Here is a 56,212-nt window from a genome sequence, read left to right as displayed (position 1 = left end):
CGTCTTGCTGCTCGACGAGCCGCTGTCGGCCCTGGACGCCAAGCTGCGCGAGCAGATGCGCACCGAGCTGTGCACCCTGCAGGAAAAGGTCGGCATCACCTTCATCATGGTCACCCACGACCAGGACGAGGCCCTCGCGCTCGCCAGCCGCTGCGCGGTGATGAGCAAGGGCCTGCTGCAGCAGGTGGCCACGCCCAACGATCTCTACGAGTTTCCCAACAGCCGGCTGGTGGCCGACTTCATCGGCAGCGTGAACCTGTTCGAGGGCGTGCTGGCGGTGGACGAGCCGAGCCACGCGGTGATCAAGTCGCCCGGCCTGCCCACCGACATCTTCCTCGACCACGGCGTCACCGGCCCGCGCGGCGGCACGGTGTGGGCGGCGATCCGGCCCGAGAAGATCGAGCTGCACAAGCGTCCCGACGACGGCGACCCGCCGAACCTGGGCGACGCGCCCAAGGGCGCCAACGCCGTGGCCGGCGTCATCAAGCACGAGGCCTATCTGGGCGGGATCTCGACCTACGAGATCGAGATCGAGGGGGGCCGTCGCGTGAAGGTGCAGCGGCCCAACCTGACGCGCTGGGACCAGGAAGACTTCCGGCTGGGCGAGGCGGTGTGGATCGCCTGGCACGCCTGCTCGCCGGCGGTGCTACTGTCGTGACCCCATGACCCGTCCCGTCGCCGGCGTCATCTGCTGCACCCGCACCGTCGGGATCGAACCGGCCCAGGCGGTGATGAACCGCTATGTCGCCGGCGCGATGAGATACGCCGACGCCGCGGCCCTGTTGGTGCCGTCGATGCCGGGGCTGATGAAGGCCACCGAGGTCGCCGCGCGGCTCGATGGCCTGTTGCTGACCGGCAGCCCGTCGAACCTCGATCCCGCCTTCTACGACGAGAAGGTGGAGGACGCGCCGGGTCCGTTCGACCGCGATCGCGACGCCATGACCCGCGACCTGATCGAGGTCATGCTGGACCTCGGCCGGCCGGTGTTCGGCGTCTGCCGGGGCTTCCAGGAGATCAACGTCGCCTTAGGCGGCTCCCTGCGGCGGGACATGGCGGCCAGCGCCGACCTGATCGCCCACCACGCGCCCGATGAGGTCGACTTCGACGGCATGTTCAACCATCGCCATCCGGTCGACCTGACCCCCGGCGGGGTGCTGGCCACGGCCTTTGGCGCCGAGCGGGCGGTGGTCAATTCGGTGCACTATCAGGGCGTCGATCGGCTGGGCGAAGGCCTCACCGTGGAAGCCCGCGCCGAGGACGGCGTCGTCGAGGCGGTGTCGACCAGCGTCAACGGTGCGCCGGTGCTGGCCGTGCAGTGGCATCCGGAATGGAAGCCGGAGGCCAATCCGCAGTCGCAGACCTTCTTCCAGCTTTTCGGACGGGCCCTCAGAGGCTCGCCGCTCGTCGTACGGGAAACCCACACATGACCGCCCCCCTCCGCAACCACGACATCGCCGAGCTCAAGCGCCTGGACCTGGCCCACCACCTGCCGGCCCAGGCCGACCATAAGGTCATCGCCGAGCAGGGCGGCAGCCGGATCATCACGCGGGCCAAAGGGATCTATATCCAGGACGGCGAAGGTCACCAGATCCTCGACGGCATGGCCGGGCTGTGGTGCGTCAATGTCGGCTACGGGCGCGAAGAGCTGGCCAAGGCCGCCTACGACCAGATGCTGGAGCTGCCCTACTACAACACCTTCTTCAAGACGGCGACGCCGCCGCCGATCGAGCTGGCGGCCAAGATCGCGCAGAAGATGGGCGGCCATCTGAGCCACGTCTTCTACAATTCGTCGGGGTCGGAGGCCAACGACACGGTCTTCCGCCTGGTGCGCCACTTTTGGAAGTTGAAGGGGGAGCCAAGCCGCACCGTCTTCATCAGCCGCTGGAACGCCTATCACGGCTCGACCGTGGCCGGCGTGTCGCTGGGCGGCATGAAGCACATGCACAAGCAGGGCGACCTGCCGATCGCCGGCGTCGAGCACGTGATGCAGCCCTATCCGTTCGGCGACGGCTTCGGCGAGGACCCGGCCGCCTTCCGCGACCGGGCGGTGCAGGCGATCGAGGACAAGATCCTCGAGGTCGGGCCTGAGAACGTCGCGGCCTTCATCGGCGAGCCGGTGCAGGGCGCGGGCGGGGTGATCATTCCGCCGGACGGCTACTGGCCCGCCGTCGAGGCCCTGTGCCGCAAGTACGGCATCCTGCTGGTCTGCGACGAGGTGATCTGCGGCTTCGGCCGGCTGGGCCAATGGTTCGGCCACCAGCACTACGGCATCAAGCCCGACCTGATCGCCATGGCCAAGGGTTTGTCGTCCGGCTACCTGCCGATCAGCGCCGTGGGCGTGGCCGACCACATCGTCGCCGAACTGCGCGAGAAGGGCGGTGATTTCATCCACGGCTTTACTTATTCGGGCCACCCGACCGCCGCCGCCGTGGCCCTGAAGAACATCGAGATCATGGAGCGCGAGGGCCTCGTCGAGCGCACCCGCGACGAGACCGGCCCCTATCTGGCCCAGGCCCTGGCCGGCCTGAACGATCACCCGCTGGTCGGCGAGACCCGGTCGCTGGGCCTGATCGGCGCGGTCGAGATCGTGCGCGAGAAGGGCACCAACCATCGCTTTCTCGACAAGGAGGGCGAAGCCGGGCCGATCGTGCGAGATCTCTGCATCAAGAACGGCCTGATGGTCCGCGCCATCCGCGACAGCATCGTCTGCTGCCCGCCGCTGATCATCACCAAGGCGCAGATCGACGAGCTGGTGGGGATCATCCGCAAGTCGCTCGACGAGGCCGAGCCGGTGCTGCGGGCGCTGAAGCCAAAGGCCGAAGCGTGAAAAAAGGACTTTCGACCCTGATGGTTGCGGTGTTGGGGCTGGGCGCGAGTCCGGCCCTGGCCGAGAGCGCATGCTCCGTCGCGCCGCCGACGCATCACCTGGTTCTGGCCCAGGCCTTGCCTGCCGGCGACAGGGAGGTGCGCGGCGTCGCGCTGTCGCCTGACGAAACCCTGGTGCTGGCGGGGTCCAATGACGCTTCTGTACGCGTTTGGCGTATCGCCGATGGCAAGCTTGTGATGCATTCCACGCCCATGGACGGTCCGGTCTGGTCGGTGGCTTTCACTGGCGATGGCCGAAGGGTCCTGGCCACTGGGCCGATGGGGCCGGGGGAAGGTAATTTCTCCACCAATCTTTGGGAGGTGGAGACCGGCGCGAAGATCGTCAGTCGACGCGGCGGGGATCTCGGCCTAGTGACTGACAGTTCGACCTTCATAGCGACAGAATTGCCGGAAAGTCCTCTTGCTGTGGGCTTCGTCGACCTGATCGATGGACGCATGGCGGCGCGATGGACGCCGCGCTTCTATGAGAATGCCTGGGCCTATGCTCACGGGCCCGCCGGACCCATGGTCCTGGTTTCGAACGACGACGGCTCCGCACGTTTCGCGGATGCTCGTGGCGAGCGCCCTCTGGACACTCAGCCCAAAAGGTTGGGCTCGGCGAAGGTGGCGCTCTCGGCGGATGGCCGCATCGGTTATCATCAACGTGCGGCATGGGATGCCGAAACGGGCCGCAAGCTTTATGACGTCGCCATGGGGCGCGATCATAGCGCGATCCAGAACCCGATTTTCTCTCCGGACAGCCGCATCCTGTTGGTGGAGCGTCTGAATTCCAAAGAAGGCAGCGACGTTCTGGCGATGAATGCGCGCACCGGCGCGCCGATCGCCCGCATTTGCGGCGCGGCGATCACGGAGCAGGCGGTTTCAGGGGACGGTCGACGGTATGTCGCCAACACCCAGACCGGCTCGGCTGTCTGGGACGTGGCGACGGGCGCGGTGGTGGCCCTGCTGGACACGGAGCGCTTCGATATCTGGGACTTCGCGCTGAGCCGCGACGGGCGGGTGCTAGTCACCGGCTCGATCGACGGCGTGGTGCGTGTCTGGCGGATCGAGCCCGAAGACGGGCCTGTCCCCAACATTCCCGCCAAGCAGCGCAAGTCCCACTAGCCCAGACTTCAGCAAGCGCGAGGAGCGCCCCCATGAAGCCCAAGCACAAGAAGAACCAGGACGGTCCCAAGGTCACCCGGGGGGTCAAGACCCTGGACGAGGCCCAGTCCTGGTTCCGCAGCCAGAACATCGAAGAGATCGAGTGCGTCGTGCCCGACCTGGCCGGCGTCGCCCGTGGCAAGATCATGCCGGTGCGCAAGTTCCTCGGGACACCCTCGATGAACCTGCCGCTGGCGGTGTTCTACCAGACCATCACCGGCGACTTCCCCCAGTTCGAGGGGGCGGTGAACGCGGTGCAGTCCGACACCGACATCTTTCTGACCCCCGACCTGGCGACCCTGGCCACCGTGCCCTGGGCCCAGGACCCGACCGCCCAGGTGATCCACGACGCCTTCCACCCCGACGGCCGTCCCGTGGAGGAGAGCCCGCGCCAGGTGCTGCGCCGGGTGCTGTCGCTCTATCGCGAGAAGGGCTGGAACCCGATCGTCGCGCCGGAGATCGAGTTCTACCTCGTCGAGAAGAACATCGACTGGGACTATCCGCTCAAACCCCCGATCGGCCGTTCGGGCCGGCCCGAGAGCGGCCGCCAGGGCTATTCGATCAGCGCGGTCAACGAGTTCGACGCCCTGTTCGAGGACATGTACGAGTACTCCGAGCGCCAGGGGCTGGAGATCGACACCCTGATCCACGAGAGCGGCGTGGCCCAGATGGAGATCAACCTGCGCCACGGCACGCCGCTGGAGCTGGCCGACCAGGTGTTCATGTTCAAGCGCACCATCCGCGAGGCGGCGCTGGAGCACGACATCTACGCCACCTTCATGGCCAAGCCGATGGCCGGCGAGCCCGGCAGCGCCATGCACATCCACCAGTCGATCCTGACCGAGGATGGCGACAACCTGTTCTCCGATCCCAAGACCGGCGAGGCGACGCCGTCGTTCTACGCCTTCATCGCCGGGCAGCAGCGCTATCTGCCGGCGATCATGGCGATCCTGGCCCCCTACGTGAATTCCTACCGCCGTATCGCCCGCGACAGCGGCGCGCCGGTCAACACCCAGTGGGGCTATGACAACCGCACATGCGGCCTGCGGGTGCCGCCGTCCGATCCAGCCAACCGCCGGGTCGAGAACCGCATCCCCTCGTCGGACGCCAACCCCTATCTGGCCATCGCCGCCGTGCTGGCCTGCGGCTATCTGGGCATGACCCAGAACCTCGCGCCGACCGCGCCGGTGGAGAGCGACGCCAGCGTCCGGGGCATCGAACTGCCGCGCAGCCTGCTGGAATCGGTGACCCTGTTCGAGGAAGCCAAGCCCCTGGTCGAGATCCTCGGCGTCACCTTCTGCAGCGCCTATGTCCGGGTGAAGCAGGCCGAGTACGAGACCTTCATGCGCACCATCAGCCCGTGGGAGCGGGAGTTCCTGCTGCTGAATGTTTAGGGCCGTGCTGGGCGATCTTCTCCCAGAGGGGCAGAGGGCATGAATACCGGCCACCCTGCCACCTCCTGGTACGCCGCCTCGGCCCACGCCCTGCCGCCGCTTCCGGCCCTGGACGGCGACGCCACGGCCGACGTCTGCGTCGTCGGCGCGGGCTATACGGGCCTCGGCGCGGCGTTGGAGCTGGCGTCGCGGGGCGTGTCGGTGGTGGTGCTGGAGGCCGCCCAGGTCGGCTCGGGCGCCTCGGGGCGCAACGGCGGCCAAGTGCATGCGGGGCAGCGCAATGACCAGGCCTGGCTGGAGAGGACGCTCGGCCGCGACGACGCCCTGGCGCTATGGAAGATGTCGCTGGACGCTCGTTCGCACCTGAGCGCGACGATCGCCGAACACGCCATCGCCTGCGACTTCGTCCCGGGCATGATCCACGCCCGCCATAAGCCGGGCGGGGAGGGCGAGGACCTCGACCACATCGACTTCATGGCCGCCCGCTACGGCTATCACGAGCTGGAACCGATCGACGAAGACGCGCTGACCGAGGAGCTGGGCACGGACGTCTATCACGGCGGTGTTCGCGACAACGGCGGCGGCCATCTGCACCCGCTGAACCTGGCCCTGGGCCTGGCGAAGGCGGCCATGACCAAGGGCGCGGTCATCCACGAGCGCAGTCGCGCCAGGGCCTGGCGGCGCGAGGGCGGCAAGATCGTGGTCGAGACGGCGGCGGGCCGGGTGCTGTGCGACCAGCTGATCCTGACCGGCGACGGCTATCTCGACGAACTGGCCGGCCCGCAGGCCCGCGCCCGGGTGATGCCGATCAACAACTTCGTCCTGGCCACCGAGCCGCTAGGCGAGCGGGCCGAGACGATCATCCGCTCCAACGCCGCCGTGGCCGACAGCCGCTTCGTTGTGAACTACTTCCGCAAGACGCCGGACGGCCGGCTGCTGTTCGGCGGCGGCGAGAACTATCGGCCGGGCTTTCCGCCGGATCTGCCGGGCTTCGTGCGTCGGCACATGCTGAAGATCTACCCCGACCTGGCCGACATGAAGGTGACCCACGCCTGGGGCGGGAGCCTGGGCATCACCGTCCACCGCGCGCCGTTCGTCCGCGAACTGGCGCCGGGCGTGCGGGTGGCGGCCGGCTATTCGGGGCAGGGGGTGATGCTGGCCCCGTGGTTCGGCAAGCTGCTGGCCGACGCGGCACTGGGTGAGACGGGCGGCGTCGCGCTGCTCTCCCGCCTGCCGACTCCGCCGTTCCCGGGCGGGCGCCTGCTGCGCTGGCCGCTGACGGTGGCGGGGCTGAGCTGGTACGCGATGCGGGATAGGCTCTAGAGCCCGCCAAGGGGCAGGTCGTCGGGTTGCGCGCCTGTCGGCGAGACCCCGATTGACACCCGTCCCCCGCCACCCTCCGATACCCGCTGGTAAACGCGTCGCGGGGCAGCATGCAGGGTCGGGGGCAGGGTCAAGTTTCGGAGCCGACGGGCAGTCTGGCCACCGCCCTGGCGCATGCCGGCCGGCTGCTGTCGCACGATCCGAAGTTGGCCCGAGACCAGGCCCTGGCGATCCTCGACGCCGTACCTCGCCACCCCGGCGCGACCCTGATCCTGGCCGCCGCCCTGCGGCTGTCGGGCGACGCGGCGGCCGCCCTGCCGGTGATCGACCCGCTGTCGCGCGCCCTGGTCCAGGCGCCCGAGGTGCAGCTCGAGCATGGCCTCGTCTTGCTCGACCTTGGCCGCACCCAGGAGGCCGTGGCCGCCCTGCACCGGGCGACGACGCTGGATCCGAACCTGGGCGAGGCCTGGCGGGCGCTGTCGGTCGGGCTGACGGTGCTGGGCGACCTAGCCGGGGCGCAGGCCGCCAGCGATCGGCAGATGCGGGCCTCGGCGCGCGATCCGGACCTGATCGCCGCCGGCTCGGCGCTGATCGAAGGCCGGCTGGCGCAGGCCGAGCATGGCCTGCGGGCCTATCTGAAGGCGCGTCCCGACGAGCCGGCCGCTCTGCGCATGCTGGCCGAGGTGGCCGCGCGGCTGGGCCGCTACGAGGACGCCGAGCGGATTCTGAGCCAGACCCTGGCCTTCGCCCCCGGCTTCACGGCGGCGCGGCACAATCTGGCGACCCTTCTCTATCGCCAGAACAAGACGCTGGAGGCCCTGGAGCAGCTCGACCTGCTGCAGGCCGCCGACCCGCGCCATCCGGCCTACGCCAACCTGCGCGCCGCGGCCCTGGTGCGGATCGGCGAGTACGAGGCGGCCACGGCCATCTACCGCGACGTGCTCGAGCGCCACCCGCACCAACCCAAGGGCTGGATGAGCTATGGCCACGCCCTGAAGACCCTGGGCCGCCGCGCCGAGTGCGAGGCCGCCTATCGCAAGGCCGTCGAGCAGGCGCCGATGCTGGGCGAGGCCTGGTGGAGCCTGGCCAACCTCAAGACCCTGCGCTTCACCGATGACGACCTGGCGACCATGGAAGGCCAGCTGGCCGGCGAGGGTCTTGCCGACGAGGATCGCTTCCACCTGCACTACGCCTTGGGCAAGGCGCTGGAGGACGCCGGCCGCTACGGGGAGTCGTTCGAGCACTACGCGCGAGGGGCCGAGCAACGCCGCGCCCAGGTCCGCTACGACGCCGACGACACCACGGCCCATGTGACGCGCAGCAAGGCGCTGTTCACGCCGGCCTTCTTCGCCGAGCGGGCGGGGCGAGGCAGCGACGCGCCCGATCCGATCTTCGTCGTCGGCCTGCCGCGCTCGGGCTCGACCCTGATCGAGCAGATCCTGGCCAGCCACTCGCAGGTCGAGGGCACAATGGAACTGCCTGATGTCATCGCCCTGGCCAAACGGCTGGGCGGCAGGGGCGGGGCCTATCCCGAAGCGCTCGCCGATCTCGACCCCGAGGCTCTGCGAGCCCTGGGCGAGGAGTATCTCGAGCGCACCCGGGTGCAGCGCAAGACCGACCGGCCGTTCTTCGTCGACAAGATGCCCAACAACTTCGCCCACGCCGGGCTGATCCACCTGATGCTGCCGAACGCCAGGATCATCGACGCCCGGCGCCATCCGCTGGGCTGCTGCTTCTCGGGCTTCAAGCAGCACTTCGCGCGGGGCCAGACCTTCAGCTACGGCCTGACCGACATCGGCCGCTACTACGCCGACTACGTCGCGCTGATGGCCCACTTTGATTCGGTGCTGCCCGGCCGAATCCATCGCGTGATCTACGAGGCGATGGTCGAATCGCCAGAGGCCGAGATTCGGCGGCTGCTCGATCATTGCGGCCTGCCGTTCGAGGACGGCTGCCTGAATTTCCACCAGAACGACCGCGCCGTGCGCACCGCCAGCTCCGAACAGGTTCGCCAGCCGATTTTCAAGGACGGCGTCGATCAGTGGCGCAACTATGAACCCTGGCTGGATCCGCTGAAGGCGGCCCTTGGGCCGGTCTTGACCGCTTATCCCGCCGCGCCCGCTATTTGACCACCGGGCTCCGAGACTGCCGTTTTTGCAACAGTCTTCGGAATTGCAGCGTCTTTAAGCTTTGCTGCTTGCGACCGCAGATTAACTGAAAGAACGTTGTTCACTCTGGGGCCAAGGAGTGAACACGTGTCGATTATGCGTTCAAAAACAATGAGGTCGGGCCTGCTGGTCACGGCCCTGATGTCGTCAAGCGCCCTCGCCAGCGCGGCGCTGGCGCAGGACGGCGGGGTGGCGCTGGAAGAGGTGGTGGTCACCGCCCAGAAGCGTTCGGAAAACCTGCAGGACGTGCCGATCAGCATTCAGGCGCTGGGCGAGGCAAAGCTAGAGCAGCTGCAGGTCTCGGGCTTTTCCGATTATGTGAAGTTCCTGCCCAGCGTGTCGTTCACCGGCGCGGGTCCGGGCTTCAACCAGGTCTACATGCGCGGCGTCGCCAGCGGCGGCGACGGCAACCACTCCGGTTCGCTGCCCAGCGTGGGCATCTATCTCGACGAGCAGCCGATCACGACGATCCAGGGCGCGCTCGACATCCACGTCTATGACATCGAGCGGGTGGAATCGCTGATCGGGCCGCAGGGCACGCTGTACGGCGCTAGCTCGCAGGCCGGCACGATCCGTATCATCACCAACAAGCCCAGCACGGCGGGCTTCAAGGCCGGCTACGACTTGGAGGTCAACAAGGTCGACGGCGGCGGCACGGGCTATGTGGCTGAGGGCTTCATCAACCAGCCCCTGTCGGACACGGTCGCCGTGCGCCTGGTCGGCTGGAAGGAGCGCGAGGCGGGCTATATCGACAACGTGCCGGCCACCCGCACCTATCCGACCTCGGGCGTGACGATCAACAACGCCGGCGTCGCCAAGAAGAACTACAACGAGGTCGAGACCTACGGCGTCCGCGCGGCGATGAAGGTCGATCTTGGCGAGAACTGGACGGTCACGCCGCAGCTCATGGGCCAGGTGCAGAAGAGCGGCGGCTTCTTCGGCTACGATCCCGACATCGGCGACCTGAAGATCAGCCACTACTATCCGGAAAGCTCCGACGACCGCTGGGTTCAGGCCTCGATGTCGGTCGAGGGCAAGATCAGCAATCTCGACGTGGTCTATGCCGGCTCGTACCTGGAGCGCACGGTCGACACCGAGCAGGACTACACCGACTACTCCTACTTCTACGACACCCTGTACGGCTACGGCGCGTACTGGACCGATGACGCCGGCAACCCGGTCGATCCGTCGCAGTACATCCAGGGCAAGGACCGCTACGCCCGGGTCAGCCACGAGCTGCGCTTCTCGTCGCCGCAGGAGAACCGCTTCCGCTTTGTCGGCGGCCTGTTCTACCAGCGCCAGGAGCATCGAATTCACCAGGACTACCGCATCGACGCCCTGGGCGAGTCGCTGACCGTGCCAGGCCATCCCGACACCGTCTGGCTGACCGAGCAGAAGCGGGTCGACCGCGACTCCGCGGCCTTCGGCGAGGTGTCCTACGACATCACCGAGAAGCTGACGGCGACGGCGGGGGTGCGGTTCTTCAAGGCCGACAACTCGCTGGTCGGCTTCTACGGCTATGGCGCGGGCTACGGCTCGACCGGCGAGCGGGCCTGTTTCAAGGGCGCGGTGATCGCCGGCTCGCCCTGCACCAACCTCGACAAGCGGGTGAAGGAGACGGGCAACACGCCCAAGTTCAACCTCACCTACAAGATCGACTCCGACAAGCTGGTCTACGCCACCTATTCGGAAGGCTACCGGCCGGGCGGCATCAACCGCCGCGGCACCCTGCCGCCCTATCTGTCTGACTACCTGAAGAACTACGAACTGGGTTGGAAGACCAGCTGGGCGCAGAACCGCTTCCGCTGGAACGGCTCGGTCTATTTCGAGAAGTGGGACAAGTTCCAGTTCTCGATCCTCGGGGCCAACGGCCTGACCGAGATCAAGAACGCCGGCGCGGCCGACATCAAGGGCATCGAGTCCGACGTCACCTGGCGTCCGACCCGAGGCCTGACCATCAACGCCTCGGCCGCCTACACCGACGCCAAGCTGTCGAAGAACTACTGCGGCTATACCGACTCGGCCGGCAATCCGGTGACGGACTGCGCCTCGCCCGAGGCTCCGGACGGCACGCGCCTGCCGGTGACGCCGAAGGTCAAGGCCAACGTCACGGCCCGCTACGAGTTCGACTTCGGCGACTTCGACGCCTTCGTGCAGGGCTCGCTGGTCGGGCAGTCGGGCAACTGGTCGGACCTGCGCCTGCACGAGCGCGAGATCCTCGGCTACCAGGGCGGCTACTCGACGATCGACCTGTCGGGGGGGGTGTCGCGCGACAGCTGGTCGATCACGGCCTACATGACCAATGTCGCCGACGAACGCGCCAGCCAGACCCGCTTCGTCCAGTGCGACGAGGATACCTGCGCCGACAAGGTCTACATCATCCCGATCCAGCCTCGGACCTTCGGCCTGAAGTTCGGCCAGAAGTTCTGATCACGGAAGACCCGCGCGCCGCCTCCGTCCTCCGGGACGGGGGCGGTTGCATGTTCGGCGTCCTGGTGAAAGCATGACCTTATGAGCACGCCCGCGCCCAAGGCCCTCGGCTTCTGGATGTGCTGCGCCCTGGTGGTTGGCAACATGATCGGCTCGGGCGTCTTCATGCTGCCCGCCTCGCTGGCCCCCTACGGCTGGAACGGGGTGCTGGGCTGGATCGTCACCATCGCCGGCGGCCTGTGCCTGGCCTTCGTGTTCGCGCGACTGGCGGCGGCCCTGCCGCGCGAGGGCGGCCCCTACGCCTACACCCAGGAGGCCTTCGGGCCGACGGCGGGCTTCATCGTCGCCTGGGCCTACTGGATCTCGCTGTGGGTCGGCAACGCCGCCATCGCCGCGGGGGCGGTCAGCTACCTGTCGGTGCTGGTCCCGGCCATCGCCAAGGTCCCCGGCCTGCACGCCCTGGTCACCCTCAGCCTGATCTGGGGCCTGATCGGCGTGAACTGTTTCGGCGCGAAACTGGCCGGCGAGGTGCAGGTGGTGACCACGCTCCTCAAGCTGCTGCCGCTGGCGGCGGTGCTGGGCCTGTCGGCCTGGCTGCTGACGCGATCCGGTTCTACCGCCTTGGCCGCGCCTTTGCGGGTGTCCGAGTTGGGCGGCCAGAGTCTGGTCGCCGCCTCGGCCCTGACGCTCTGGGCCTTGCTGGGCCTGGAGTCGGCTACGGTGCCGGCCGACAAGGTCAAGGACCCGGCCCGCACCATCCCGCGCGCCACCCTGTTCGGGGCGGCCTTCACCGGGGTGATCTACCTGCTGGTCTGCTCGGCGGTGGTGCTGCTGTCGCCCGCCGACGCCCTGAAGGGCTCCAACGCCCCGATCGCCGAGTTCGTCGGCCGGTTCTGGGGCTCGGGCGCGGCCATGGCCGTGGCCGCCTTCGCTGCCATCAGCGCCTTCGGGGCCCTGAACGGCTGGGTGCTGCTGCAGGGCGAGATGCCCTACGCCATGGCCCGGGGCGGGGTGTTCCCGGCCTTCCTCGGCAAGGCCTCGCCGCGCGGCACGCCGGTGCGGGCGCACCTGGTCTCGGGCGCCTTCCTGACCGTGCTGGTGGCCATGAACTACGCCAAGTCGATGGCCGAGCTCTTCACCTTCATCGCCCTGCTGGCGACCACGGCCTCGCTGTTCACCTACCTGGCCTGCGCGCTGGCGGCGCTGAAGCTGCAGCGCGACGGCCGGGTTCCGGGCTCGCGCCTGCTGACGATGATCGCCATCCTGGCCGGGCTCTATGCGGTCTTCACCCTGTTCGGCGCCGGCAAGGAGGCCGTGCTGTGGGGGCTGGTGCTGCTGGCCGCGGGGATTCCCGCCCACCTTCTGATGCGTCGTGCTGCGCGCGCTTGAGGACTTTCGCATGATCCTGCGTTCGACCCTGGTCGCCCTCGCGGCCTTGACCGCCGTTCCGGCCCTGGCGGCCGAGGCGCCCAAAGTCTCTTACGTCCGCGCCGGCAAGCTGGTGGATCCTGTCGCCGGCAAGGTGCTGGCCGACCGGCTGATCCGCATCGAGGGCGAGCGCATCGTCGCCGTCACCGCCTGGACCGGCGCGCCGGCCGACATTCCGAGGGACGGGCCGGTGCTCGACTGGTCGAACCTGACCGTCCTGCCCGGCCTGATCGACATGCACACCCACATCGTCGACCAGGAGCAGACCGAGAACATCGCCGAGCCGCTGCTGACCACGGCGGCCGAGCAGGCCTATATCGGCGCGGCCCACGCTCGGGCGACCCTGATGGCCGGCTTCACCAGCGTGCGTGACGTGGGCACCTGGCGGGCGTTCGGTGACGTCGCGCTGAGGGACGCCATCGACAAGGGCTATGTGCCCGGGCCGCGCATGTCGGTGGCCGGGGCCTATGTCACCACGCCGGGCGGGGGCGGGGAGGTGACGGGCATCGCCGCCGACGTCGGCATCCCGGCCGATATGCGCCGCGGCGTGGTCGAGGACGTGGCCGACACCCATCGCAAGACCCGCGACATCCTGGTGCACGGGGCCGATTTCCTGAAGCTGATCGCCACCGGCGCGGTCCTGACCGTCGGCACCGAGCCCGGCCAGCTGGAGCTCTCCAAGGAAGAGATCGAGGCCGCCGTCGAGGAGGCCGCCAAACGCGGGACCTACGCCACCGCCCACGCCCACGGCGCCGAAGGCATCAAGGTGGCCGTGCGGGCGGGGGTGCGCTCGATCGAGCACGGCTCGCTGATCGACGACGAGGGGATCGCCCTGATGAAGGCCAAGGGCGCCTGGCTGGTCGCCGACATCTACAACGGCGACTATATCGACGAGATCGGCACGAAGAACGGCTGGCCGGCCGAGACCCTGCGCAAGAACCGCGAGACCACCGATGCGCAGAGGGAGGGCTTCCGCAAGGCGGTGAAGGCCGGGGTCAAGATCGCCTATGGCACCGACGCCGGGGTCTTTCCGCACGGCTGGAACGCTCGGCAGCTGCCCTACATGGTCAAGTACGGCATGACGCCGATGCAGGCGATCCAGTCGGCCACCACCAGCGCCGCGGCCCTGATGGGCAAGGAAAAGGACGTCGGTTGCGACGGCGCCGGCTGCTATGCCGACCTGATCGCCGTGGCCGGCGATCCACTGTCCGACGTCGGCCTCTTGCAGAGCGTGGCCAAGGTCATGAAGGGCGGGGTTGTCTACAAGAACGAACCGTAGCTGAAAAATTAACCACTTGGCGGTTGGCGCGGCATATGCATTGTGCGGTGCAACTCGATGTTGCTGTGCAGCATTGATACAGCTGTCGCGAAGCGGTCCGTGGGGGAATGCTGGCGATACGCGCTGAAGGAGCCTCCCCATGGCCGACTCGAACCACTACTACGTCCGTCCCGTCTCGGGCGTCTGGCACGTCACCTGGAACGACTCTTCCGACCTGATCAGCTCCTGCCCGAGCCAGCATGAAGCCGTGGCCCTGGCCCAGCTTCTGGCCCGCCACATGACCAGCCAGGGCCGCCACGCCGAAGTGCATGTCGCCGAGCCGGAAGTCCGCCGTCCGACCTGGGGCCGCAAGGGTCTGGCCGCTTCCGCCGCCGTCGCGGCCTAAGTCTCCGGATTGGTCCTGCGTCCCCGTTCAGGCGGGGACGGAGAGCCGACTCTGAAGCCGTCCGACCGGCCGATGTGATCCCGCCTTGGCGGCGCCCAGCGGTTCGGGGACGCTTTTCTATTGGATCCAGGCTCCGGCCGCCGCTTCCAGCGCCCGCACGGCCTCCGCGCCTGAGAACGTGCTGGGATCCAGGCACAGCTCCAGCCACAGCCCGTCGACCATGGCCGTCAGGCCGATCGCCGCCAGGCGCCGCTCGCGCGCGCCGCAGTCGGCCAGCAGGGTTTCCAGCCGCGCCCGATAGGCGGCATACGAGGCCGCGTGGATGGCGGCGATGCGCGGCTTGGTCCGCACCAGTCCCCAGAAGCCGATCCAGGCCGCCAGCAGGTTCGCGTCGAGCACCGGCGGGGCGAAGCTGGCGCCCAGATAGGCCGACAGCCGCGCGCGCGGATCGTGCCCCGCCGCCGCCACGGCCGCCTCCAGCGCCGCGTCGATCCGCTGGTCCACCGCCTCGTAGGCGGCGGCGATCAACTCGTCGACGCCCTCGAAATAATGCCGCAGCAGGCCGGGCGAGACCCCGGCCTCGGCGCAGATCGCCCGCACCGAGGTCCCGGCCACGCCCTCGCGCGCCAGCACCGCCTCGGCGGCGGTGACCAGGGCCTGGCGGCGCACGTCGGCGGTTTCGCGGGTGAAGGGGGCGCGGGTCATCGTCCCCAAAATTCCCATAAGCTCGTCATCCCGGAAGCCGCGCAGCGGCTATCCGGGACCCAGGGGACTGGGCGTCGAGCTTGAGTTCGCCGCCCCAGAGGTTGCCGACGCGATGCGGCGGCCCCTGGGTCCCGGCTCTCCGCTTCGCTGCGGCCGGGATGACGAAACTGTTTTGGACAGGGAGGCCCGGTCACCACCCCTCCGGCGGCCGCGGCAGGCGGCTTTCCGGGATCAGCGCCCGCAGCTTGCGGCCGAAGCTGCGCAACGACACCTCGCTGGTCGCCAGCGGCCCGGCGGTGAAGGTGCGCGAGGCCATGCCCTGCTGCACGCGGGCCACCAGCTCGGTGTCCTCGGCGTTGACCTGGCGGTTGATGCGCCAGTTCAGGTATCGCGCCGCCTTCATCTCGCGCCGGTCGTCGGGCAGGGCGTAGGCGATCTCGCGGATCATGGTCGTCGTGGCCGAGACCGGGATGAACTGCATGAAGTCCACCTGGTCGGGATAGATGTCGAAGGCGAAGTTCGGCCACAGCTTGAAATAGGTCCACAGGCGCTTGCGATCGTCCGGCAGGTGCGGAACGTCGGGCAACAGGTCCTGGTAGAGGCGCTCGGACGGGGCGTGCGACGGCTCGTCGATAAGCTGTCCCCACATCTTGTCGACCCAAGCCTGGGCCTCCACGCCATAGCCCCTGCCGAACAGCCGGGTCAGGCCGGGGTGGGCGATGGGGATGTGCAGACCGTCCGAATAGTTGTCGCTGATGTTCTTCCAGTTGACGTCGCGCGGCCGCAGGGTGACGCGGCCGAACGGCTGCAGCTCCTCGAACCGGTAGTGGGCGACCTCGGCCTCGTAGGGGGCCATCATGTCGGCGACGGACGGGCCGTCTCCCTCCAACCGCACGAAGACGAAGCCGCGCCAGATCTCCAAGTCCAGCCTGGCCAGGCCCTGCTTGTCCATCTCGAGGGCCGGATAGTCATCGCGCATCGGCACGCCGATCAGCCGGCCGTCCAGGTCGTAGGTCCAGGCGTGGTAGGGGCAGACGATCCGCCCACAGCGGCCCGTGGGCCCGTCCAGCAGCCGCGCGCCCCGGTGCCGGCAGACGTTGGCGAAGGCCTTGGCCCCGCCGTCCTTGCCGCGCACCACGACCAGGCTTTCGCCCACGAAGTCGAAGGTGTGGAAGTCGCCGGCCTTGGGGATGTCGTTGAGGTGGCAGACGATCTGCCACGACGGCCGGAAGACCTTGTCCTGCTCCTCGCGGAAGAACCGCTCCGAGCCGTAGATCCAGCCGGGCAGGCCCCAATCGGCTTGGGGGTCGTGGTTGGGAAGGGCGGTCATGCCGCTCACCGCCCCACCACGGCCAGCTTCACCGCCGTGGTGAAGTCCGTGTCGCGCAGGATCTCGCGCGCGGCGTTGCGGCCGGGATTGCCCGACACCCCGCCGCCGGGGTGCGTGCCCGCGCCGCACATGTAGAGGCCCTTGATCGGCGCGCGGTGGCTGGCGTGGCCGAGCAGGGGGCGCGTGGCCCACAGCTGGTCCAGCGACATGTGGCCGTGCATGATGTCGCCGCCGATCAGGCCGAACTTCCGCTCCAGGTCCAGCGGCGACAGGATCATCCGGCCCAGCACCGAGGCCTTGAAGTTGGGCGCCCACTTGTCGACCGTGTCGATGATCAGGTCGGCGGCGGCTTCGCGCTCGTCGTCCCACGAGCGGCCGTCGGGAAGCTGCGGCGCGAACTGCTGGCAGAACAGGCTGGCCACGTGCTGGCCGGGCGGGGCCAGGCTGGTGTCCAGCGTCGAGGGGATCAGCATCTCGACGATCGGGGCGCGGCTCATGCCGAACGCCTTGGCGTCGCGATAGGCGGCGTCCATGTAGTCGAGGCTGGGGGCGATGACGATCCCGCTCTGGTGATGCTCGGCCGCCGCCTTGCCGGGCAGGCTGGTGAAGTCGGGCAGTTCCGACATGGCCACGTTCATCCGGAAGGTGCCCGAGCCGTTCTTGTAGCCGTCGATCGCCTTGCGGAAATCGGCCGGCAGGGCCGAGGGCGGCACCAGCTTCTTGTACAGCAGGGCCGGATTGACGTTGGCGCTGACGATCGGGGCCATGATCTGGCGGCCGTCGACCAGTTGCACGCCGACCGCCTTACCACCATCCACGTGGACGCCTTCGACCGGCGCGTCGAGCAGGATCTCGACCCCGGCCTTCTCGCAGGCTTTCGCCATGGCCTGGGTGATCGCCCCCATGCCGCCGACCGCGTGGCCCCAGGCGCCCTTCTTGCCGTTCACCTCGCCGAAGGTGTGGTGCAGCAGGACGTAGGCCGAGCCCGGCGTGTCGGGGCTGGCGTAGTTGCCGACCACGGCGTCGAAGCCGAAGGCGGCCTTGACGGGCTCGCTCTCGAACCAGCCGTTGAGGAAATCCCGGGCGCTCTTGGTGAACAGGTCGAGCAGGTCGCGCTTGCGCTCCCGCGACAGCATGGCCAGCCGCCCGCCCTGGCGCAGGGCCCGCAGGATGCCCGGCAGGCCGTCGCCGAGATTGGGCGGGGTCTCCTGGGCGAGATCGCGCAGCACGTCGCCGATCTCGTCGAGCATGGCGTAGTAGGCCGGCAGCACCTCGGCGTCGCGGCGGCTGAACTTGCGGAATTGCTCCTGGGTGCGTTCGAGACCCCCGCCGAGCTTGAGGTACTTGTCGTCGCTGATCGGCAGGAAATTGGAGATCGGCCGCTCTAGGAAGGTCAGGCCGAACCCGTGCAGGTCCATGTCGGCGATGACCCGCGGATTGAGCAGGCTGACCGTGTAGCTGGCCACCGAGTTGCGGAAGCCCGGATGGAATTCCTCGGTCACCGCCGCCCCGCCGACCACGCCGCGGGCCTCGCAGACGGTCACCTTCATCCCGGCCCTGGCCAGATAGAAGGCGCAGACGAGGCCGTTGTGGCCCCCGCCGATGATCACGGCGTCGCGGGTGTCAGGCATCGTCTCTCTCCCCAGGAGGCATCTGGAGAGGAGGTTGCTATACGGGTGTAAAATAGTCCAGCGGCGCGCGGAAAACCTCTCCCGTAGGGAGAGGGAGGGGCCCGCCGCGAAGCGGTGGGAGGGTGAGGGGTTTCAAACTGTCCGATCTGGGCGCGGGCCTGGAGGTTCCACCTGCAAACGGTGAAACCTCTCACCCTCCCACGCCTTGCGGCGCGGGCCCCTCCCTCTCTCAAAGAGAGAGGGATCAGATGTCAGTGCTTCCCGCGGTCGCGCCCGAAGTTCGGCTCGGCGCTTTCCTGACCGGCCGCGACGATGCCGCGCCGGATCGCGCGGGTGCGGGTGAAGTGGGCGTGCAGGGTGTCGGCGTCGCCCCAGCGGATGGCGCGGCTCATGGCCTGCAGGTCCTCGGTGAAGCGGCCCAGCATCTCCAGCACCGCGTCCTTGTTGGCCACGAAGATGTCGCGCCACATGGTCGGATCGCTGGCGGCGATGCGGGTGAAGTCGCGGAAGCCCGAGGCCGAATACTTGATCACCTCGTTCTCGGTGACGTTCTCCAGGTCGGCGGCGCTGCCGACGATGGTGTAGGCGATCAGGTGGGGCAGGTGGGAGACGACGGCCAGGACGAGGTCGTGGTGCTTTTCCTCCATCAGCTCGACCTGGGCCCCGCAGGCGCGCCAGAACGAGGCCAGCTTGGCGACGGCGGCGGCGTAGGCCTCGTCGTCGCGGTCGGCCAGCGGGGTCAGGATGGTCCAGCGGCCCTCGAACAACTCGGCGAAGCCGGCGTCGGGACCCGACTGCTCGGTGCCGGCGATCGGGTGGCCGGGAATGGCGAACACCTTGGCCAGTTCCGGCGCGCGGAAGGCCTCGGCGATGGTGGCCTTGGTCGAGCCGACGTCGGTCAGGGTGGCGCCGGCTTTGAGGTGGGGAGCGACGGCGGCGGCGACGTCGCCGATCGACAGCACCGGCGTGGCGATGACCACCAGGTCGGCGTCCTTGACGGCCTCGGCCAGGTCGCCGGTGACGTGGTCGGCCAGGCCGATCTCGAGGGCCCGGGCGCGGTGGGCCTCGCTGGCGTCGGCGATGGTGATCTCACCGACAACGCCGTGGGCGCGCGCGGCCAGGATCACCGAGCCGCCGATCAGGCCGGCGCCGACGACGGTCATCTTGGGATAGAGCAGGCCGGTGGGGCTCATCGGTTCATAAACTCCGCCAGCAGGTCTACCACGGCGCGATTGTGCTCTTCGCGGCCGATGGTGATGCGGATCGAATGGGGCAGGCCGTAATTGGCGACGGCGCGGACCAGATAGCCCTTGCCGGCCAGGAAGGCCTCGGCGTCGAGGGCGGTCTTGCCCGGCGTCGTGGGGAAGTCGACCAGCACGAAATTGGCGGCCGACGGGGTGACGGGCAGGCCAAGGCCGCCCAACTGCTGGGCCAGCCACGGCCGCCACTGCTCGACCAGGGCCACCGAAGCGGCCTCGAAGGCGCGGTCGGCCAAGGCGGCGATCGCCGCTTCCTGCGCCGGGATCGAGGTGTTGAACGGCGGGCGGATGCGCTCGATCGGATCGATGATGTCGGCGTCGGCATAGCCCCAGCCGACCCGCAGGGCGGCCAGGCCGTGGATCTTCGAGAAGGTGCGGGTGACGACGACGTTCCGGGCCTCGCGCGCCAGGGCCAGGCCGTCCTCGAAGCGCGGATCGGTGCAGAACTCGGCATAGGCGCCGTCGAGCACCAGGATCACCGACGGCGGCAGGGCCGCGTGCAGGGCGCGGATTTCCTCGCCGGTCAGCCAGGTTCCGGTCGGGTTGGCGGGGTTGGCGACGAAGACGATGCGGGTGCGTTCGTCGACCTGCTTTGCGATTTCCGCCGTATCGATGCGGCGGTTCGGCTCGGCGGCGAAGCGGACTTCGGCCTGGCAGGCGCGCGCCCCGATCGCATAGGCGGCGAAGCCGTGCTCGCCCTGGATGATGTTGTCGCCGGGCTCGAGATAGACTTGGCACAGCAGGGCGAAGATCTCGTCGCTGCCGTCGCCGAAGGTCAGGCGCTCGGGCTCCAGGCCGTAGCGTTGGGCCACGGCGGCCCGCAGGCCGCTGGACTTGCCATCGGGATAGACGTGCAGGCGGTCGGCGGCGTCGCGATAGGCGGCCTTGGCCTGCTCGCTGCAGCCCAGGACGTTCTCGTTGCTCGACAGCTTCACCGGATGGGCGATCCCCTCGATCTTCGACTTGCCGCCCACGTATGCGGCGATGTCGAGGATCCCCGGCTTGGGCAGCGGACGGGGCGAGGCGGAGCGGTCGGAAGCGGTCATCACGGGTCCCGGCGGGCCCGACGGGACCCTGTACGAAGTCGGCCTTGTTACACGTCGAAGGGAACGGGGGCAGCCCCGACCACGCCCGACAGCTGGCCTGGCGCGCGGGTCAGGCGCTCGTCGTCGCGCTGGTAGAAGCCCGACAGCGAGAACAGCTTCAGCCCGCCGGCCTCGGCCACCGGCTCGGCGGCGACGCCGTCGGCGCCCAGGGCCTCGACGACGGCGGCCGCGCTCTTGGGGCTATCGGTCACCCAGAAGGTCTGGTCGCCGCCGGTCGGCTCGACCTCGACCTGGGCCACCGCGAAGGCGGCCTGCGGCCCCCAGCGGGTCAGGCAGGGCAGGGCGGCGAAGATGTTCAACGTGGGTTCGGCCAGCAGCCGGCCCCACCAGGCGCTGCCCGGCTGCAGGCCCAGCACCGAGACGCCCCACGGCGTCTTGGCGGCGGCCAGGGCGTCCTTGTCGGCGGCGACCACGGCCATCGGCGGGGCGGCGCCGAAGCGCAGGCGGGCCAGCTCGACGGTGCGGCCGTCGCCCCAGACGGTCAGGTGGAACGGACCCTGGCGCGACAGGCTGTCGGCCATCAGCTCGCGCCAGATGCGGATCAGCAGGGCGTCGGAGGCGTCGTTGCGCGGCGAGGCCAGGAGTTTGCGGACGATCAGGGCCTCACGGCCTGGACGCAGGCCAAAGCCGGTGTCGCCGGCGGCGCGCTTGGCCGTGGCCACGGCGCGCGAAAGGCCGGCCCGCTCGTCGATCAGCGCGAGCAGTTGGCTATCGATGGCGTCGATGCGCCATCGGACCTCGTCCAGCGAGGGCGGCGTCTCGTCCGCGTCGCGACCCATGTCTATCCCCGAAAATGAGGGCCGGAACATAGACTTTGCGGCGAGGGGCGCAATAGCCCCATCACCGGGGAAGGAAATTGCGCCGTTCTAAGTTCCCTCTCTCATGGAGAGAGGGAGGGGCCCGCGCCAAAGGCGTGGGAGGGTGAGTGGGTACAAACTGTCCGGATGATGCGCGACGTCGGCGGGCTACAGTTGGTAGCCGGAGTGCTCGGGAGCTTGGGTCGTCGCTCTCTCTCTCTCTCCGAGCCAATGGGCCAACGGCTGCGCGCCTTGGGATGTGCCGGCAGACGGTGAAACCTCTCACCCTCCCACCGCTTCGCGGTGGGCCCCTCCCTCTCTCAAAGAGAGAGGGTTTTCCTTACCGCGGCACGTACACTTGCGGCGAAGGCCCGGTGTCGAACGGGCCCAGCCGCGTGCGGCCGTCCTGGAAGTTCAGGGTGGCGCTGAGCGTCGGGTCCTGGCCGGCGGCCGCGGCGACCGCCGCCACGGCGGAACGGGCGTCGGTGATCGCCTCGGCCGGGCTGGGCTTTTCGCGCACGGTGACGTCGAGGGCGCCGCGCAGGCGGCCGTCCGGATCGACGGTCAGGGCGCCGGACTTGGCCTCGATCAGGGCGTCGCCGGCGGTCAGCTTGCCGCTCTCGACGCTGATCGCGCCGCCGGCGGCGGTCCAGTCGCGCACCGCGTCGGTCCAGTTGTCGCCGCGCAGAGTGGAGGCCTTCGACAGCCGCGAGTCCCAATAGAGCGAGGCGGTGCGGTCCTGGGCGATGCGGCCCAGCAGGCCGGTGAAGGCCACCTTGGCGCCGTCGGCCTTGAACAGGATCGCGCCCTGGTCGTCGGGACCGGCCCGCAGGTGCAGCTGGAGGGCGTCGGTCGAGCTGATCGGGAACGGCTCGACTCCGGCCGCCGTGGTGAACACCAGCTTGGCGCCCTCGACCGAGATGCGCGGCGGATACTGGTCGAAGCCGGCCAGGCTGGCGCGCAGGGCCTCGCCGGTGACGACCACGTCGCCCTTTTCGGGCCGAGTCAGCACCACGCCGGCCGGGGCGACGATCATCCAGTGGCCGACGCCATAGATCATCGCCTCGCCCTTCAGCTGCGGCGCGCGGACGGCCCAGCCCGAGGGCTCGGCGACGCGGGCGTTTTCCAGCTGCACGTCGAGGCGGAAGGGGAAGCCGGTGACCTCGCGGCGGGTCCAGGACAGGTCGTAGCCCTGCGCCTTCAGATGGGCGGCGGTGGCGTCCATCCGCGTGACCATCTCGTTGCGCAGCCAGAACCAGCCGACGCTCCAGGCGATGCAGACCAGGGCCGCCAGCACGAAAGGCAAGACGAGGCCGCGACGGCGGGGCTTGCGGGACGGCGTCGGGTCGTTATGGGTCATGGGCGAAGGGGCTTCCGGTCGGTGAGGGTGTTGGGCGTGACGAGCGAACGGCCTGAAGAGGGCGATCGTTGGGTGTTCGGGTACGGATCGCTGATGTGGCGGCCCGGGTTCCCGTTCATAGACCGAAGAACGGCGGTCCTCCATGGGCGCAGGCGGGCCTTCTGCATCTATTCGGTGCATCACCGCGGCACCTACGAGCGTCCTGGCCTGGTGCTGGGCCTGGCCCCCGGCGGGGCGGTGCGCGGCGTGGCCTATCGGGTGGCCGAGGACGCCTGGCCCGAGGTCTACGCCTATCTGCGCGAACGCGAGCAGCCGACCGAGACCTATTTCGAGGCCTGGTCGAAACTGCGCATCGATGGAAACGGCGAGGTCCCGGCCCTGGTGTTCCTGTCCGACCGCAAGCACGGCCAGTGGGCGGGCGCGCTGAGCCTGGAGCAGCAGGCGGAGCTGATCGCCGGGGCGCGGGGGCTGTCGGGGCCGAACATCGACTATCTGCGGGATCTGGTGATGCACCTGCGCGAGGACGGGGTGCGGGACCATGCGATGGAGCAGTTGCTGAAGATGGTGGAGGCTCGGGAGGGCTGAGCCGCCCTGGCGCCAAGGAACCTCCCCCTGTGGGGGAGGCGGCCAAAGGCCGGTGGGGGGACGTTCTCAGCTTTCGAGGCGTCTGCACGTCTCGCACCAACTCCCCCCACCGATCGCTTCGCGATCACCTCCCCCACAGGGGGAGGTTCCTTCAGGATGGAAGGATCAGATCCCCTCATCCTCCAGCGCCTTCGTCGCCGTGTCGATCCGCGTCTGCAGTTCGCGCATGAACTCGCCGCGCTTGAGGCCGGCGGGGATGGGCGGGAGGTATTCGAAGACGATGACGCCGGGCTCGACCAGCAGGCTCTTGTGCTTCCAGTGCTGGCCGCAGTTCAGCGCCAGCGGGGTCACCGGCAGCTCCAGTTCGCGATAGAGCGCCGCGATGCCGGGCTTGTAGTCGCCGGGCTGGCCGACCTTGCCGCGCGTGCCTTCCGGGAAGATCACGACCTGGCGGGTCTCCTTCATGCGGTCGATGGAGTCGCGGACCAGCTTCTTAAGAGCCGTCGAGTGACCCTTGCGGTCGACGACGATCATCTTGGCCTTCAGCCCGTGCCACCCGAACAGCGGCACCATCAGCAGTTCCTTCTTCATCACGAAGCAGGCGTCGGGCAGGATGGCGAACTGGCTGAAGACGTCGAACATCGACTGGTGCTTGGCGGCGATCAGCGCCGGGCCGGTCGGGACGTGCTCCTTGCCGCGCACCTCGATCCGCACGCCCGCCAGCCAGCGCAGGCCCTGGATCACGCCGTGCGACCAGAAGCTCAGCACGGCGCGGTTGGCCGCGCGCGGCAGCACCAGGGTCACCAGCATCAGGATGGCCAGGGTGGCCGACCAGACCCAGAAGAAGGCCTGGAACAGGATCGAGCGCAGATAGATCAAGAGTCTTTTTCCTTAGCCGACGTGTCGGCGGGTCCCTTTGCCGGACCGTCGGCCGGCTTGTCCTTGGGGCCGAGATTGAGGAACGCCTCGCGCCCCAGGATCGCCAGGTACTTGCAGTATTCCACGATCATCCGCCGGGCGGTGTAGCTGCGCTTCCACCAGCGGCGGGCGTTCAGGCTCTCGGTGGCGACCGGATAGGCGTGCAGCTCGACGTCGGGCAGGGTGGCGTGCAGCTCCAGCATCGAGCGCGGCATGTGGTAGTCGGCGGTGACGACGATCAGGCTCTTGTAGCCGCGGGCCTTGGCCCATTCGGCCGTCTCGCGGGCGTTGCCGACGGTGTCTGCGGCGGCGAAGCCGAGGTCCACGCAGCAGTCGTAGATCGGCTTGACCGCCTTGGTCACGTCCAGCACGTCGGCGCGGGTGGCCTCGCGGTTGACGCCGGAGATCAGCAGGCGCTGGCCCTTGCCGGCCTCGAGCAGCTTGGTGGCCGCCTCCAGCCGCAGGTTCGAGGCGCCGGTCAGCACCACCACGCCGTCGGAGACGGGCGGATCGGCGGCCGGGGTCGAGCGCTCCACCCGCGAGGTGAAGGCCAGCAGGCCCAGGACCCAGATCATCACCACGATCAGGAAGGCGGCGATGCTTCTCACGGCATGTCCCTCAGCAGGCGGAGGGCCGCGGCGCGCGCGGCCAGCCCCGCGACCAGCGCGGCGATCAGCGGGCAGGGCAGGGGCGCCAGAAGGTCGATCCAGGCCAGCGGCAGCACCGGCGTCAGACCCGCGCCGCCCCCCGCCAGCCGCGCCGTCACGCCGACGATGACCGCCGCCGCGCCGCCGAGCAAGCCCGCGCTGGCGGCCATGGCCGCGAAGCGGTTCTGGAACAGCTTGGCGATGAAGCCGGCCTCGGCGCCGGACAGGTGCAGGACCTCGATCACCTCGTGTCGGGCGGCCAGGCCCGCGCGGGTGGCGAAGGTGATGACGGCGGCGGCGGCGGCGGCGATCAGGCCGAACACGCCCAGCGCCGCCCAGCGGGCCAGGCCCGCGCCGCGCTCGATGTCGGCGATCCAGCGGCTGTGGTCGTCGACCACGGCGTCGACGGCGGCCTCGTGCAGGGCCTTGGTCAGGGCCTCGGCGCTGGCGGGGGCCTTGGGATCGAGGTCGAGGGTGACCAGGCGCGGGGTCGGCAGGTCGGCGACCAGGGCGTCGCGGCCGATCCACGGCTCCAGCAGCGCCTCGGCCTTGTCCTTGGTCAGGGCCTGTGCCTGGCTGACGCCCTTGACCCCGGCCAGGGTCTCGGCGGCGCGGGCGGCGGCGCTGTCGGGCGTCTCGCCGGCCTTGGCGCGGACGACGACGGTGGCCGAGCCGCTCAGCTGGGCGCTCCAGCCGTCGGCGGCGCGGTTGGCGGCCAGGGCGGCGAGGGCGGTGAGGCAGGCCAGGAAGCACAGCACGGCGACGACGAACACCAGGGCCCCGTCGCGGGCGTCGCGCGGCGGCAGCAGGGGGCCGGGCTTCCAGCGGTTGAGGTCGAAGGGGCCGCTCATTCGGCTTCGCCCGGTTCGATCAGGCGGCCGTGCTCCAGGTGCAGCACCGGCCGGGCGGCGCGGGCCACCAGTTCCTCGTCGTGGGTGGCGATCAGCACCGTGGTGCCCAGGCGGTTGAGCTCGACGAACAGCCGCAGCAGGCGCAGCGACATGGCCGGGTCGACATTGCCGGTCGGCTCGTCGGCCAGCAGCACGTCGGGACGGTCGACCACGGCGCGGGCGATGGCCAGGCGCTGCTTCTCGCCGCCCGACAGGGTGGCCGGCAGGGCGTGCATCCGCTCGCCCAGGCCCACCCAGTGCAAGAGCTCGGCGACGTCGTCGCGATAGGTGTTGGGCTTGCGGCCGGCGATGCGCAGGGGCAGGGCGGCGTTGTCGAACACCGACAGGTGCTCCAGCAGCCTGAATTCCTGGAACACCACCCCGATGCGGCGGCGCAGGAAAGGCAGGTCGCCGGCGTGGACGAGGCTGATATCGCGCCCGAACAGCTCGACGCGACCCCGTGACGCACGGTGCGCCAGATAGATCAGCTTGAGCAGGGAGCTCTTGCCCGCGCCCGAGGCGCCGGTCAGGAAGTGAAACGAGCCTGGGGCAAGGGAAAACCCTACGTCGCGCAGGGTTTCGGGGCCCCGGCCATAGCGCATCGACACGCCTTCGAAGCGGACCACGGGCACGGCGTCGGGATCCTGATCAGCGCCGGTCCGCAAGGGTGTGTCGATGGGGTTTCTGGACATCAGGGTTAAAATCGGCGACCTCCAATGCTGTAAAGCGGGGGCGACCGATTCGCGGCCATGATACTGACCTGTCCGGAGTGCGCCAGCCGCTATTTCGTCGACGACGCCAAGGTCGGGTCGGCCGGGCGCGTCGTGCGTTGCGCCTCATGCGGCGCGCGCTGGACCGCCCGTAACGAGGCGGCCGCCGACGAAGAGCTGTTCGATGCGCCGCCGGCCAGTACGCCGGCCAGTGAAGTCGCTGCTCCGGCCGCGACGCTCGATCCCCTGCACGCCCTCGACGACACGCCCGAGGCCGAACCGCCGGTCAGCGCCCTGCCGGGCGAGGAACTGCCCAAGGTGTTCCGCGCCCGCGCCGACGCCGAGCGCCGCCTGAAGGAGGCCAAGACTACCGGCATCGTCTGGGGCGGCATGGTCGCCGTCATGGTCGTGATCCTGGTCGGGGCCGGCGTCTTCCGCCTGAACATCGGCAAGCTGTGGCCCAGCACGGCCGGCGCCTACGCCATGGTCGGCGCGCCGATCAACACCATCGGCCTGATCGTCGAGGAAAGCAGCATCCGCGCCGAACCGTCGATGAAGGACGGCCACGCCGCCATCACCATCACCGGCGTGATCCGCAACATCACCGAAAAGCCGGTCGCCGCGCCGCCGCTGCGCATCGCCCTGCTCAACAAGGCCCAGAAGCGCGTGGCCGGCCAGTTGGCCGCCGCCGCCGATCCGATGATCCCGCCGGGCCAGACCCGCCACTTCTCGGTCACCCTGCTGGACCCGCCGTCCAGCGCCCAGATCCTGGAAGTCGCCTTCGCGGTCGAGAAGGGCGCGGGCCATGCGGTCAAGACCGGGCTGGACGCGGCCAAGGACGGCCACGGCGAGCCGGAACTGCGCGGCGCCCAGGACACGCCGGCCGAGGATCACGCCGCCGCCGAGGGGCATGCGGACGAATCCGCGGCGGAAGGGGCTGGACATGACGCCCCCGCTCATGAGACCGGAACGGCCGAACCGGCCCCCGCCGACCATCATTGACCAAGATCCCCTGACATGACCGAACTCGCCCGCCCCGAAGTGCTCATTTCCGAGCAAGAAATCGCCGAGCGGGTCGAGGCCCTGGCCCGTCAGATCGCCCCGCGCATCGACGACGACACCGTCGCCGTCTGCCTGCTGACCGGCGGCCTGTGGTTCGCCGCCGACCTGACCCGCGCCCTCTGGAAAGTCGGCCGCAACGTCCGTTTCGACGCCCTGTGGCTGGCCTCGTACCATGACGAGCGCAAGAGCACGGGCCGCTGCGAGGTCCGCGCCGACCTGCAGCGCCCGCTGGTCGGCCGCCGCGCTCTAGTCGTCGACGACGTGTTCGACACCGGCCTGTCGCTGTCGGAAGCCGCTCGCCTGGTCAAGGACGCCGGCGCCAGCGAAGTGCTGACCGCCGTCTTCGCCCGCAAGCCCTGGCCGACCTCGCGCGGCATGGAGCCCGACTTCGTCGCCTGGGAAGCCCCGGCCCGCTACCTCGTCGGCTACGGTCTCGACGACGAGGGCAAGAGCCGCGGCCTGCCGTATATCGGCGCGCTGGATTGAGTTCGGCCCATCTCCGATGAAAAACGCCGCGAAAGCTCTCCAGCTTTCGCGGCGTTTTCGTTTGCAGCGAACCTCCCCCCGTGGGGGAGGCGATCGCGCAGCGATCGGAGGGGGGAGTGGCTGCGAACTCGGCCGTCGCTTCGGAAGCTGAAAACGTCCCCCCACCGGCCTTCGGCCGCCTCCCCCATAGGGGGAGGTTTCTCCGGGCCTAGTCCATCACTCGCTGCGTTGTGGCGATGAACCCGCCGCCGAGCACGCGTTCGGGATCGGCGGGGTCGTAGAGCACGCAGGCCTGGCCGGGGGCGACGCCTTCTTCCAGGCCGTCGAACACCAGCCGCACGCCGCCGTCTTCCAGCGACAGGCGGCCGGCCACCGGTTCGCGGGTCGAGCGGACGCGGGCCAGGACCGGGGCGTGGGCCTTGGCGGCCTCGATCAGGTCGTCCTCGCCGCCCAGCCAGTTGTCTTCCTTCAGGGTCAGCGACTTGGTCAGCAGCGCTTCGCGCGGGCCCACCACCACGTGGCGCTTGCCCGCGTCGATGCGGACCACGAACAGCGGATCGCCGACGGCGACGTTCAGGCCTCGGCGCTGGCCGATGGTGTAGCGGGTGACGCCCTCGTGGCGGCCCAGCACGCGGCCGTCCAGATGCACGATGTCGCCAGCCTCCGCGCCCTGCGGGCGGATGCGGTCGATCACCGTGGTGTACTTGCCCTCGGGCACGAAGCAGATGTCCTGGCTGTCGGGCTTGTCGGCCACCGACAGGCCGAGCGCGGCGGCGACGGCGCGCACCTCGGGCTTGGAAAAGCCGCCCAGCGGGAAGCGCAAGAAGTCGAGCTGCTCGCGCGTCGTGGCGAACAGGAAATAGGACTGGTCCTTGGCCGGATCGGCGGCGCGGCGCAGCTGCGGGCGGTTGCCGCCGCCGGCAAAGCCGCGCTGCACGTAGTGGCCGGTGGCCATGGCTTCGGCGCCGAGGTCGCGGGCCACGTCCAGCAGGTCGCGGAACTTGACGGTCTGGTTGCAGCGCACGCAGGGGATCGGCGTCTCGCCGCGCAGATAGGCGTCGGCGAACTCCTCGATGACCTGCTCCTTGAAGCGGCTCTCGTAGTCGAGGACGTAGTGCGGGATGCCGATGCGCTCGGCCGCCATGCGGGCGTCCATGATGTCCTGGCCGGCGCAGCAGGCGCCCTTCTTGGAGATCGCCGCGCCGTGGTCGTAGAGCTGCAGGGTGACGCCCACCACGTCGTAGCCGGCGCGAGCCAGCAGGGCGGCGGTGACGGTGGAATCGACGCCGCCCGACATCGCCGCGACGATCCGCGTTCCCTCCGGCAGGCCAACGGCCTGCTTCACGGCCTGGGCGGCGCGCGCGATCAGGGCGTCGCCCTCGGCTAGGGGGGCGTGGGCGGGGTCGAAACGGGCGAGGTCGGCGTCCATCGCGGCTATTTAGGCCCTGAAGCCCGACTTTGCGAGGGCGACCAGCGTCGCAGTTACTTCAGAACGTTGAGCAGCGACGAGGCTTGCAGCGACGAGAACACCTGGGCCGAGGCCTGGACCGCCAGCTGGGCGGCCTCCAGGCGGGTGACCGCCTCGGCCATGTCGACGTCGACGACGCCGCCGATCATCACCGTCAGGCTGTCGGACTGGTCCTGCAGCGACACCTGGGCGTCCTCGAAGCGCTTCTGGTTGAGGCCGTTCTTGCCCTGGGCCGTGGTCAGGTCCTTCTGGGCGGTGTCGAAGGCCGGCAGCACGCCCTTCAGGAAGGTGGTCTGGGCCTCGGTCAGGTTGCCGGTGAAGGGGCCGTTGGCGTCGACATAGGTCTGGATCTGCTTGAAGGCGTCGAACAGGCCCGTGCCCAGCTTGTCGCCCAGCACGCCGGTGCTGACCGTCGTCGACTCGTCGATGCGGTTGCTGACGATGTACTGGTCGTTCTGGAACAGCGAGGCCGTGCTCGGGGCCGAGGTCAGGTCGGCCATGGTGGTGGCCGTGGTCGTGGCGGTGTCGTTCCTGGCGCCCGAGAAGACGTACTGGCCGTTGGACTTGGTGTTGAGCCCCTGGACCGCATCGCCGAAGGCGTTGTTCAGCTGCTGCATCAGGGTGGTGGCGTTGCCGGCGGCCAGGGCGTTGGCGATCGCCTCGCGGGCGCCGGTGGCCGAGCCGGCGATCCGCTCGATGCCCATGTCCTGCATCTCCAGGCGATTGGAGACGAGCTTGGTCTGGTCGAGGAAGCCGTCGATCTTGGCCTGGGCGCTCTTCATCGCCGTCAGCATTTCGGCGTTCTTGGCGTAGCCCTTCAGGTCGCTGGCGATCTTCTGGCTGGAGACCTGCTCGCCGAGCTGGTTCTGGCGGACTTGGGCCAGCATCAGGTTCGACGTCATCACGCCGTAGTTGCCGGAGGTGGAGACACGGGTCATGGCGGGCCTCAGATGATGTTCGTCAGGACGTCGTACATGTCCTTGGTCGCCTGGATCAGGCGGGCCGAGGCGTTGAACGCCTGCTGGTACGTCGTCAGATTGATGAGTTCCTCGTCGAGGTTGACCCCCTCCTGCGACTGGCGCTGGGTATCGACCTCGGTCTGGACCGAAGCGGTGGCGTCCTTCTTGGACTCGGCGGCGGCCGCCTTGCGGGCGATCGAGCCGGAGAAATCGGCGCCGTAGCGCAGGATGGTGCTGGTCGCCGCGCCGACGCCGCCGGCGGCCGAGAAGGTCACCGTGCTGTCGCCGGCCTTGGCCAGGGCCAGAGCCCCGCGGGCGTCGCCGACCGCCAGGGCCGAGGTCCCGGCCGTGGCGTTCAGGTCCAGCTTGGCGAAGGCCAGGCGGTTGGGGTTCTGGTCGAGGGTCGCATCGACCGTGTAGCTCGAGGCGCGCGTGCTGCGCTCCGACGGGCCCAGGCCGAACAGTTGGCTGACCGACGGACCGCCGACGCCGCGCTGGGTCTTGTCCTCGACCACCGACAGGGTCACCGGGGCGGCGTTGTTAGAGCTGAAGTTCAGCGCGCCCTTGGAGTCGAGCGAGAAGGTTCCGTACTGGCCAGCGCCGTCGCTGCGCGAGTTCAGCGAGGTCAGCAGGTCCTGCATCGTGCCGCCGGTCGGCACGGTCACCTTCACGTCGCGGATGCGGCCGCCTTCGATGTCGGTCAGGCGCAGGGTGATGGTGTCGCCCGGGGTGAAGCCGTGCTGCGAGGTCGTGGTCATGCCCGTCTCGTACGGCGAGTAGCCGGTCGAGCGGACGATGTCGTTCATGCCGAAGAACTGGCTGAAGCCCTTGCCGGCCTTGGTGGACGGCGTGGTGGCGTCGTCGGCGATGGCCACGCCCAGGCCGCCGTTGGCCGACAGGCTGAGCGTCCCGTTCGAGAAGGTCGCCTGGCCGTCGGTCCCCAGGGCGCTGTTCAGCTGGGTCAGGAAGTTGCCGGGCGTGAAGGCCGGGCCGGCGGCGCCGTCCACGGTCATCGAGCCGGCGGTGAAGTCGACGTCGATGCGGCGCTGGATGACGCCGCTGGAGTCGGTCAGGGCGATGGTGGTCTTGCCGGTGAAGCCCGAGAAGGCCGTCGTCGCGTCCAGGCCGGTGTTGCGGCCCGTCATGCTGGTGGGGGCGGGGACCGACGAATTGGCGTTGGAGGCGCGGTTCAGTTCCTCGGTGGCGCGGGTGACGAACTCGCCCAGCTGGTCGGACAGGGCCGGCAGCTCGGTGTTGCGCAGTTCCAGCAGGCCCTTCATCTCTCCGCTGCTGATATAGAGCGGGCTGGGCTGGCCGCCGCTGTTGGGCAGGGTGACGGTCAGGTAGCCGTTGGCGGTGGGCGACTGCTCGTACTTGACGGTGGCCGCGCCGTCGCCTGCCAGGCTGAGGCCCTCGGTCGAGCGGATCAGCACGCCGCCGTTGGCGCGCTGGCTGACCTGCACGTTCATCAGGCCCGACAGCTCGTCGATCAGGCCGCCCTGGATGTTCTCCGAACCGGTCGCGTCGGTGCCGGTGGTCTTGGCGCGGGTGATGTCGCTGTTGAGCTCGTCGATCTGCTTGAGCAGCACGTTGACGCGGTCGACGTCAGCCGAGAGCTTGGTGTCGGCGTCCTTGCCCAGGTTCGACAGGCCCGCGGTGATGCGGCTGGATTCGCTGAGGAAGTCGTCGACCTTGGTGATCGCCTGCGAGCGCAGCAGCGACGAGGACGGCTCGTCGGCGGCTTGCGAGAACGACGAATAGACGTCGTCCAGCATCGAGAAGAAGTTGGTCGTCGCGCTGGGGTCGCCGAACAGCTTCTGGGCGTTGTCGAGTGCGCTGGACAGCGCGCTGGCCCGGCCCGAATCCGACGCGGCGTTCAGGCTGGCCGACTGCAGGAAGCGGTCGGTCGCGCGCTTGATCGCGTCGATATTGACGCCAACGCCCATGCCGTTCGACACGAGGTTGGACTGGCTGACCGTCTTGCGGACGTAGCCGGCCGTATTGACGTTGGCGATGTTGTCGGAGACGACGCGCATGCCCGTCTGGGCGGCCATCATCCCCGAAGTCGCGGTGTTCAGGATGGTGTTGAGGGACATCAGAAGTCTCCTGTCCGCCCGGCAAAGCACGAACCACGCGACGCGACCTTGCCCGGCGAAACTTGCCGGGCGCCGTGCGAGAGCGTCTCGTTACCGATGTGCAAACCGTTGAAATACAAGGCGTTGGGTTCCATGCGCCGTGCGGACGACGAAAAGGTGAGCGCAAGGATGGCGCCAACCCCGCTCCCAGACCGGCTGCGACGCGCCGACGCGGCAAACGACGGGTCATTCTTTCCGTTTCCGCTCGGCAAAAAGCGCCGCAAGGGGTCGAAATAAAAGGGTAAATCAGAGATTAAAACGTTTTAAATCAATAATTTGAACGAATTTTCCGGGTTGGCCCGGTGATTGCTCAGAGGACGGCGGATCAAGGCGTGCTCCGTTCGAGCCGTCATCCAGCCTGAGCGTACCGACCCGCATGACCGCGATCGCCGCCTCCCTTCCGCTTCCGACGCCCGCCCAGGGCGGCGCCTTCGCGTCGACCGACGCTTCGGGCGACGCTTTCGGCGCGCTGCTGGCGGCCAATGAAGAGACGACGCAGGACCAGCCGGCCGCTCGCCCGGCCGCTTCGGGCAAGGCTCAGGCCAAGACCGTCGCCAAGGCCGACGCCAACTCTTCGGACGACGCCGACGCCAAGGTCTCGGACAAGACCGACGCCACCGCCTCTGTCGCCGATAAAGCCGCCGACAAGGACGACGCGTCCGTGTCGGACAAGGACGCCGCCGCCCAGGCCGGCGCCGCCATCGTCGCGGCCATGTCCGTCCAACAGGATCAACCGGTTGCTCCGGCCAAGGCCGAAGACGCCGTCGCCTCCACCGAGGCCGGTTCGGCCGCGGGTCTGGTGAGCAAGGCCGCCGACCTGGTGGGCGACGCCGCCGACATCGTTTCCGACGCCGCCAAGCTGGCCGGCGCCGCCCCGCTCGCCGCCGCGGCCCAGGCCGTGGGCGCCGCCGCCGACCTGACCGCCGACCTGACGGGCGAGGCCGCCGCCTCGACCGCACAGGCTGCGGCTCAAGCTACGGCCCAGGCCGACGCCGCGGCGACCGCGGCCGCCGATCTTTCGGCCCTCGAGGCCCTGCCGCAGGCCGCGGACGCGCCGGTCGCGGCCGACCTGACCAAGCTTGCCAAGCTGGCCTCCGCCCAGACCGCCTCCACCGACAAGGCCAAGGCCGCCGACGTCGCCGCCCAGCCGACCGACGCTGGCCTCGGCGACGAGATCGTCAGCCTGACCGGCGTGCAGACCGCCGGCGACGAGGCCGCTCCGGTCGCGCCGGAAGCCGTGGCCGCCACCGAAGTTCCCGCCGCGGCCACGCAGGTCCAGGCCCAGGCCGCCAAGCCGGCCGAGGCCGCGCCCGTCGCTCCGCAGGCCGCCAAGACCGAGGTCGCCGCCAAGGGCGAGGCCGTGGTCACGCCGCAGGCCGTGGCCGCCGACCAGGCCGCCAACGACGCCGCCACCAACAGCGGCGGCGACAAGGGCGACGAAGCCTTCGCCCAGATGGCCGCCGACGCCGTTCCGACCGACGCTCCGGCCGTCAAGGCCGAGGCGACCTTCACTCCGACCCTGCAGGCCCAGGCCGCCTCGACCGCCCAGGCGCCGGCCGAGACCCTGGTCCGCGGCTCGCCCGAGACCGTCGCGGCCCTGTCGGCCGAGATCAGCAAGAAGCTCGACGCCAAGTCGACCCGCTTCGACATCGTCCTGACGCCGGAAGGCCTGGGCAAGGTCGACGTGCAGGTGCGCATCGGCGCCGAGGGCAAGCTGACCGCGACCCTGGCCTTCGACAATCCGCAGGCCGCCAACGACCTGCGCAACCGCGCCAGCGAACTGCGCCAGGCCCTGAGCCAGGCCGGCTTCGACGTCGCCGACAACGCCCTGAAGTTCGACGTGTCGAGCCAGGGCGGCAACGGCGGCCAGAGCCAGCAGCAGAACGCCTTCTTCGACTTCCAGGGCGGCGAGAACGGCCGCCGCGCCTTCGCCGGTCGCGCCTTCGCGGGCGCCGCCGTCGAGGACATCCCCACCGTTTCGGCTTCGTCGCTGATCCCTGGCTACCGCCTCGCGGAAGCCAGCGGCGTCGACGTCAAAATCTAGGAGCAAGCGTCATGGCCACGACGACCGCGACGTCCAGCAGCACTTCGGTGCTCGACAAGATCAACAACTCCAGGAACCAACTCGCCAGCAGCGAGGAGACGTTCCTGAAGCTGCTGACCACGCAGATGAAGAACCAGGATCCGTTGTCGCCGATGGATTCCAACGAGTTCACCGGCCAGATCGTGCAGATGACCGGCGTCGAGCAGCAGCTGGTCACCAACGACCTGCTGGCGGCCCTGGTCGGCATGAACGACGGCGGCCTGACCAACGCCCTCAACATGATGGACAAGCTGGCCACCGCCGAGACCACCAAGGCCACCATCAAGAACGGCAAGGCCGACTGGAGCTACACCCAGGCCCAGGCCGGCACCTCGGTGAAGATCGAGGTCCTCGACAAGTACGGCGAGACCATCGCCACCAAGTACCCGGACGACATGTCCAAGGGCGACCACACCTTCTCCTGGGACGGCAAGGCCGACAACGGCACCGCCCAGGCCGAGGGGGGCGAATACACCCTGAAGATCACCGCCATCAACGCGGACGGGGCCAACATCACCACCAGCTCCAAGGGCCGGATCGAAGGCATCGTGACCGCGGTGACCAACGAGAGCGGCCAGAACATGGTCACCATCAACGGCGTCAAGGTCCCGATCTCGTCGGTGATCGGCGTCACCAACCCGCCGGCGACCACGACCACCACCAGCTAGGCCCCGCCGGCCTCCACCGAATGAACCGGGCGTTAGAAAGACGCCGACGCGGTCCCCCAGCCCGAGCGGCCCTCCGGACCCAAACGCAAACAGCGCTGAACCCCTCGCCAACAACTCTTCACGAGCAGGAATTCAGTCATGTCCATCAACAGCGCCATGCTCGCCGGCGTCTCCGGCCTGGTCGCCAACTCGTCGGCCCTGGCCGCGATCTCGGACAACATCGCCAACGTCAACACCGTCGGCTACAAGCGGTCGTCGGCCAACTTCTCGACCCTGGTCACCTCGCAGAGCAAGAACAGCACCTACAGCGCCGGCGGCGTCAAGGCGCTGACGCACCAGTTCATCAGCCAGCAGGGCCTGACCCAGTCGACGACCTCGAACCTCGATCTGTCGATCTCGGGTTCGGGCTTCTTCGTCGCCACCGAGAAGCCGGAAGGCCTGACCGCCACCGACACCCGCTCGTTCACCCGCGCCGGTTCGTTCCAGCTGGACAACCTGGGCTATCTGAAGAACGACGCCGGCCTGTACCTGCAGGGCTGGCTGGCCGATCCGGTCACCGGCTCCATCACGCCCGACCCGTCGGACCTGACCCAGCTGTCGTCGATCAACGTCGGCAGCGTCGGCGGCACCGCCGAGAAGACCACCCGCGTCGGCGTCAACGCCAACCTGCGGTCGGAACAGCCGGTCTCGGCCTCGGCCAGCTTCACCACGGGCGTCAAGACTGTGACCGACAGCGCCGGCGCCTCGCACAACTACACGGTCGCCTATTCCCCGACGGGCGCGGGCGACACCTATGACGTCAAGCTGTACGAAGGCACGAACCTGGTCTCGACCGGCACGGCCGCCTACGACCCGACCACCGGCGCCCTGACCACCTACACCCCGAGCGGCACGACGACCCCGTCGGCGGCCATCGGCATCGGCGGCGGCACGACGGTTTCCTTCGCCTCGCTGGGCGTCAACACCAAGACCGAAGTGGCGGCCGGCGGCGTCTATGACCCGACCAGCAACTCGATGTCGGACTACGCGCTCGACAGCACCACCGGCGTGAAGCCGGACTTCGAGATCCAGGTTCCGATCTCGGACTCCAAGGGCGGCCAGCGCAATGTCACCCTGTCGCTGCTCAAGGGCCCCGGCCCGAACGAGTGGTACGCCGAACTGCGCGCCAAGCCGGGCGACCTGGACAACAACGCCAACGGTCTGATCAGCTCGGGCAAGATCACCTTCACCACCGACGGCAAGCTGTCTTCGGTCGGCAACCTGTTCGGCGGCACCGATCCGACCTCGATCACCGTCGCGGCCTCGGATCCGACCGCCACCGGCGGCGGCCCCCGCTGGGCCGACAGCCTCGGCATCGACAGCCAGTCGGTGCAGATCGACCTGGCCAACGCCGCCGGCGGCCTGACCCAGTACAACAGCCAGTCGGTCGTGCAGTCGGTGAACACCAACGGTACGGCGTTCGGCAACCTGACCAACATCGAGGTCGACGAGGATGGCTACGTCTCGGCCATCTTCGACAACGGCGTCACCCGCCGCATCGCCCAGGTCGCCGTCGCCACCTTCTCGAATCCGAACGGCCTGAAGGGCGTCAACGGCAACGCTTATCGCGTCACCAACGAAAGCGGCACCTATAGCCTGAAGACCCCGGGCTCTGGCGGCGCCGGTTCTCTGGCTCCGTCGACGCTGGAAGCTTCGACCGTCGACCTGTCGACTGAATTCACCGGGCTGATCACTACGCAGCGTGCGTACTCGGCCTCGTCGAAAATCATCACCACCGCTGATCAGATGCTGGAAGAACTTCTGAGCATTAAGCGCTGATCATAGGTATTAACTGGTCTTAATCAGGGTGTTTCACATCGAGACACTCTGATGGCAGGAGAAAGTCCCATGTTTAGGTCTTTCTTTACTATTGGAATTAAGCCGCTGTTATTTCCCGGCGCCTATATTCCTCGTCAACAGTGATGGTTGTGGGAAAGGCGTAAAGCCATGTTGCAGCAGCAGCGCACGAACAGCCGGGGTGAAAAGTACGTCATCGGTCCGACCGGTGCGCCTCTTACCCTGTCGGATCTACCGCCCCCGGAAACCCAGCGTTGGGTGATCCGGCGCAAGGCCGAGGTGGTGGCCGCCGTTCGCGGTGGTCTCCTCTCGCTCGACGAGGCGTGCGATCGCTACAAGTTGACGAACGACGAGTTCCTCAGCTGGCAGCAGTCGATCGATCGCCACGGCCTGGCGGGACTGCGGACCACTCGGCTCCAGCAGTACCGGTAACGCGTGCAGAACTAAGCGGGCGCGAGGAGTTATGCTCCGAAAGCGCCCGAACGGTCTGGCCAGCGGCCGCGCCCCCAAGGGCGCGGCCGCGACCATTTGGCGCCTTCGCCAACTTCGTCCGGCCCCAAATCTAAAGTCCGCGTTAACCATCGACTGGGTAAATCCTGCCTAGCGACGGCGGGCTCCGGTCTGTCTCGTTTGCGCCCCGTTAGGACGCGGTTTGAGGGACAGGCCCAGTGGATAAATTCCTGAGCGCGATTCAGAGGTTCGGCGTTGGCCGGCTGGCCGCCCTGGCGGGCGTCGCCGTCGGCTCGATCGCCGTGCTGGCCGCGGTCGTCATGATGCTGGGCAAGCAGCCGAGCGAGCTGCTCTATTCCAACCTCGACCTCAAGGAAGCCTCGTCGGTCACTCAGGCGCTGGACCAGGCCGGCATCAAGTACGAGACCAAGGGCGACGGCTCGACCATCATGGTCGCCCGCGACAAGGTCAATTCGGCCCGCCTGCTGGTTTCGGGCAAGGGTCTCGTGACCTCGGGCTCGATCGGCTACGAGATCTTCGACAATTCCAACGCCATCGGCCAGACCGACTTCGTCCAGCAGCTGAACCGCCAGCGCGCCCTGCAGGGCGAGCTGGAGCGCACCATCCGCGGCTGGCAGGGCGTCCGCGACGTCCGCGTCCACCTGGTGCTGCCCAAGCGTCAGCTGTTCGAGGAAGACGCCGAGCAACCCTCGGCCGCCGTCACCATTGGCACCGCCGGCCGCGAACCGTCCTCCGAGATGGTCGCCGCCGTCCAGAACCTGATCGCCGGCTCGGTCCCGGGCATGAAGGGCGAGCGCGTCAACGTGATCGACGAGCGCGGCAAGACCCTGTCGGCCGGCGGCGACGAGAGCCTGGCCGGCAAGCTGGCCCAGGACCGCAAGTCGGAAGCCGAAGCCCGCATCGCCAAGAGCGTCAAGGACATGCTGGATGGCGTCCTGGGTCCGGGCAAGGCCCGCGTCACGGTCACCGCCGACCTCGACCTGAACCGCGTCACCACCCAGGAAAAGAAGTTCGATCCGGACGGCCAGGTCGTTCGCTCGGAAAGCACGAGCGCCAACAACAGCTCCGAGACCAAGAACGAAGACAACAGCGGCGTCACCGCCACCCAGAACATCCCCGGCGGCCAGGCCGGCGCCGGCCAGCCGGTCGGCTCCAGCTCGGGCGGCAACGAGACCACGACCAACTACGAGATTTCCGAGTCGGTCCGCACCGAGGTCACCGAGCCGGGCGCCATGAAGAAGGTCGCCGTGGCCGTTGCCGTGGACGGCGCCACCGCCGCTCCGGGCAAGGACGGCAAGTCGGGCGCCTACACCCCGCGCACCGCCGAGGAAATCCAGCAGATCGAAGAGCTGGTGAAGACCGCCATCGGCTACGACGCCGCCCGCGGCGACCAGGTCAAGGTGACCAACATCCGCTTCCCGACCGCCGAGGACCAGGGCCTGACCGAGCCGGGCCTGATGTCGGGCTTCGACAAGAACGACCTGATGCGCGTGGCCGAGATCGGCGTGCTGGCGATCGTCGCCCTGCTGATCCTGCTGTTCGCGGTCCGTCCGTTCCTGAAGAGCCTGAGCCAGCCCGGCGGTTCGCATCCGATCCAGATGGCCCTGGGCCACGAGGGCCAGGTGACGCGCATGGTCACCCTGTCGGACGGCAGCACCCAGCAGGTCGTGATCGACCAGTCGGGCGAGCCGATCGCCATCGCCGGCCCGACCTCGGACATCGACCAGCGTATCGACATCGCCAAGATCGAAGGCCAGGTTAAGGCGTCCTCGATCAAGCGCGTCTCGGAGTTCGTCGAGCGCCACCCTGAAGAGTCGGTCGCGATCCTGCGCAACTGGCTGCACGAGTCGGAGTGACGGAATGAAAGCCGCCGTCAACGACATCTCCAAGCTGGCCGGGCCCGAAAAGGCCGCCATCGTCCTGCTCGCCCTGGGCGAAGAGCACACCAGGATCTGGGAAGCTCTGGACGACGAGGAGATCAAGGAAGTCTCCCAGGCCATGGCCAGCCTGGGCACGGTCTCGTCGTCGGTGGTTGAAGAACTGCTGGTCGAGTTCGTTTCGGGCATGAGCTCGACCGGCGCGATCATGGGCTCGTACGAGCAGACGCAGCGCCTGCTGCAGTCGTTCATGCCGCCCGAGAAGGTCGACGCCCTGATGGAGGAGATCCGCGGTCCGGCGGGTCGCACCATGTGGGACAAGCTCGGCAACGTGAACGAGGCCGTGCTCGCCAACTACCTGAAGAACGAATATCCGCAGACCGTCGCCGTCGTGCTGTCGAAGGTGAAGAGTGACCACGCCGCCCGCGTCCTGGCCTGCCTGCCGGAAGACTTCGCGCTGGAGTGCGTCACCCGCATGCTGCGCATGGAGCCCGTGCAGCGCGAGATCCTCGACAAGATCGAGCAGACCCTGCGGATCGAGTTCATGTCGAACCTGGCGCGCACCTCCAAGCGCGACAGCCACGAGATGATGGCCGAGATCTTCAACAACTTCGATCGCCAGACCGAAGCCCGCTTCATCGCGGCCCTGGAAGAGCGCAACCGCGAGGCGGCCGAGCGCATCCGGGCCCTGATGTTCGTGTTCGAGGATCTGTCGAAGCTGGATCCGGGCGGCGTGCAGACCCTGCTGCGCGCCACCGGCAAGGAGCAACTGGGCCTGGCGCTGAAGGGCGCCTCGGACAAGCTGCGCGAGATGTTCTTCTCCAACATGTCCGAACGCGCCTCGAAGATCATGCGCGAAGACATGGAAAGCATGGGCCCGGTGCGTCTGAAGGACGTCGACCAGGCCCAGGTCGCCATGGTGCAGATCGCCAAGGACCTCGCCGCCAAGGGCGAGATCATGCTGGTCGGCTCCGGCACCGACGACGAACTGATTTACTGAGGCGCGCGCGATGACCAACGGAACCCACTATCAGCGCTTCGCCTTCGACACGGTCTTCGACGACCGTGGCGGGGTGGCCTACGAGGCTCCCAAGGTGAAGAAGAGCTTCACGCCGGAAGAGCTCGAGGAAGCCAAGGCCGAGGCCTTCGCCCAGGGCGAGCGTTCGGCCGTGGCCCGCGCCGAGCAGGAAGCCGCCCAGGCCATGAACGCCATCGCCCATGCCGTGCACGGCGCGATGTCGACCCTGGCCGCCGTCGCCCACGAGCACCGCGAAAGCTCGGCGCGCCTGGCCCTGGCCTGCGCCAACAAGATCGCCGACGCGGCCCTGGACCAGTTCCCCGAGGCCCCGGCTTCGGCGGCGTTGCTGGCCCTGGCCCGCGAGGTCGAGGCCTCGCCCAAGCTTTCGGTCCGGGTCGCGCCGCATCTGGTCGAGCGCACCCAGGCCGCCCTGGAACAGACCGCCCACGCCGTCGGCTTCCCAGGCGCGATCGTCGCCCGGGCCGATCCGGCCCAGCCGCCCGCCGCCTTCGTCCTCGACTGGGGCGACGGCCGGGCGGAATTCAATCCGGACGAGGCGGCGCAACGCGTCGCCCAGGCCCTGGAAGCCGCCATCGCGGCCGAAGGGCTCCATGCCGAACCCCTGCTTCCTAGCGAAGGCTGACCGCCATGTCCGACGACCTCACCCTGAACGACTTCAACGGCGGCATGCTGGCCTCGGAGATCCCGGTCGAGCTGAGCGACAAGATCGCTTCCGACCTGGCCCCGGTGTTCGACGTTCCCGTCAACATCTCGGCCGTGCTCGGCCGCTCCAACATGTCGGTGGCGCAGCTGCTGCAGCTGCAGGCCGGCTCGATCCTCGAGCTCGACCGCAAGGTCGGCGAGGCGATCGACATCTACGTCAACAACCGCTTGGTCGCCCGGGGCGAGGTCGTCGTCGTCGACGAGCGCCTGGGGGTGACCATGACGGAAATCATCAAGGACGGCGACGCCGCGGGCTAAGCCCCGGTTTCGAAGTCCCTCGTAGTCCGCGCCCTTCGAAAACAGGGCGAAGCAGTAGAAGATCGGTCCGGAAGGGCCGCCCGGAGACAAGACAATGCGCCTCTTGGTCGTTGGTAAACTGAACGGTCAGCTCTCGGTCGCCGTGAAGATGGCGATGAACGCGGGGGCCAAGGTCTCGCACGTCGAGACCACGGAGCAGGCGACCAACGCGCTGCGGGCGGGGCAGGGCGCCGACCTGATGATGGTCGACTACGGCCTCGACATCGCCGGCCTGATCCTAGCCAACGAGAGCGAGCGCATCCGGGTGCCGGTCGTGGCCTGCGGCGTCGACGCCGACCCGATGCGCGCCGCCGCCGCCATCAAGGCCGGGGCCAAGGAATTCATCCCGCTGCCGCCGGACGCAGAGCTGATCGCCGCCGTCCTGGCCGCGGTGACCGACGACAACCGCCCGATGATCGCCCGCGACCCGAACATGGAGCAGGTGATCAAGCTGGCCGACCAGGTCGCGCCGTCCGACGCCTCGATCCTGATCACCGGCGAAAGCGGCTCGGGTAAGGAAGTGATGGCCCGCCACGTCCACGCCAAGTCGCGTCGGGCCAAGGCGCCGTTCATCAGCGTCAACTGCGCCGCCATCCCCGAGAACCTGCTGGAAAGCGAGCTGTTCGGCCACGAGAAGGGGGCCTTCACCGGCGCCCTGGCGCGCCGCATCGGCAAGTTCGAGGAAGCCAACGGCGGCACCCTGCTGCTGGACGAAATCAGCGAAATGGACGTGCGCCTGCAGGCCAAGCTGCTGCGCGCCATCCAGGAGCGCGAGATCGACCGCGTCGGCGGCACCAAGCCGGTCAAGGTCGACATCCGCATCCTCGCCACCAGCAACCGCAACCTCGTCGATGCGGTCAAGGAAGGCGTGTTCCGCGAAGACCTGCTCTACCGCCTGAACGTCGTGAACCTGGCCCTGCCGCCCCTGCGCGAGCGCCCGGGCGACATCCTGAATCTGTGCGAGCACTTCGTGAAGAAGTACTCGGCCGCCAACGGCATCGACCTGAAGTCGATCTCGGCCGAGGCCAAGCGCCGCCTGATCGCCCACCGCTGGCCGGGTAACGTCCGCGAGCTGGAAAACGCCATGCACCGCGCGGTGCTGCTGTCGACCGGCCCGGAGATCGAGGAATTCGCTATCCGCCTGCCGGACGGCCAGCCCCTGGCCCCCGCGCCGGATGCGGCCGTGGCCCGCGGCGCCTCGATGGCGGCGGCCGAGGCCGTGGCCTCGGCGGCGACGCGCAATTTCGTCGGCCAGACGGTCGCCGAGATGGAGCAGACCCTGATCATCGACACCCTGGAGCACTGCCTAGGCAACCGCACCCACGCGGCCAACATCCTGGGCATCTCGATCCGCACCCTGCGCAACAAGCTCAAGGAATACGGCGACGCTGGCGTCAGCGTCCCGCCGCCGCAGGGTGGCGTGGGCGCCGCCGCCTAAACCTTAAGTGCGTAACGCCGTTCGGCGCCCGCGACGATCGGTCCGGCGCCGAACATGGCTAATTTGGATTAAGGAGATGGCGAGCCGCCCCAAATCGCTTCAAGCGGGACGGTTCGACCCCATAGACTGCGATAAGGCTCTCCATGGCTGACGCCGCCGCCCCCAAGGCCGGAACCTCCCTGCCCAGCGCCAAGTCGCTGTGGGAAGGCATTCTGCGCGGCGAGATGGGCCTGGCCGTCGGCGTCGTCGGCATCATCGTCCTGCTGATCCTGCCGGTCCCGCCGTTCCTGCTGGACATCCTGCTGGCCGTGTCGCTGACCGGCTCGGTGCTGATCCTGATGACGGCGGTGCTGATCAAGAAGCCGCTGGAATTCACCTCGTTCCCGACCGTCCTGCTGGTCGCGACCCTGTATCGCCTGGGCCTCAACATCGCCTCGACCCGCCTGATCCTGGGCAATGGTCACGAGGGCGGCCACGGGGCCGGCGCGGTCATCGCCGCCTTCGGCAACCTGATGATGCAGGGCAACTTCGTCATCGGCGTCATCGTCTTCATCATCCTGGTGGTGGTGAACTTCATGGTCGTCACCAAGGGTTCGGGCCGGATCGCTGAAGTCGCGGCCCGCTTCACCCTGGACGCCATGCCCGGCAAGCAGATGGCCATCGACGCCGACCTGTCGACCGGCCTGATCGACCAGGAAGGCGCCAAGCTCCGCCGCAAGGAGCTGGAGCAGGAAAGCACCTTCTTCGGCGCCATGGACGGCGCCAGCAAGTTCGTGAAGGGCGACGCCGTCGCCGGCCTGATCATCACCGGCATCAACATCGTCGGCGGCATCCTGATCGGCGTCGTGCAGCACAAGGTGCCGATCGGCGAGGCGGCCTCGACCTACACCCTGATGACCATCGGCGACGGCCTGGTCAGCCAGATCCCGGCCCTGATCATCTCGATCGCCGCCGGTCTGGTGGTCTCCAAGGCCGGCGTCGAAGGCAGCGCCGACAAGGCCCTGACCACCCAGCTGGCCATGAACCCGGTCGCCCTGGGCATGGTCTCGGCCTCGTCGGGCGTCATCGCCCTGATCCCCGGCATGCCGATCCTGCCCTTCGCCGGCCTGGCGGTCGGCGCTGGCTATCTGGCCTATCGGAGGGCCCAGGCGGCAAAGCTGGCCCCGGCCAAGGAGGCGGCCGCGGCGGCGGCCCAGGCCGCCGCCGACGCGCCGTCCGAGCCCGAGGAAGAGCCGATCAGCGCGGCCCTGGCCATCGACGACGTCAAGATCGAGCTGGGCTACGGCCTGCTGACCCTGATCAACGACCTGGAAGGCCGCCGCCTGACCGACCAGATCCGCGCCCTGCGCAAGACCCTGGCCACCGAGTTCGGCTTCGTCATGCCGCCCGTGCGCATTCTCGACAACATGCGCCTGGCCAACCAGGGCTACGCCATCCGCATCAAGGAGATGGAAGCGGGCCTGGGCGAAGTGCGCCTGGGCCACCTGATGGCCATGGACCCGCGCGGCGGCCAGGTGGAGCTGCCGGGCGAGCACGTGCGCGAGCCCGCCTTCGGCCTGCCGGCCACCTGGGTTTCGGACGACCTGCGCGAGGAAGCCACCTTCCGCGGCTACACCGTCGTCGATCCGGCCACCGTGCTGACCACGCACCTGACCGAGATCCTCAAGGAGAACATGGCCGACCTGCTCTCCTACGCCGAGGTGCAGAAGCTGCTGAAGGAGCTGCCGGAGAACCAGAAGAAGCTGGTCGACGACATGATCCCGTCGGTGGTCAACGCCGCCACGATCCAGCGCGTGCTGCAGGCCCTGCTGAAGGAGCGCGTGTCGATCCGCGACCTGCCGCAGATCCTGGAAGGCATCGGCGAGGCCGCCCCGCACACCAGCTCGGTCACCCAGCTGGTCGAGCAGGTCCGCGCCCGCCTGGCCCGCCAGCTGTGCTGGGTCAATCGCGGCGACGACGGCGCCCTGCCGATCATCACCCTGTCGGGCGACTGGGAGCAGGCCTTCGCCGAAGCCTTGATCGGCCCCGGCGAGGACAAGCAGCTGGCCCTGGCCCCCTCGCGCCTGCAGGAGTTCATCCGCGGCGTCCGCGACACCTTCGAGCGCGCCGCCCTGCAGGGCGAGTCGCCGGTGCTGCTGACCAGCCCGGCCATCCGGCCCTACGTGCGCTCGATCATCGAGCGCTTCCGCGGCCAGACCGTGGTGATGAGCCAGAACGAGATCCACCCCCGCGCCCGTCTGAAGACGGTGGGGATGGTCTAGGCCGGCTTTACGGCCGGGCCTCAGGCTTGTTGATCAGCGTCGCCGACAGCCCCGCCTTCTGCACGCCCGGACAGCTGCCCGGGACATTGCAGTTGTAGGTGATGGTCGTGCAGCCGGTCATGACCAGCAGCACGGCGAGCGAAAGGGTGAGGCGCAAAGCCGACTCCTGCAAAATGCGGTTCTCTAGCTAGCGCCCCGCGAGCACGCCCACAACGTCGGCGCTTGCGCTTCCGGGAATAAGTCAGACAAATGGCCCCGCGGTGGGAAAGCCCACGCGTCAGGGGAGGACTACCGATGGGCTTCAACGCCTGGCGCCGGCGCTCGCTCGGCATCTGCGCATCGGCCCTGGCGCTGGCGTTGCTGGGCACGACGCCTGCCTTGGCCGCTCCCACGGGCAAGCAGGTCGAGATCGTCTCCAGCCTCAAGCCCTCCGCCCGCAAGGCCATTCCGCCCGCCTCGGCCCAGACCGCCTATCTGATGGTCTATTTCAAGGACGAGACCCACTCGGTCCACTTCGCCACCTCGCCCGACGGCTACGTCTTCACCGACGTCAACAATGGCGAGCCGGTGCTGCGCGGCGAGGGCGTGGCCGAGCAGAAGGGCGTGCGCGATCCGCATATCGTGCGCGGCCCCGACGGCGCCTTCTACCTGGCCCTGACCGACCTGCACATCTACGCCAAGCAGAAGGGCCTGCGCGCCGATCCGTGGGAGCGGCCGGAAAAGGACTACGGCTGGGGCAACAACCGAGCCCTGATCCTGATGAAGTCGTACGACCTGGTTCACTGGACCCACGCCATCGTGCGGGTCGACAAGCTGTTTCCGCAGCTGGGCGACATCGGCTGCGCCTGGGCGCCCGAGACGATCTACGATCCCGAGCGCAAGGCGATGATGGTCTATTTCACGACCCGGGTCGGCGCGGGCCGCAACTCTCTGGCCTACGCCTATGCCGATGAGGCCTTCACCACCCTGACCACCCAGCCCAAGCCGCTGCTGGCCCATCCCGACCCGGCCCAGAGCCTGATCGACGGCGACATCACCAAGGTCGGCGACACCTACCATCTGTTCGCGGTGGGCTACGACAAGCCCGCCGGCATCCGCCACGCGACGTCGAAGAGCCTGACCGGCGGCTATGTCTATGAGCCCGGCAAGATCGATCCCGAAGCCGTCGCCGCCGAGGCCCCGACCCTGTGGCGGCGGGCGGGGAGTGGCGCCTATGTCTTGATGTACGACGTGTTCGGAGCCAAGCCGAACAACATGGGCTTCTCGGAGACCACCGACTTCGTTCACTACAGGAACCTGGGCCGTTTCAACGACCCGGGCTCGCCGATGAAGGCGACCAACTTCCAGAGCCCCAAGCACGGGGCGGTGATCCCGGTCAGCCCGGCGGAGGTTGAGCGGCTGAAGGCGTGGTTCGTGGGGAAGTAGGGGAGGGCCCTAAGCCCCGAACGCCATGTGATAGGTCACCGACCCGCGCGGCGGGCGGCCCTTGAAGACCAGGCGCTGCAGGTAGGGCGAGGCTTCGCCGCCGTAGGTCAGGGCCTCGTCGGTCTCGAAGCCGAAACGGGCATAGTAGAGCGGAGAGCCCAGCAGCACGCAGCCAGCCGCGCCCATGGCCTGCAGTCGCTCCAGTCCCTCGCGGATCAGGGCCTGGCCGTGGCCTTCCTTCTGGCGGCCGGGCGCCACCGAGACGGGGCCCAGGCCGTACCAGTCGCCGGCCGAGATCGCGATGTCGACCGGCGAGAAGGCGATATGGCCGACGATCTCGCCGTCGTCCGCCTGGGCCACCAACGACAGCGACAGGGCCCCGGCCGCGCGCAGGGCGTCGACGATCAGGGCCTCGGTCTGGCTGCTGTAGGGGCGGCCCTCGAACGCGGCCGTGGTCACCGCGCCGATGGCGGCGATGTCTTCGGGGCGTTCGAGGCGGATGGTCATGGAATCTGGACCCTAGCGCGTCATCCAGGGGCGGGACTTGCCGGTCGGGGCGGCGGCGTCGGCCCGATCGACCTTGCCGCTGGAGGCCTTGGCGCCATGGCCATGGCGGCCCTGGGCGGCCTTCTTCAGGCGCAGGGCGCGCTGCATCGGGGTTTCGTTCGGCGGAGCGTCGTTAATCTCGTCGGTCATCCGGGCGCTTTAGCACGCCCAGGCGCCCCGCGTCCCGTCTGCTGGAAGCGGCGCCGAGGCGAGGGGCCTCAGGGAACCTCGTCCAGCGCCCACGGCCCGAAGGCGGCGCGACCGCGCAGGCGCACATAGTAGGCTGCGACCGCCGGCAGCATGTCGCGGTCGATGGGGGAGGCGGCCCAGCGGTGGACGGAAACGCCCAGCACGATGTCGGCCAGGGTGAAGGCCTCGCCGGCCGCGAAGGCGCCGGTGCGGTCGAGCTGGCGCTCCAGCACCGTCATGGCGGCGTTCCAGGCGCGGACGCTGGCGGCGATCTGCTCGGGATCGTCGAAGCCCGGCATACGGCGCACGAGGCCGGCGAAGGCGTAGCGCCAGGCGGTGTTGAGCTCGGTCGCCTGCCAGTCCATCCACTGCTCGACCCCGGCCCGGGCGCGGGGCTCATTGGGCAGCAAGGCCTGGCCGATATCGTGGCGCGAGGCCAGGTAGCGGCAGATGGTGTTGGATTCCCACAGTGGCCCGTGCTCGTCGAGGATCACCGGCACCAGGGCGTTGGGATTGAGCGCCAGGAAGGCCGGATCCTTCGTCGAGGCGTAGCCCGCCCCCCAGTCCTCGCGCTCATAGGCCAGGCCCAGCTCGTCGCAAGTCCACAGCACCTTGCGCACGTTCAGCGACGAGGTGCGGCCGAGGATCTTGAGCATGCGGTCCTCCTGCAATCGCCGCGATACCTAGCACCGCCGCCGCCGGGTGCGCTGCTGAAAAATGGTCGGATGCGCCGGCGCGACTCGTTATGTATTGGGGCTGCATAACGGAGATCGCCATGCTTCCCCGGTTCGCTTCTTTCGCCGCGCCGCTGCTGGCGGCCGGTCTGGCCCTGACCGGGCCGGCCGCGTTCGCCCAGGCCACGCCGACCCCGGCCGCGCCTGCCTGCGCCGGCGCCGGCGCCGAGGCCAGCCTGCCGCCAGAACTGGCCGCCTGGTCGGCCCGGGCCCCGCTTGCGGCGGCGACCTCGACTGCGGGCTTGTCCAAAGCGGCGCTCGTCCCCGGCCAGGCCTATGCCGCGGCCCTGTCGCCGACGCCGGACGTGGCCTATCCCAGCTCGCCAGAAAAGGCGGGCGACGTCGCCAGCTGGGGCGGGCTGTTCTACCTGCGGGTCGAAACGGCCGGCGTCTACGCCGTGGCCCTGGGCTCGGCCGCCTGGATCGACGTGCTGAAGGACGGCGCGGCGCTGCGTTCGGTGGGCCACGGCCACGGGCCGGCCTGCTCGAGCGTCCGCAAGATCGTCAGCTTCGACCTGACGCCCGGCGACCATGTGGTGCAGATCTCCGGCGCCGGCGACGCCGCCCTGACGATCCTGGTCGCCCGCAAGTCTTGACCGAAACGAAAACCGCGGCTCATCCAGGGATGGCCGCGGTCGTCGGATCTGGTTTTACACAGGGGAGGGGCGAAAGCCCCGCCGATCAATCCTCGTCCATCTTGAGGGCGGCGATGAAGGCTTCCTGCGGGATCTCGACCTTGCCGAACTGGCGCATCCGCTTCTTGCCTTCCTTCTGCTTGTCCAGAAGCTTGCGCTTCCGGCTGGCGTCGCCGCCGTAGCACTTCGCCGTTACGTCCTTTCGCAAAGCTCTCACAGTTTCGCGGGCGATGATCCGGCCGCCGATGGCCGCCTGGATCGGGATGACGAACATGTGCTGCGGGATGAGGTCCTTCATCTTCTCGCACATGCCCCGGCCGCGGCTCTCGGCGCGGCTGCGGTGGACCAGCATCGACAGGGCGTCGACCGGCTCGGCGTTGACCAGGATCGACATCTTCACCAGGTCGCCGGCGCGATAGTCCTCCAGTGCGTAGTCGAAGCTGGCATAGCCCTTCGAGATCGACTTCAGGCGGTCGTAGAAGTCGAACACCACCTCGTTCAGCGGCAGGTCATAGACGACCATGGCGCGGCTGCCGACGTAGGACAGTTCGCGCTGCACGCCGCGGCGGTCCTGGCAGAGCTTGATGACGCCGCCCAGGAACTCGTCCGGGGTGAAGATCGTCGCCTTGATCCAGGGCTCGGCGATCTCCTCGATCTGCATGACGTCCGGCATGTCGGCCGGATTGTGCAGGTCGATCTGCTCGCCGTCGCGCATCTTGATCTTGTAGACCACCGACGGGGCGGTCGCGATCAGGTCGAGGTCGAACTCGCGGCTCAGGCGCTCCTGGATGATCTCCAGGTGCAGCAGGCCGAGGAAGCCGCAGCGGAAGCCGAAGCCCAGGGCGGCGCTCGATTCCATCTCATAGGTGAAGCTGGCGTCGTTGAGGCGCAGCTTGCCGACGGCGGCGCGCAGGTCCTCGAAGTCGGCGGCGTCGACCGGGAATAGGCCGCAGAACACCACCGGCACGACTTCCTTGAAGCCCTTCAGGGCTTCGGCCGTCTGCTTCTTCTCGTCGGTGATGGTGTCGCCGACGGCGGCGTCGGCCACTTCCTTGATCGAGGCGGTGAAGAAGCCGACCTCGCCCGGGCCCAGCACCGAGACGTCGGTGGCCTTGGGCGTGAACACCCCGACCTTGTCGATGCGGTGGGTGGCGCCGGTCTGCATCATGCGGACCTGCTGGCCGGCCTTCAGCGTGCCGTCGAAGATCCGCACCAGCACGACCACGCCCAGATAGGCGTCGTACCAGGCGTCGACCAGCAGCGCCTTCAGCGGCGCGTTCGGGTCGCCCTTGGGCGAGGGCAGGCGCTTGACGATGGCTTCCAGCACGTCGGGGATGCCGATGCCGGTCTTGGCCGAGCATTCGACGGCGTCCGAGGCGTCCAGGCCGATGACGTCCTCGATCTGGGCCTTGACCCGCTCGACGTCGGCGGCCGGCAGGTCGACCTTGTTGAGGACCGGGACGATCTCGTGGTTGTTGTCGATGGCCTGGTAGACATTGGCCAGGGTCTGGGCTTCCACGCCCTGCGAGGCGTCGACGACCAGGATCGAGCCTTCGCAGGCGGCCAGCGAGCGCGACACCTCGTAGGCGAAGTCGACGTGCCCGGGTGTGTCCATCAGGTTCAGGACATAGGTCTCGCCGTCATTGGCCTTGTAGTTCAGGCGCACGGTCTGCGCCTTGATGGTGATGCCGCGCTCCTTCTCGATGTCCATGTTGTCGAGAACCTGGGCGCTCATCTCACGCGCGGTCAGGCCGCCCGTGGTCTGAATCAGGCGGTCGGACAGGGTCGACTTGCCGTGGTCGATGTGGGCCACGATCGAGAAATTGCGGATCTTGTCGAGGGGCGTAGAGCTCATTCGCGTGCGTCTATCACATTTGGCCCGCTTCGCGAGGGCCCGTGACGGGTTTGCGTCATCGACCCCGTTCACGCGGCGCGCCAAATCGTCTAATCCGACCCCATGATCCAGCGTCGACGCCCCGTCCCCTTCGAACTCGGCCCCGTGCACTTCATCGGCATCGGCGGCATCGGCATGTCCGGCATCGCCGAGATCATGATCCGCATCGGCTACACCGTGCAGGGCAGTGATGCGAAAGCCAGCGCCAACACCGAGCGGCTCGAGAAGCTGGGCGCGCGCATCTTCATCGGCCAGGACGCCAGCAACGTCGAAGGCGCTTCGGCGATCGTCTATTCGACGGCGATCAAGGCCGACAACGTCGAGATGGCCGCCGGCCGCGACAAGCGCCTGCCGCTGGTTCGCCGCGCCGAGATGCTGGCCGAGCTGATGCGCCTTCAGTTTTCCGTGGCCGTGGGCGGCACGCATGGCAAGACGACCACGACCTCGATGGTCGCGGCCCTGCTCGACGCCGGCGGCCTGGACCCGACCGTGGTCAACGGCGGCATCATCAACGCCTACGGCACCAACGCCAAGGTCGGCGAGGGCGACTGGATCGTCGTCGAGGCCGACGAGAGCGACGGCTCGTTCCTGAAGCTGAAGTCGACGGTGGCCATCGTCACCAATATCGACGCCGAGCACCTGGATCACTGGGGCGACTTCGACGCGGTGAAGAAGGGCTTCCAGGACTTCATCGAGAACATCCCGTTCTACGGTTTCGCCGCCGTCTGCACCGACCATCCGGAAGTGCAGGCCCTGACCTCGCGGATCGAGAACCGCCGCCTGGTCACCTACGGCACCAACCCGCAGGCGGAAGTGCGCGTCTCCAACGTCGAGATGGGCCCCGAGGGCGCCAGCTTCGACATCGCCATCTCGCCGCTGGAGGGCGAGACGATCCGCTACGAAGGCCTGAAGATGCCGATGGCTGGCCACCATAACGTGCTCAACGCCACCGCCGCCGTGGCCGTGGCCCGCGAGCTGGGCGTCGACGCCGAGGGCATCCGCGCGGGTCTGGCGGCCTTCGGCGGGGTCAAGCGCCGGTTCACGACCACGGGCGTCGCCAATGGCATCCGCGTGGTCGACGACTACGGCCACCACCCGGTCGAGATCGCCGCCGTGCTCAAGGCCGCCCGCGCGGTCAGCCAGGGCAAGGTGATCGCCGTGGTCCAGCCGCACCGCTACACCCGCCTGCGCGACCTGATGACCGAGTTCAGCAGCTGCTTCAACGACGCCGACACAGTGGTCGTCGCCGACGTCTACACGGCCGGCGAGCAGCCGATCGAGGGGGTCGATCGCGACCACCTGGTCGAGGGCCTCAAGAAGTTCGGCCACCGCCGGGCCCTGCCGCTGGAAAGCCCGGCGGCCCTGCCGGCCCTGATCGCGGCGGAAGCCACGAGCGGCGACCTGGTGGTGCTGCTGGGGGCCGGGGACATCACCTCCTGGGCCTACGCCCTGCCGGGCCAGCTGGAAGCGCTGGCGAAGTGAATCAAACGATCTCCCTGACCGACCTACGCGATGAAATGCACCGCATCGCCACGGTCATGGGAGCGCCGATCGACCTTCTAGCGAATTGCGATGGCCCTGATCGCGGCGGCTACAGGATTAGCCTGGGCGCGGACGCCGAAAGCTTGAGGCTGACCTACAGCGAGAAGGACGATGTCGATCTTCTCGTCGAGAGCTCTGACCCAGCAGTCGTGCTCGAAGCACTGTTCGTGAAGGTCACGGAAAGCTGGGCGCCGAGCCTTGTCGAGCAAGGCGACGTCGTGATCGATCCGGAGGGCGTTTTGGAGCTGCTGACAAAGCCGAGCACAGACATAGGCCTCATGGCTTTAGCGCATCATGTCTCTACGAGTCGGGTGCAAGAGGAACTCCTCGGCCGCGTCGATGCCGCTTGGAGATCGCGCCAATCGGCTAAGAACCTTCAACGTCTTCAACAAATTCAAGATTTCTTCGACAAATGACCGCCTGGAAAGTCAATCTCCCCGCCGTACGCGGCAAGCTGCTGATCGACGAGGCCTTGGCCCCGTTCACCTGGTTCCGCGTCGGCGGGCCGGCCGACGTGGTGTTCCTGCCGGCCGACGAGCAGGATCTGGCCGACTTCCTGAAGGCCCTGGATCCGGCCGTGCCGGTGATGGCCATCGGCGTCGGCTCGAACCTGCTGGTCCGCGACGGCGGCGTCGAGGGCGTGATCATCCGCCTGGGCAAGGGCTTCAACGGCGTCGAGGCCCTGGGCGACAATCGGATCAAGGCCGGCTCGGCCGTTCCCGACGCCATCCTCGCCCGCAAGGCGGCGGAAGCCGGCATCGCGGGGCTGGAGTTCTACGCCGGCATCCCCGGCACGATCGGCGGCGCGGTGATCATGAACGCCGGCTGCTACGGCTCGGAGACCGTCAACGTGGTCAAGTCGGTGCGCGTCATGGACCGCGCCGGCCAGGTGAGTGAACTGCCGGTCGAGGACCTGCACTACACCTACCGTCACAGCGCCCTGCAGGACGGCGAGACGGTCATCGTGCTTGATGCGATCTACGAGGGAGCCGCCGACGAGCCGGCGGCGATCAAGGCGCGCATGAGCGAGATCACGTCGCGTCGCGAGACCACCCAGCCGATCCGCGAAAAGACCGGCGGCTCGACCTTCAAGAACCCGCCGGGTCACTCGTCGTGGAAACTGGTCGACGAGGCCGGCTGGCGCGGCAAGCCGTTCGGCGGGGCGATGTTCAGCCCGCTGCACAGCAACTTCCTGATCAACACCGGCGAGGCCTCGGCGGCCGACCTGGAAGGCCTGGGCGACACCGTCCGCGCCGACGTGCTGGCCAAGACCGGGGGGCAGCTGGACTGGGAAATCAAGCGGATCGGGCGTCCGGCCTGACGGCCGGCCCCCTCAGTCGCACCGCGACAGCTCCCCCAGAGGGGGAGCATCTTGTTGGCGCGGCGCTTCTAGATCCTCCCCCTCTGGGGGAGGTGGCCCGGAGGGCCGGAGGGGGCTTTCGCCGGCCTCACACGTCCTTCTTCGACAGATACGCCTCGACATCGATCTCCTTCTCCCACCGCGCCACGGCCGTGGCGATCGACAGGTCGCAGGTCACGTTCGGCACGGTGCGGATCATGTCGAGGATGCGGTCGAAGGGCAGGATGAAGCCGACGATGATCGCCGTCTGGGTCGGGCCGATGCCGATGGTCGCCAGCACCGCCGCCAGCACGAATAGCGAGCCCGAAGGCACCGGGGCCACGCCCATGGCGACGATGGTGGTGGTCACCGCCACCAGGGCGTAGTCGGCCAGGGTCAGGTGCACGCCGAAGGCCTGGGCGGCGAACAGGGTCAGCATGGCCACGTACATCGCCGTGCCGTCCATGCCGATGGTCGCCCCCAGCGGCAGGACGGTGGAGGACACCGACGGCTTGATGCCCAGATTGTCCTCGGCCACCCGGATCGCCACCGGCAGGGTGGCCGAGCTGGACGAGGTGGAGAAGCCCACGAGGATCGCGTCCATGCAGCCGCGATAGAACGGCAGCAGCGGCAGCCAGGCCCCCAGGCGCACGACGGCGGCGTGGGTGACGAAGGTTTGGATCGCCGCCCCGATGATCACGCAGACCCCCAGCTTGGCGACGTGCAGGAAGGTCTCGGGACCGTTCGTGCCCATGACCACGGCGATCAGGGCGAACACCCCGAAAGGCGCGGTCTCCATCACGAAGCCGACGATGCGCAGCATCACCTCGCTGGCGCTGGCCAGCAGCCTGGCGACCGGCTCGCCGCTTTCTCCCGCCACGATCACCCCGGCCCCGACCAGCACGGCGAAGAAGATGATCGCCAGGGTCTCGCCCTCGGCCAGGGCGTTGATCGGATTGAGCGGCACGATGCCGATGAACAGCTCGGCCGGCGACTTGGGCGTGGCCACCGCCTGGGGGGCGGCGTTGTGCAGATCGGCGCCGACGCCGGGACCGAGCAGGCTGGCGACGATCAGGCCGATGGTCACCGCGATCAGGGTGGTCAGCACGTACATGGCGATGGTCTTGACGCCGATGCCGCCCAGCCGCTTGGCGTCGCCCAGCTGGGCCACGCCCGAGGCGATGATCACGAACACTAGCGGCGCCACCATCATACGGATCAGCCGCACGAAGATCTCGCCGATCCATTTGAGGCTGGTCGCCCCTTCGCCCCAGACATAGCCGACCACGGCCCCAACCACGAGGGCGGCCAGGATCCGCTTCCACAGCGAGATCCCGAACCAGACCTGCAGCGGGTTCTTGCGAGATGGAGGGGGCGGCGCGGCGGCGAGGGCGTCGGTCATGCCTGCCAGAGCACGGCGTTATGCGAGGTGGGTCAAGCCCTCACAGCCACAGCTCCTCGGCGTCGACGCCATCCCCCCAGAACCCCGCGGCGGGCGGCACGATCCGTCCGGCCTCGACCCGCAGGCCGCCGGGATGGTCTTCCTTTAGCCACCACGGTCCGTCGAGGTCGGCGAAGGCGCAGTCGGCGGCCAGGTGCAGGGCCGGCGCGATGGCCAGGGACGAGGCGACCATGCAGCCGGTCATCAGGGTGAAGCCGAGGTCCTTGGCGGCCCGCAGCATCGCCAGCGCCTCGGTCAGGCCGCCGGACTTGTCGAGCTTGAGGTTCACCGCCTGGTAGCGGGCGCGCAAGGCCGGCAGGTCGGCGGCGGTGTGCACCGACTCGTCGGCGCAGATCGGGAAGGGCGGGGCGTAGCCTTCCAGGGCCGCGTCCTCGCCGGCCGGCAGGGGCTGTTCGACCAGGGCGATGTTGAGGCGCGACAGCTGGTCTTCCAGTCCGCGCAGGATCTCGAAGGTCCAGCCCTCGTTGGGATCGACGATCAGGGCGGCGTCGGGGGCGGCCTGCGCCACGGCGGCCAGGCGCGCGGCGGGATCTTCGGCCGACAGCTTGATCTTGATCAGCGGCGCGTCGGCGACCTTGCGGGCCGCGGCGGCCATGGCGTCCGGCGTATCCAGGCTGACGGTGACGGCGGTGACCAGCGACGCCGGGACGGCCAGGCCGGTGCGGGCGGCGACGGAGACGCCGTCCTGCTTGGCCCGCAGGTCCCAGATCGCGCAGTCCAGGGCGTTGCGCGCCGCGCCAGCCGGCAACAGGGCCAGGGCTTCGGCGAGGCCGCCGCCCATGGCGATCAGGCGGGCGGCGGGGGCCAGCTGCGCCTCGACGCCGGCGACCGTCTCGCCGTAGCGGGCGTAGGGCACGCTCTCGCCGCGGCCGATGTGTCCACCGTCGGCGATCTCGACCACCACGACCTCGGCGGCGGTCTTGACCCCGCGCGAGATGCGGAACGGGGCGGCGAGCGGGTGGCTGACGGGGCGGACGGCGACGAGACGGCTCATGCCCCTGGCTTGGCGCCGTTCGAACGCTTTGGCGAGAGGGGGGAGAGGCTCAGCGTTTGTCGAAGCGCGGGATCGGCGAGTCGGCGCGGCGCTGGGCCATCACCTGCAAGGCCAGGCGCGGGCGGATCACGAACAGGCCGGCCCAGACAAGCAGCACGCCGGCATAGGAGATCGAGCCCCAGACCCCCGTCGGACGGCCCGGACGGCCGGCGCGAACACGGCGGGCGCTGCGGACGGGAGCGTCGAAGTACTGGGTCATGGCGATGTCGGTCATGGCTTCCTCCGTGGACCTCGCC

At 68.7% G+C, this 56,212-nt stretch carries 51 protein-coding genes (1 of these 51 cut by a window edge); 29 read left to right on the top strand and 22 right to left on the bottom strand.

What is annotated here, in order from left to right; all coding sequences use genetic code 11:
* The 11 genes from I4Q42_RS10230 to I4Q42_RS10180 all read left to right on the top strand — a co-directional run.
* On the top strand, positions 1-658 hold the 3' portion of the coding sequence (locus I4Q42_RS10230) for an ABC transporter ATP-binding protein (RefSeq protein WP_198575958.1). It extends 470 nt beyond the left edge of the window; 658 of the gene's 1,128 nt are visible here — the last part of the coding sequence; its start codon lies beyond the left edge, outside the window; its stop codon occupies positions 656-658.
* Positions 659-662: 4 nt separating this feature from the next.
* Entirely contained in the window at positions 663-1,427 is a 765-nt protein-coding gene (locus I4Q42_RS10225) for a gamma-glutamyl-gamma-aminobutyrate hydrolase family protein (RefSeq protein WP_198575957.1), read from the top strand.
* Complete coding sequence (locus tag I4Q42_RS10220; protein WP_198575956.1) at positions 1,424-2,827, top strand: aspartate aminotransferase family protein; 1,404 nt, start codon at positions 1,424-1,426, stop codon at positions 2,825-2,827. The genes I4Q42_RS10225 and I4Q42_RS10220 overlap by 4 nt, the downstream gene beginning before the upstream one ends.
* Positions 2,824-3,990, top strand: coding sequence for a WD40 repeat domain-containing protein (locus I4Q42_RS26495; protein ID WP_198575955.1), 1,167 nt, complete (start codon positions 2,824-2,826; stop codon positions 3,988-3,990). Before I4Q42_RS10220 ends, I4Q42_RS26495 begins: the two co-directional genes overlap by 4 nt.
* 32 nt (positions 3,991-4,022) lie before the next feature.
* A complete protein-coding gene (locus tag I4Q42_RS10210; RefSeq protein WP_198575954.1) occupies positions 4,023-5,423 on the top strand; it encodes a glutamine synthetase family protein in 1,401 nt (466 codons plus the stop codon).
* 39 nt (positions 5,424-5,462) lie between these two features.
* The gene (locus I4Q42_RS10205; RefSeq protein WP_198575953.1) at positions 5,463-6,746 is read left to right on the top strand and encodes an NAD(P)/FAD-dependent oxidoreductase; all 1,284 of its coding nucleotides are present in this window, start codon (positions 5,463-5,465) and stop codon (positions 6,744-6,746) included.
* A gap of 110 nt (positions 6,747-6,856) precedes the next feature.
* Positions 6,857-8,875, top strand: coding sequence for a tetratricopeptide repeat-containing sulfotransferase family protein (locus I4Q42_RS10200; protein ID WP_198575952.1), 2,019 nt, complete (start codon positions 6,857-6,859; stop codon positions 8,873-8,875).
* Between the two features lie 135 nt (positions 8,876-9,010).
* Entirely contained in the window at positions 9,011-11,344 is a 2,334-nt protein-coding gene (locus I4Q42_RS10195; RefSeq protein ID WP_198575951.1) for a TonB-dependent receptor, read from the top strand.
* A gap of 81 nt (positions 11,345-11,425) precedes the next feature.
* Positions 11,426-12,733, top strand: coding sequence for an APC family permease (locus I4Q42_RS10190; RefSeq protein WP_198575950.1), 1,308 nt, complete (start codon positions 11,426-11,428; stop codon positions 12,731-12,733).
* Between the two features lie 10 nt (positions 12,734-12,743).
* A complete protein-coding gene (locus I4Q42_RS10185) occupies positions 12,744-14,051 on the top strand; it encodes a Xaa-Pro dipeptidase (RefSeq protein ID WP_198575949.1) in 1,308 nt (435 codons plus the stop codon).
* A gap of 139 nt (positions 14,052-14,190) precedes the next feature.
* A complete protein-coding gene (locus tag I4Q42_RS10180; protein WP_198575948.1) occupies positions 14,191-14,436 on the top strand; it encodes a hypothetical protein in 246 nt (81 codons plus the stop codon).
* A gap of 117 nt (positions 14,437-14,553) precedes the next feature.
* Here the strand turns inward: I4Q42_RS10180 and I4Q42_RS10175 are convergent, their stop codons facing one another.
* The 7 genes from I4Q42_RS10175 to I4Q42_RS10145 all read right to left on the bottom strand — a co-directional run bounded on the left by I4Q42_RS10175 (position 14,554) and on the right by I4Q42_RS10145 (position 22,624).
* Positions 14,554-15,159, bottom strand: a complete 606-nt coding sequence (locus tag I4Q42_RS10175; RefSeq protein ID WP_198575947.1) for a TetR/AcrR family transcriptional regulator — start codon at positions 15,157-15,159, stop codon at positions 14,554-14,556.
* Between the two features lie 172 nt (positions 15,160-15,331).
* On the bottom strand, positions 15,332-16,471 hold the full coding sequence (locus I4Q42_RS10170) for an aromatic ring-hydroxylating oxygenase subunit alpha (RefSeq protein WP_198575946.1): 1,140 nt from the start codon (positions 16,469-16,471) through the stop codon (positions 15,332-15,334).
* A gap of 5 nt (positions 16,472-16,476) precedes the next feature.
* The gene (locus I4Q42_RS10165) at positions 16,477-18,102 is read right to left on the bottom strand and encodes a phytoene desaturase family protein (RefSeq protein ID WP_198575945.1); all 1,626 of its coding nucleotides are present in this window, start codon (positions 18,100-18,102) and stop codon (positions 16,477-16,479) included.
* A gap of 251 nt (positions 18,103-18,353) precedes the next feature.
* A complete protein-coding gene (locus tag I4Q42_RS10160) occupies positions 18,354-19,295 on the bottom strand; it encodes a prephenate/arogenate dehydrogenase family protein (protein WP_198575944.1) in 942 nt (313 codons plus the stop codon).
* Entirely contained in the window at positions 19,292-20,407 is a 1,116-nt protein-coding gene (gene hisC / locus I4Q42_RS10155) for a histidinol-phosphate transaminase (RefSeq protein ID WP_198575943.1), read from the bottom strand. Before hisC ends, I4Q42_RS10160 begins: the two co-directional genes overlap by 4 nt.
* Positions 20,408-20,454: 47 nt before the next feature.
* Positions 20,455-21,246 carry a chorismate mutase gene (locus I4Q42_RS10150; protein WP_198575942.1) on the bottom strand — a complete coding sequence of 264 codons (792 nt, stop codon included), beginning with the start codon at positions 21,244-21,246 and terminating at the stop codon, positions 20,455-20,457.
* Between the two features lie 358 nt (positions 21,247-21,604).
* Complete coding sequence (locus I4Q42_RS10145; protein ID WP_198575941.1) at positions 21,605-22,624, bottom strand: DUF2125 domain-containing protein; 1,020 nt, start codon at positions 22,622-22,624, stop codon at positions 21,605-21,607.
* Between the two features lie 36 nt (positions 22,625-22,660).
* On the opposite strand from I4Q42_RS10145, the gene I4Q42_RS10140 reads away from it, so the two are divergent.
* Positions 22,661-23,209, top strand: coding sequence for a gamma-glutamylcyclotransferase (locus I4Q42_RS10140; protein ID WP_198575940.1), 549 nt, complete (start codon positions 22,661-22,663; stop codon positions 23,207-23,209).
* A 165-nt stretch (positions 23,210-23,374) separates the two neighbouring features.
* On the opposite strand, the gene I4Q42_RS10135 is transcribed toward I4Q42_RS10140, so the two are convergent.
* From I4Q42_RS10135 to ftsE, 4 genes are read right to left on the bottom strand one after another with little or no spacing between them, the layout of a single operon-like run.
* The gene (locus I4Q42_RS10135; RefSeq protein ID WP_198575939.1) at positions 23,375-24,088 is read right to left on the bottom strand and encodes a lysophospholipid acyltransferase family protein; all 714 of its coding nucleotides are present in this window, start codon (positions 24,086-24,088) and stop codon (positions 23,375-23,377) included.
* A complete protein-coding gene (locus I4Q42_RS10130; RefSeq protein ID WP_232793028.1) occupies positions 24,085-24,702 on the bottom strand; it encodes a YdcF family protein in 618 nt (205 codons plus the stop codon). Before I4Q42_RS10130 ends, I4Q42_RS10135 begins: the two co-directional genes overlap by 4 nt.
* Positions 24,703-24,731: 29 nt before the next feature.
* Complete coding sequence (locus I4Q42_RS10125) at positions 24,732-25,625, bottom strand: cell division protein FtsX (protein ID WP_198575937.1); 894 nt, start codon at positions 25,623-25,625, stop codon at positions 24,732-24,734.
* Positions 25,622-26,356 carry a cell division ATP-binding protein FtsE gene (gene ftsE / locus I4Q42_RS10120; RefSeq protein ID WP_198575936.1) on the bottom strand — a complete coding sequence of 245 codons (735 nt, stop codon included), beginning with the start codon at positions 26,354-26,356 and terminating at the stop codon, positions 25,622-25,624. Before ftsE ends, I4Q42_RS10125 begins: the two co-directional genes overlap by 4 nt.
* 57 nt (positions 26,357-26,413) lie before the next feature.
* On the opposite strand from ftsE, the gene I4Q42_RS10115 reads away from it, so the two are divergent.
* Together I4Q42_RS10115 and I4Q42_RS10110 are read left to right on the top strand one after the other, a co-directional pair.
* Positions 26,414-27,376, top strand: a complete 963-nt coding sequence (locus tag I4Q42_RS10115) for an MJ0042-type zinc finger domain-containing protein (RefSeq protein ID WP_198575935.1) — start codon at positions 26,414-26,416, stop codon at positions 27,374-27,376.
* Positions 27,377-27,391: 15 nt separating this feature from the next.
* On the top strand, positions 27,392-27,922 hold the full coding sequence (locus tag I4Q42_RS10110) for a phosphoribosyltransferase (RefSeq protein ID WP_198575934.1): 531 nt from the start codon (positions 27,392-27,394) through the stop codon (positions 27,920-27,922).
* A 208-nt stretch (positions 27,923-28,130) separates the two neighbouring features.
* On the opposite strand, the gene mnmA is transcribed toward I4Q42_RS10110, so the two are convergent.
* The 3 genes from mnmA to flgK are packed head-to-tail and all read right to left on the bottom strand — an operon-like array spanning position 28,131 to position 32,445.
* Entirely contained in the window at positions 28,131-29,351 is a 1,221-nt protein-coding gene (gene mnmA / locus I4Q42_RS10105) for a tRNA 2-thiouridine(34) synthase MnmA (protein WP_198575933.1), read from the bottom strand.
* Between the two features lie 53 nt (positions 29,352-29,404).
* A complete protein-coding gene (locus tag I4Q42_RS10100) occupies positions 29,405-30,328 on the bottom strand; it encodes a flagellin (protein ID WP_198575932.1) in 924 nt (307 codons plus the stop codon).
* Between the two features lie 8 nt (positions 30,329-30,336).
* Positions 30,337-32,445, bottom strand: a complete 2,109-nt coding sequence (gene flgK / locus I4Q42_RS10095; RefSeq protein WP_198575931.1) for a flagellar hook-associated protein FlgK — start codon at positions 32,443-32,445, stop codon at positions 30,337-30,339.
* 415 nt (positions 32,446-32,860) lie between these two features.
* Here flgK and I4Q42_RS25965 point away from each other — a divergent pair, with 415 nt between their 5' ends.
* The 10 genes from I4Q42_RS25965 to flhA all read left to right on the top strand — a co-directional run bounded on the left by I4Q42_RS25965 (position 32,861) and on the right by flhA (position 45,156).
* On the top strand, positions 32,861-34,528 hold the full coding sequence (locus tag I4Q42_RS25965; protein WP_232793003.1) for a flagellar hook-length control protein FliK: 1,668 nt from the start codon (positions 32,861-32,863) through the stop codon (positions 34,526-34,528).
* 11 nt (positions 34,529-34,539) lie between these two features.
* Positions 34,540-35,235: a flagellar hook assembly protein FlgD gene (locus tag I4Q42_RS10085; RefSeq protein WP_198575930.1), complete on the top strand. Its 696-nt coding sequence runs from the start codon at positions 34,540-34,542 to the stop codon at positions 35,233-35,235.
* Positions 35,236-35,373: 138 nt separating this feature from the next.
* Complete coding sequence (flgE, locus tag I4Q42_RS10080) at positions 35,374-37,053, top strand: flagellar hook protein FlgE (protein ID WP_198575929.1); 1,680 nt, start codon at positions 35,374-35,376, stop codon at positions 37,051-37,053.
* 168 nt (positions 37,054-37,221) lie between these two features.
* Entirely contained in the window at positions 37,222-37,503 is a 282-nt protein-coding gene (gene sciP / locus I4Q42_RS10075; protein WP_198575928.1) for a CtrA inhibitor SciP, read from the top strand.
* Positions 37,504-37,739: 236 nt separating this feature from the next.
* Positions 37,740-39,398 (top strand): flagellar basal-body MS-ring/collar protein FliF, encoded by a 1,659-nt coding sequence (gene fliF / locus I4Q42_RS10070; protein WP_198575927.1) that lies wholly within the window; start codon positions 37,740-37,742, stop codon positions 39,396-39,398.
* 4 nt (positions 39,399-39,402) lie between these two features.
* Positions 39,403-40,419 (top strand): flagellar motor switch protein FliG, encoded by a 1,017-nt coding sequence (gene fliG / locus I4Q42_RS10065; protein WP_198575926.1) that lies wholly within the window; start codon positions 39,403-39,405, stop codon positions 40,417-40,419.
* A gap of 10 nt (positions 40,420-40,429) precedes the next feature.
* On the top strand, positions 40,430-41,080 hold the full coding sequence (locus I4Q42_RS10060) for a FliH/SctL family protein (RefSeq protein ID WP_198575925.1): 651 nt from the start codon (positions 40,430-40,432) through the stop codon (positions 41,078-41,080).
* A 5-nt stretch (positions 41,081-41,085) separates the two neighbouring features.
* A complete protein-coding gene (gene fliN / locus I4Q42_RS10055; RefSeq protein WP_058346608.1) occupies positions 41,086-41,418 on the top strand; it encodes a flagellar motor switch protein FliN in 333 nt (110 codons plus the stop codon).
* Between the two features lie 94 nt (positions 41,419-41,512).
* Positions 41,513-42,895, top strand: a complete 1,383-nt coding sequence (gene flbD / locus I4Q42_RS10050) for a sigma-54-dependent transcriptional regulator FlbD (RefSeq protein WP_198575924.1) — start codon at positions 41,513-41,515, stop codon at positions 42,893-42,895.
* 143 nt (positions 42,896-43,038) lie between these two features.
* The gene (gene flhA, locus I4Q42_RS10045) at positions 43,039-45,156 is read left to right on the top strand and encodes a flagellar biosynthesis protein FlhA (RefSeq protein WP_198575923.1); all 2,118 of its coding nucleotides are present in this window, start codon (positions 43,039-43,041) and stop codon (positions 45,154-45,156) included.
* Between the two features lie 7 nt (positions 45,157-45,163).
* On the opposite strand, the gene I4Q42_RS10040 is transcribed toward flhA, so the two are convergent.
* Positions 45,164-45,313, bottom strand: coding sequence for a hypothetical protein (locus tag I4Q42_RS10040; RefSeq protein ID WP_198575922.1), 150 nt, complete (start codon positions 45,311-45,313; stop codon positions 45,164-45,166).
* Positions 45,314-45,450: 137 nt separating this feature from the next.
* Between I4Q42_RS10040 and I4Q42_RS10035 the strand changes: the two genes are divergently transcribed.
* On the top strand, positions 45,451-46,581 hold the full coding sequence (locus I4Q42_RS10035) for a glycoside hydrolase family 43 protein (protein WP_198575921.1): 1,131 nt from the start codon (positions 45,451-45,453) through the stop codon (positions 46,579-46,581).
* 9 nt (positions 46,582-46,590) lie between these two features.
* On the opposite strand, the gene I4Q42_RS10030 is transcribed toward I4Q42_RS10035, so the two are convergent.
* The 3 genes from I4Q42_RS10030 to I4Q42_RS10020 form a co-directional block, all read right to left on the bottom strand.
* Positions 46,591-47,088, bottom strand: a complete 498-nt coding sequence (locus I4Q42_RS10030) for a GNAT family N-acetyltransferase (RefSeq protein ID WP_198575920.1) — start codon at positions 47,086-47,088, stop codon at positions 46,591-46,593.
* 12 nt (positions 47,089-47,100) lie between these two features.
* Positions 47,101-47,277 carry a hypothetical protein gene (locus I4Q42_RS10025; protein WP_198575919.1) on the bottom strand — a complete coding sequence of 59 codons (177 nt, stop codon included), beginning with the start codon at positions 47,275-47,277 and terminating at the stop codon, positions 47,101-47,103.
* A gap of 68 nt (positions 47,278-47,345) precedes the next feature.
* On the bottom strand, positions 47,346-47,972 hold the full coding sequence (locus I4Q42_RS10020) for a glutathione S-transferase family protein (RefSeq protein WP_198575918.1): 627 nt from the start codon (positions 47,970-47,972) through the stop codon (positions 47,346-47,348).
* Between the two features lie 119 nt (positions 47,973-48,091).
* Here I4Q42_RS10020 and I4Q42_RS10015 point away from each other — a divergent pair, with 119 nt between their 5' ends.
* The gene (locus tag I4Q42_RS10015; protein WP_198575917.1) at positions 48,092-48,646 is read left to right on the top strand and encodes a homogentisate 1,2-dioxygenase; all 555 of its coding nucleotides are present in this window, start codon (positions 48,092-48,094) and stop codon (positions 48,644-48,646) included.
* 85 nt (positions 48,647-48,731) lie between these two features.
* Here the strand turns inward: I4Q42_RS10015 and lepA are convergent, their stop codons facing one another.
* Positions 48,732-50,540, bottom strand: coding sequence for a translation elongation factor 4 (lepA, locus tag I4Q42_RS10010; protein ID WP_198575916.1), 1,809 nt, complete (start codon positions 50,538-50,540; stop codon positions 48,732-48,734).
* A gap of 102 nt (positions 50,541-50,642) precedes the next feature.
* Between lepA and murC the strand changes: the two genes are divergently transcribed.
* From murC to murB, 3 genes are read left to right on the top strand one after another with little or no spacing between them, the layout of a single operon-like run.
* A complete protein-coding gene (gene murC, locus I4Q42_RS10005) occupies positions 50,643-52,061 on the top strand; it encodes a UDP-N-acetylmuramate--L-alanine ligase (protein WP_198575915.1) in 1,419 nt (472 codons plus the stop codon).
* On the top strand, positions 52,058-52,537 hold the full coding sequence (locus I4Q42_RS10000; protein ID WP_198575914.1) for a hypothetical protein: 480 nt from the start codon (positions 52,058-52,060) through the stop codon (positions 52,535-52,537). The genes murC and I4Q42_RS10000 overlap by 4 nt, the downstream gene beginning before the upstream one ends.
* Complete coding sequence (gene murB, locus I4Q42_RS09995; RefSeq protein WP_198575913.1) at positions 52,534-53,442, top strand: UDP-N-acetylmuramate dehydrogenase; 909 nt, start codon at positions 52,534-52,536, stop codon at positions 53,440-53,442. Before I4Q42_RS10000 ends, murB begins: the two co-directional genes overlap by 4 nt.
* Before the next feature lie 127 nt (positions 53,443-53,569).
* On the opposite strand, the gene I4Q42_RS09990 is transcribed toward murB, so the two are convergent.
* The 3 genes from I4Q42_RS09990 to didA are packed head-to-tail and all read right to left on the bottom strand — an operon-like array spanning position 53,570 to position 56,190.
* A complete protein-coding gene (locus tag I4Q42_RS09990; RefSeq protein ID WP_198575912.1) occupies positions 53,570-54,862 on the bottom strand; it encodes a dicarboxylate/amino acid:cation symporter in 1,293 nt (430 codons plus the stop codon).
* Between the two features lie 40 nt (positions 54,863-54,902).
* On the bottom strand, positions 54,903-55,916 hold the full coding sequence (dgcA, locus tag I4Q42_RS09985) for an N-acetyl-D-Glu racemase DgcA (protein ID WP_198575911.1): 1,014 nt from the start codon (positions 55,914-55,916) through the stop codon (positions 54,903-54,905).
* Positions 55,917-55,965: 49 nt separating this feature from the next.
* Positions 55,966-56,190, bottom strand: a complete 225-nt coding sequence (gene didA, locus I4Q42_RS09980) for a DNA damage-induced SOS-independent cell division inhibitor A (protein WP_198575910.1) — start codon at positions 56,188-56,190, stop codon at positions 55,966-55,968.
* Positions 56,191-56,212 lie beyond the last annotated feature (22 nt).

The sequence above is a fragment of the Caulobacter hibisci genome (assembly GCF_016135805.1).
GTDB lineage: Bacteria > Pseudomonadota > Alphaproteobacteria > Caulobacterales > Caulobacteraceae > Caulobacter > Caulobacter hibisci.
This window is presented reverse-complemented; position numbering and strand designations above follow the sequence as displayed.

What these genes read in the sequence shown, in the direction of transcription:
- I4Q42_RS10130 (WP_232793028.1), bottom strand. Translation starts at nt 24,702, where the DNA reads ATGATCTGGGTCCTGGGCCTGCTGGCCTTCACCTCGCGGGTGGAGCGC.
- I4Q42_RS09990 (WP_198575912.1), bottom strand. Translation starts at nt 54,862, where the DNA reads ATGACCGACGCCCTCGCCGCCGCGCCGCCCCCTCCATCTCGCAAGAAC.
- flhA (WP_198575923.1), top strand. Translation starts at nt 43,039, where the DNA reads ATGGCTGACGCCGCCGCCCCCAAGGCCGGAACCTCCCTGCCCAGCGCC.
- murC (WP_198575915.1), top strand. Translation starts at nt 50,643, where the DNA reads ATGATCCAGCGTCGACGCCCCGTCCCCTTCGAACTCGGCCCCGTGCAC.
- sciP (WP_198575928.1), top strand. Translation starts at nt 37,222, where the DNA reads ATGTTGCAGCAGCAGCGCACGAACAGCCGGGGTGAAAAGTACGTCATC.
- I4Q42_RS10220 (WP_198575956.1), top strand. Translation starts at nt 1,424, where the DNA reads ATGACCGCCCCCCTCCGCAACCACGACATCGCCGAGCTCAAGCGCCTG.
- I4Q42_RS10160 (WP_198575944.1), bottom strand. Translation starts at nt 19,295, where the DNA reads ATGAGCCCCACCGGCCTGCTCTATCCCAAGATGACCGTCGTCGGCGCC.
- lepA (WP_198575916.1), bottom strand. Translation starts at nt 50,540, where the DNA reads ATGAGCTCTACGCCCCTCGACAAGATCCGCAATTTCTCGATCGTGGCC.
- fliN (WP_058346608.1), top strand. Translation starts at nt 41,086, where the DNA reads ATGTCCGACGACCTCACCCTGAACGACTTCAACGGCGGCATGCTGGCC.
- I4Q42_RS10190 (WP_198575950.1), top strand. Translation starts at nt 11,426, where the DNA reads ATGAGCACGCCCGCGCCCAAGGCCCTCGGCTTCTGGATGTGCTGCGCC.
- I4Q42_RS10210 (WP_198575954.1), top strand. Translation starts at nt 4,023, where the DNA reads ATGAAGCCCAAGCACAAGAAGAACCAGGACGGTCCCAAGGTCACCCGG.
- flgK (WP_198575931.1), bottom strand. Translation starts at nt 32,445, where the DNA reads ATGTCCCTCAACACCATCCTGAACACCGCGACTTCGGGGATGATGGCC.
- ftsE (WP_198575936.1), bottom strand. Translation starts at nt 26,356, where the DNA reads ATGTCCAGAAACCCCATCGACACACCCTTGCGGACCGGCGCTGATCAG.
- fliG (WP_198575926.1), top strand. Translation starts at nt 39,403, where the DNA reads ATGAAAGCCGCCGTCAACGACATCTCCAAGCTGGCCGGGCCCGAAAAG.
- I4Q42_RS10200 (WP_198575952.1), top strand. Translation starts at nt 6,857, where the DNA reads ATGCAGGGTCGGGGGCAGGGTCAAGTTTCGGAGCCGACGGGCAGTCTG.
- I4Q42_RS10150 (WP_198575942.1), bottom strand. Translation starts at nt 21,246, where the DNA reads ATGGGTCGCGACGCGGACGAGACGCCGCCCTCGCTGGACGAGGTCCGA.
- I4Q42_RS10060 (WP_198575925.1), top strand. Translation starts at nt 40,430, where the DNA reads ATGACCAACGGAACCCACTATCAGCGCTTCGCCTTCGACACGGTCTTC.
- I4Q42_RS10195 (WP_198575951.1), top strand. Translation starts at nt 9,011, where the DNA reads ATGCGTTCAAAAACAATGAGGTCGGGCCTGCTGGTCACGGCCCTGATG.
- I4Q42_RS10175 (WP_198575947.1), bottom strand. Translation starts at nt 15,159, where the DNA reads ATGGGAATTTTGGGGACGATGACCCGCGCCCCCTTCACCCGCGAAACC.
- I4Q42_RS10025 (WP_198575919.1), bottom strand. Translation starts at nt 47,277, where the DNA reads ATGACCGACGAGATTAACGACGCTCCGCCGAACGAAACCCCGATGCAG.
- didA (WP_198575910.1), bottom strand. Translation starts at nt 56,190, where the DNA reads ATGACCGACATCGCCATGACCCAGTACTTCGACGCTCCCGTCCGCAGC.
- flbD (WP_198575924.1), top strand. Translation starts at nt 41,513, where the DNA reads ATGCGCCTCTTGGTCGTTGGTAAACTGAACGGTCAGCTCTCGGTCGCC.
- mnmA (WP_198575933.1), bottom strand. Translation starts at nt 29,351, where the DNA reads ATGGACGCCGACCTCGCCCGTTTCGACCCCGCCCACGCCCCCCTAGCC.
- I4Q42_RS10035 (WP_198575921.1), top strand. Translation starts at nt 45,451, where the DNA reads ATGGGCTTCAACGCCTGGCGCCGGCGCTCGCTCGGCATCTGCGCATCG.
- murB (WP_198575913.1), top strand. Translation starts at nt 52,534, where the DNA reads ATGACCGCCTGGAAAGTCAATCTCCCCGCCGTACGCGGCAAGCTGCTG.
- I4Q42_RS10100 (WP_198575932.1), bottom strand. Translation starts at nt 30,328, where the DNA reads ATGACCCGTGTCTCCACCTCCGGCAACTACGGCGTGATGACGTCGAAC.
- I4Q42_RS10145 (WP_198575941.1), bottom strand. Translation starts at nt 22,624, where the DNA reads ATGACCCATAACGACCCGACGCCGTCCCGCAAGCCCCGCCGTCGCGGC.
- dgcA (WP_198575911.1), bottom strand. Translation starts at nt 55,916, where the DNA reads ATGAGCCGTCTCGTCGCCGTCCGCCCCGTCAGCCACCCGCTCGCCGCC.
- I4Q42_RS10225 (WP_198575957.1), top strand. Translation starts at nt 663, where the DNA reads ATGACCCGTCCCGTCGCCGGCGTCATCTGCTGCACCCGCACCGTCGGG.
- I4Q42_RS10110 (WP_198575934.1), top strand. Translation starts at nt 27,392, where the DNA reads ATGACCGAACTCGCCCGCCCCGAAGTGCTCATTTCCGAGCAAGAAATC.
- I4Q42_RS10205 (WP_198575953.1), top strand. Translation starts at nt 5,463, where the DNA reads ATGAATACCGGCCACCCTGCCACCTCCTGGTACGCCGCCTCGGCCCAC.
- I4Q42_RS10165 (WP_198575945.1), bottom strand. Translation starts at nt 18,102, where the DNA reads ATGCCTGACACCCGCGACGCCGTGATCATCGGCGGGGGCCACAACGGC.
- hisC (WP_198575943.1), bottom strand. Translation starts at nt 20,407, where the DNA reads ATGACCGCTTCCGACCGCTCCGCCTCGCCCCGTCCGCTGCCCAAGCCG.
- I4Q42_RS10170 (WP_198575946.1), bottom strand. Translation starts at nt 16,471, where the DNA reads ATGACCGCCCTTCCCAACCACGACCCCCAAGCCGATTGGGGCCTGCCC.
- I4Q42_RS10115 (WP_198575935.1), top strand. Translation starts at nt 26,414, where the DNA reads ATGATACTGACCTGTCCGGAGTGCGCCAGCCGCTATTTCGTCGACGAC.
- I4Q42_RS10185 (WP_198575949.1), top strand. Translation starts at nt 12,744, where the DNA reads ATGATCCTGCGTTCGACCCTGGTCGCCCTCGCGGCCTTGACCGCCGTT.
- I4Q42_RS10020 (WP_198575918.1), bottom strand. Translation starts at nt 47,972, where the DNA reads ATGCTCAAGATCCTCGGCCGCACCTCGTCGCTGAACGTGCGCAAGGTG.
- flgE (WP_198575929.1), top strand. Translation starts at nt 35,374, where the DNA reads ATGTCCATCAACAGCGCCATGCTCGCCGGCGTCTCCGGCCTGGTCGCC.
- I4Q42_RS25965 (WP_232793003.1), top strand. Translation starts at nt 32,861, where the DNA reads ATGACCGCGATCGCCGCCTCCCTTCCGCTTCCGACGCCCGCCCAGGGC.
- I4Q42_RS10125 (WP_198575937.1), bottom strand. Translation starts at nt 25,625, where the DNA reads ATGAGCGGCCCCTTCGACCTCAACCGCTGGAAGCCCGGCCCCCTGCTG.
- I4Q42_RS10030 (WP_198575920.1), bottom strand. Translation starts at nt 47,088, where the DNA reads ATGACCATCCGCCTCGAACGCCCCGAAGACATCGCCGCCATCGGCGCG.
- I4Q42_RS10085 (WP_198575930.1), top strand. Translation starts at nt 34,540, where the DNA reads ATGGCCACGACGACCGCGACGTCCAGCAGCACTTCGGTGCTCGACAAG.
- I4Q42_RS10180 (WP_198575948.1), top strand. Translation starts at nt 14,191, where the DNA reads ATGGCCGACTCGAACCACTACTACGTCCGTCCCGTCTCGGGCGTCTGG.
- I4Q42_RS10015 (WP_198575917.1), top strand. Translation starts at nt 48,092, where the DNA reads ATGCTTCCCCGGTTCGCTTCTTTCGCCGCGCCGCTGCTGGCGGCCGGT.